55 protein-coding genes, 1 other RNA gene and 1 pseudogene (2 of these 57 cut by a window edge) are annotated in these 57,671 nt (G+C 49.2%); 46 read left to right on the top strand and 11 right to left on the bottom strand.

What is annotated here, in order from left to right:
• Nucleotides 1-746, top strand: partial view of a 2-oxo-tetronate isomerase gene (otnI, locus tag XMD579_RS09905; protein ID WP_173481326.1) — the 3' portion only. Its footprint begins 40 nt before the window's first position; only the last 746 of its 786 coding nucleotides appear in the window; the start codon falls outside the window, past its left edge; it ends in the stop codon at nucleotides 744-746.
• Nucleotides 739-1,683, top strand: a complete 945-nt coding sequence (locus XMD579_RS09900; protein ID WP_173483085.1) for a 2-hydroxyacid dehydrogenase — start codon at nucleotides 739-741, stop codon at nucleotides 1,681-1,683. Before otnI ends, XMD579_RS09900 begins: the two co-directional genes overlap by 8 nt.
• On the opposite strand, the gene XMD579_RS09895 is transcribed toward XMD579_RS09900, so the two are convergent.
• Nucleotides 1,680-2,453, bottom strand: coding sequence for a sulfite exporter TauE/SafE family protein (locus XMD579_RS09895; protein WP_217362073.1), 774 nt, complete (start codon nucleotides 2,451-2,453; stop codon nucleotides 1,680-1,682). The two genes, XMD579_RS09900 and XMD579_RS09895, sit on opposite strands and share 4 nt — an antisense overlap.
• Nucleotides 2,454-2,455: 2 nt before the next feature.
• Nucleotides 2,456-2,953, bottom strand: a complete 498-nt coding sequence (locus tag XMD579_RS09890; protein ID WP_173481324.1) for a disulfide bond formation protein B — start codon at nucleotides 2,951-2,953, stop codon at nucleotides 2,456-2,458.
• A gap of 259 nt (nucleotides 2,954-3,212) precedes the next feature.
• On the opposite strand from XMD579_RS09890, the gene XMD579_RS09885 reads away from it, so the two are divergent.
• Both XMD579_RS09885 and rluB read left to right on the top strand, forming a co-directional pair.
• A complete protein-coding gene (locus tag XMD579_RS09885) occupies nucleotides 3,213-3,614 on the top strand; it encodes an H-NS family nucleoid-associated regulatory protein (RefSeq protein WP_173483084.1) in 402 nt (133 codons plus the stop codon).
• Between the two features lie 75 nt (nucleotides 3,615-3,689).
• Complete coding sequence (rluB, locus tag XMD579_RS09880; RefSeq protein ID WP_173481322.1) at nucleotides 3,690-4,583, top strand: 23S rRNA pseudouridine(2605) synthase RluB; 894 nt, start codon at nucleotides 3,690-3,692, stop codon at nucleotides 4,581-4,583.
• A gap of 215 nt (nucleotides 4,584-4,798) precedes the next feature.
• On the opposite strand, the gene XMD579_RS09875 is transcribed toward rluB, so the two are convergent.
• From XMD579_RS09875 to ubiG, 3 genes are read right to left on the bottom strand one after another with little or no spacing between them, the layout of a single operon-like run.
• Nucleotides 4,799-5,566, bottom strand: a complete 768-nt coding sequence (locus tag XMD579_RS09875) for a YciK family oxidoreductase (protein ID WP_173481321.1) — start codon at nucleotides 5,564-5,566, stop codon at nucleotides 4,799-4,801.
• 11 nt (nucleotides 5,567-5,577) lie between these two features.
• Entirely contained in the window at nucleotides 5,578-6,234 is a 657-nt protein-coding gene (locus tag XMD579_RS09870; protein ID WP_173506314.1) for an HAD family hydrolase, read from the bottom strand.
• Entirely contained in the window at nucleotides 6,231-6,947 is a 717-nt protein-coding gene (gene ubiG / locus XMD579_RS09865; protein WP_173499147.1) for a bifunctional 2-polyprenyl-6-hydroxyphenol methylase/3-demethylubiquinol 3-O-methyltransferase UbiG, read from the bottom strand. Before ubiG ends, XMD579_RS09870 begins: the two co-directional genes overlap by 4 nt.
• Before the next feature lie 165 nt (nucleotides 6,948-7,112).
• Here ubiG and gyrA point away from each other — a divergent pair, with 165 nt between their 5' ends.
• The 12 genes from gyrA to XMD579_RS09805 all read left to right on the top strand — a co-directional run bounded on the left by gyrA (nucleotide 7,113) and on the right by XMD579_RS09805 (nucleotide 20,446).
• Complete coding sequence (gyrA, locus tag XMD579_RS09860; protein ID WP_173481318.1) at nucleotides 7,113-9,761, top strand: DNA gyrase subunit A; 2,649 nt, start codon at nucleotides 7,113-7,115, stop codon at nucleotides 9,759-9,761.
• 23 nt (nucleotides 9,762-9,784) lie between these two features.
• Nucleotides 9,785-10,864, top strand: coding sequence for a 3-phosphoserine/phosphohydroxythreonine transaminase (gene serC, locus XMD579_RS09855; protein WP_173481317.1), 1,080 nt, complete (start codon nucleotides 9,785-9,787; stop codon nucleotides 10,862-10,864).
• A gap of 2 nt (nucleotides 10,865-10,866) precedes the next feature.
• Entirely contained in the window at nucleotides 10,867-11,637 is a 771-nt protein-coding gene (gene pheA / locus XMD579_RS09850) for a chorismate mutase (protein ID WP_173506313.1), read from the top strand.
• Between the two features lie 11 nt (nucleotides 11,638-11,648).
• On the top strand, nucleotides 11,649-12,749 hold the full coding sequence (gene hisC / locus XMD579_RS09845) for a histidinol-phosphate transaminase (RefSeq protein WP_173506312.1): 1,101 nt from the start codon (nucleotides 11,649-11,651) through the stop codon (nucleotides 12,747-12,749).
• Nucleotides 12,749-14,959: a prephenate dehydrogenase/arogenate dehydrogenase family protein gene (locus XMD579_RS09840; protein ID WP_173481314.1), complete on the top strand. Its 2,211-nt coding sequence runs from the start codon at nucleotides 12,749-12,751 to the stop codon at nucleotides 14,957-14,959. The genes hisC and XMD579_RS09840 overlap by 1 nt, the downstream gene beginning before the upstream one ends.
• Before the next feature lie 3 nt (nucleotides 14,960-14,962).
• Nucleotides 14,963-15,664, top strand: a complete 702-nt coding sequence (cmk, locus tag XMD579_RS09835) for a (d)CMP kinase (RefSeq protein ID WP_173481313.1) — start codon at nucleotides 14,963-14,965, stop codon at nucleotides 15,662-15,664.
• Nucleotides 15,665-15,689: 25 nt separating this feature from the next.
• Nucleotides 15,690-17,372 (top strand): 30S ribosomal protein S1, encoded by a 1,683-nt coding sequence (rpsA, locus tag XMD579_RS09830; protein ID WP_173481312.1) that lies wholly within the window; start codon nucleotides 15,690-15,692, stop codon nucleotides 17,370-17,372.
• 53 nt (nucleotides 17,373-17,425) lie between these two features.
• On the top strand, nucleotides 17,426-17,722 hold the full coding sequence (locus XMD579_RS09825; protein WP_173481311.1) for an integration host factor subunit beta: 297 nt from the start codon (nucleotides 17,426-17,428) through the stop codon (nucleotides 17,720-17,722).
• A 2-nt stretch (nucleotides 17,723-17,724) separates the two neighbouring features.
• Nucleotides 17,725-18,030: a LapA family protein gene (locus XMD579_RS09820; RefSeq protein ID WP_173488704.1), complete on the top strand. Its 306-nt coding sequence runs from the start codon at nucleotides 17,725-17,727 to the stop codon at nucleotides 18,028-18,030.
• A complete protein-coding gene (lapB, locus tag XMD579_RS09815) occupies nucleotides 18,027-19,211 on the top strand; it encodes a lipopolysaccharide assembly protein LapB (protein WP_173481309.1) in 1,185 nt (394 codons plus the stop codon). The genes XMD579_RS09820 and lapB overlap by 4 nt, the downstream gene beginning before the upstream one ends.
• 1 nt (nucleotide 19,212) lies before the next feature.
• Nucleotides 19,213-19,941, top strand: coding sequence for an orotidine-5'-phosphate decarboxylase (pyrF, locus tag XMD579_RS09810; RefSeq protein ID WP_173481308.1), 729 nt, complete (start codon nucleotides 19,213-19,215; stop codon nucleotides 19,939-19,941).
• A gap of 208 nt (nucleotides 19,942-20,149) precedes the next feature.
• The gene (locus tag XMD579_RS09805) at nucleotides 20,150-20,446 is read left to right on the top strand and encodes a ComEA family DNA-binding protein (RefSeq protein ID WP_173481307.1); all 297 of its coding nucleotides are present in this window, start codon (nucleotides 20,150-20,152) and stop codon (nucleotides 20,444-20,446) included.
• A 43-nt stretch (nucleotides 20,447-20,489) separates the two neighbouring features.
• On the opposite strand, the gene XMD579_RS09800 is transcribed toward XMD579_RS09805, so the two are convergent.
• The gene (locus tag XMD579_RS09800; RefSeq protein ID WP_173483077.1) at nucleotides 20,490-21,389 is read right to left on the bottom strand and encodes an AEC family transporter; all 900 of its coding nucleotides are present in this window, start codon (nucleotides 21,387-21,389) and stop codon (nucleotides 20,490-20,492) included.
• 337 nt (nucleotides 21,390-21,726) lie between these two features.
• Here XMD579_RS09800 and aceE point away from each other — a divergent pair, with 337 nt between their 5' ends.
• The 12 genes from aceE (at nucleotide 21,727) to XMD579_RS09740 (ending at nucleotide 33,979) form a co-directional block, all read left to right on the top strand.
• Nucleotides 21,727-24,384, top strand: coding sequence for a pyruvate dehydrogenase (acetyl-transferring), homodimeric type (aceE, locus tag XMD579_RS09795; RefSeq protein WP_371731528.1), 2,658 nt, complete (start codon nucleotides 21,727-21,729; stop codon nucleotides 24,382-24,384).
• A gap of 39 nt (nucleotides 24,385-24,423) precedes the next feature.
• Complete coding sequence (gene aceF / locus XMD579_RS09790; protein WP_173506311.1) at nucleotides 24,424-26,382, top strand: dihydrolipoyllysine-residue acetyltransferase; 1,959 nt, start codon at nucleotides 24,424-24,426, stop codon at nucleotides 26,380-26,382.
• Between the two features lie 135 nt (nucleotides 26,383-26,517).
• Nucleotides 26,518-26,868, top strand: coding sequence for a CidA/LrgA family protein (locus XMD579_RS09785; RefSeq protein ID WP_173484330.1), 351 nt, complete (start codon nucleotides 26,518-26,520; stop codon nucleotides 26,866-26,868).
• A complete protein-coding gene (locus tag XMD579_RS09780) occupies nucleotides 26,865-27,572 on the top strand; it encodes an LrgB family protein (RefSeq protein ID WP_173495299.1) in 708 nt (235 codons plus the stop codon). Before XMD579_RS09785 ends, XMD579_RS09780 begins: the two co-directional genes overlap by 4 nt.
• A gap of 70 nt (nucleotides 27,573-27,642) precedes the next feature.
• Nucleotides 27,643-28,752, top strand: a complete 1,110-nt coding sequence (zapE, locus tag XMD579_RS09775; RefSeq protein ID WP_173495300.1) for a cell division protein ZapE — start codon at nucleotides 27,643-27,645, stop codon at nucleotides 28,750-28,752.
• 295 nt (nucleotides 28,753-29,047) lie between these two features.
• Nucleotides 29,048-29,479, top strand: coding sequence for a 50S ribosomal protein L13 (rplM, locus tag XMD579_RS09770; protein ID WP_173481301.1), 432 nt, complete (start codon nucleotides 29,048-29,050; stop codon nucleotides 29,477-29,479).
• A gap of 13 nt (nucleotides 29,480-29,492) precedes the next feature.
• Nucleotides 29,493-29,885 carry a 30S ribosomal protein S9 gene (rpsI, locus tag XMD579_RS09765; protein ID WP_173481300.1) on the top strand — a complete coding sequence of 131 codons (393 nt, stop codon included), beginning with the start codon at nucleotides 29,493-29,495 and terminating at the stop codon, nucleotides 29,883-29,885.
• Nucleotides 29,886-30,174: 289 nt separating this feature from the next.
• Nucleotides 30,175-30,771 (top strand): ubiquinol-cytochrome c reductase iron-sulfur subunit, encoded by a 597-nt coding sequence (petA, locus tag XMD579_RS09760; protein ID WP_173481299.1) that lies wholly within the window; start codon nucleotides 30,175-30,177, stop codon nucleotides 30,769-30,771.
• The gene (locus tag XMD579_RS09755) at nucleotides 30,771-32,027 is read left to right on the top strand and encodes a cytochrome bc complex cytochrome b subunit (RefSeq protein ID WP_173481298.1); all 1,257 of its coding nucleotides are present in this window, start codon (nucleotides 30,771-30,773) and stop codon (nucleotides 32,025-32,027) included. The genes petA and XMD579_RS09755 overlap by 1 nt, the downstream gene beginning before the upstream one ends.
• On the top strand, nucleotides 32,027-32,800 hold the full coding sequence (locus XMD579_RS09750; protein WP_173481297.1) for a cytochrome c1: 774 nt from the start codon (nucleotides 32,027-32,029) through the stop codon (nucleotides 32,798-32,800). The genes XMD579_RS09755 and XMD579_RS09750 overlap by 1 nt, the downstream gene beginning before the upstream one ends.
• Nucleotides 32,801-32,893: 93 nt before the next feature.
• A complete protein-coding gene (gene sspA / locus XMD579_RS09745) occupies nucleotides 32,894-33,526 on the top strand; it encodes a stringent starvation protein SspA (protein ID WP_173506310.1) in 633 nt (210 codons plus the stop codon).
• A gap of 3 nt (nucleotides 33,527-33,529) precedes the next feature.
• Nucleotides 33,530-33,979, top strand: a complete 450-nt coding sequence (locus XMD579_RS09740; RefSeq protein ID WP_173483074.1) for a ClpXP protease specificity-enhancing factor — start codon at nucleotides 33,530-33,532, stop codon at nucleotides 33,977-33,979.
• 56 nt (nucleotides 33,980-34,035) lie between these two features.
• Here the strand turns inward: XMD579_RS09740 and XMD579_RS09735 are convergent, their stop codons facing one another.
• From XMD579_RS09735 to XMD579_RS09720, 4 genes are read right to left on the bottom strand one after another with little or no spacing between them, the layout of a single operon-like run.
• Entirely contained in the window at nucleotides 34,036-34,611 is a 576-nt protein-coding gene (locus XMD579_RS09735) for a BON domain-containing protein (RefSeq protein ID WP_173506309.1), read from the bottom strand.
• Nucleotides 34,612-34,617: 6 nt separating this feature from the next.
• Nucleotides 34,618-35,235: an SIS domain-containing protein gene (locus XMD579_RS09730; protein ID WP_254442828.1), complete on the bottom strand. Its 618-nt coding sequence runs from the start codon at nucleotides 35,233-35,235 to the stop codon at nucleotides 34,618-34,620.
• Entirely contained in the window at nucleotides 35,213-35,578 is a 366-nt protein-coding gene (locus XMD579_RS09725; protein ID WP_173484333.1) for a YraN family protein, read from the bottom strand. The genes XMD579_RS09730 and XMD579_RS09725 overlap by 23 nt, the downstream gene beginning before the upstream one ends.
• Nucleotides 35,579-35,604: 26 nt before the next feature.
• Complete coding sequence (locus tag XMD579_RS09720) at nucleotides 35,605-37,506, bottom strand: penicillin-binding protein activator (RefSeq protein ID WP_173506308.1); 1,902 nt, start codon at nucleotides 37,504-37,506, stop codon at nucleotides 35,605-35,607.
• Between the two features lie 42 nt (nucleotides 37,507-37,548).
• Between XMD579_RS09720 and rsmI the strand changes: the two genes are divergently transcribed.
• Nucleotides 37,549-38,376, top strand: coding sequence for a 16S rRNA (cytidine(1402)-2'-O)-methyltransferase (gene rsmI / locus XMD579_RS09715; RefSeq protein WP_173483070.1), 828 nt, complete (start codon nucleotides 37,549-37,551; stop codon nucleotides 38,374-38,376).
• A gap of 32 nt (nucleotides 38,377-38,408) precedes the next feature.
• An RNA gene (gene rnpB, locus XMD579_RS09710) (RNase P RNA component class A) lies at nucleotides 38,409-38,759 on the top strand.
• A 53-nt stretch (nucleotides 38,760-38,812) separates the two neighbouring features.
• Here rnpB and XMD579_RS09705 read toward each other — a convergent pair.
• On the bottom strand, nucleotides 38,813-39,277 hold the full coding sequence (locus tag XMD579_RS09705) for a cytochrome c (RefSeq protein ID WP_173506307.1): 465 nt from the start codon (nucleotides 39,275-39,277) through the stop codon (nucleotides 38,813-38,815).
• Between the two features lie 135 nt (nucleotides 39,278-39,412).
• Between XMD579_RS09705 and XMD579_RS09700 the strand changes: the two genes are divergently transcribed.
• From XMD579_RS09700 to murG, 16 genes and pseudogenes are all read left to right on the top strand, one after another.
• A complete protein-coding gene (locus XMD579_RS09700; RefSeq protein WP_173483069.1) occupies nucleotides 39,413-40,321 on the top strand; it encodes a homocysteine S-methyltransferase family protein in 909 nt (302 codons plus the stop codon).
• 184 nt (nucleotides 40,322-40,505) lie between these two features.
• Entirely contained in the window at nucleotides 40,506-41,330 is an 825-nt protein-coding gene (locus XMD579_RS09695) for a mannosyl-3-phosphoglycerate phosphatase (protein ID WP_173506306.1), read from the top strand.
• A 14-nt stretch (nucleotides 41,331-41,344) separates the two neighbouring features.
• Nucleotides 41,345-42,572, top strand: a pseudogene (locus tag XMD579_RS09690) (glycosyl transferase).
• A 2-nt stretch (nucleotides 42,573-42,574) separates the two neighbouring features.
• Nucleotides 42,575-44,317, top strand: coding sequence for an alpha-amylase family glycosyl hydrolase (locus tag XMD579_RS09685; RefSeq protein WP_173483067.1), 1,743 nt, complete (start codon nucleotides 42,575-42,577; stop codon nucleotides 44,315-44,317).
• A 79-nt stretch (nucleotides 44,318-44,396) separates the two neighbouring features.
• Nucleotides 44,397-45,374: a 2-hydroxyacid dehydrogenase gene (locus XMD579_RS09680; protein ID WP_371815202.1), complete on the top strand. Its 978-nt coding sequence runs from the start codon at nucleotides 44,397-44,399 to the stop codon at nucleotides 45,372-45,374.
• 9 nt (nucleotides 45,375-45,383) lie between these two features.
• On the top strand, nucleotides 45,384-46,340 hold the full coding sequence (locus tag XMD579_RS09675) for a D-2-hydroxyacid dehydrogenase (protein ID WP_173481284.1): 957 nt from the start codon (nucleotides 45,384-45,386) through the stop codon (nucleotides 46,338-46,340).
• Nucleotides 46,341-46,683: 343 nt separating this feature from the next.
• The gene (gene mraZ / locus XMD579_RS09670; protein WP_173481283.1) at nucleotides 46,684-47,139 is read left to right on the top strand and encodes a division/cell wall cluster transcriptional repressor MraZ; all 456 of its coding nucleotides are present in this window, start codon (nucleotides 46,684-46,686) and stop codon (nucleotides 47,137-47,139) included.
• Between the two features lie 11 nt (nucleotides 47,140-47,150).
• On the top strand, nucleotides 47,151-48,089 hold the full coding sequence (gene rsmH, locus XMD579_RS09665) for a 16S rRNA (cytosine(1402)-N(4))-methyltransferase RsmH (protein WP_173481282.1): 939 nt from the start codon (nucleotides 47,151-47,153) through the stop codon (nucleotides 48,087-48,089).
• Between the two features lie 74 nt (nucleotides 48,090-48,163).
• Nucleotides 48,164-48,454 carry a cell division protein FtsL gene (gene ftsL / locus XMD579_RS09660; protein WP_173506304.1) on the top strand — a complete coding sequence of 97 codons (291 nt, stop codon included), beginning with the start codon at nucleotides 48,164-48,166 and terminating at the stop codon, nucleotides 48,452-48,454.
• Nucleotides 48,447-50,156 (top strand): penicillin-binding protein 2, encoded by a 1,710-nt coding sequence (locus tag XMD579_RS09655; protein WP_173506303.1) that lies wholly within the window; start codon nucleotides 48,447-48,449, stop codon nucleotides 50,154-50,156. Before ftsL ends, XMD579_RS09655 begins: the two co-directional genes overlap by 8 nt.
• Nucleotides 50,153-51,646, top strand: a complete 1,494-nt coding sequence (locus XMD579_RS09650) for a UDP-N-acetylmuramoyl-L-alanyl-D-glutamate--2,6-diaminopimelate ligase (protein ID WP_254443123.1) — start codon at nucleotides 50,153-50,155, stop codon at nucleotides 51,644-51,646. The genes XMD579_RS09655 and XMD579_RS09650 overlap by 4 nt, the downstream gene beginning before the upstream one ends.
• Nucleotides 51,643-53,004 (top strand): UDP-N-acetylmuramoyl-tripeptide--D-alanyl-D-alanine ligase, encoded by a 1,362-nt coding sequence (gene murF, locus XMD579_RS09645; RefSeq protein ID WP_173506302.1) that lies wholly within the window; start codon nucleotides 51,643-51,645, stop codon nucleotides 53,002-53,004. The genes XMD579_RS09650 and murF overlap by 4 nt, the downstream gene beginning before the upstream one ends.
• A gap of 1 nt (nucleotide 53,005) precedes the next feature.
• The gene (mraY, locus tag XMD579_RS09640; protein WP_173481278.1) at nucleotides 53,006-54,088 is read left to right on the top strand and encodes a phospho-N-acetylmuramoyl-pentapeptide-transferase; all 1,083 of its coding nucleotides are present in this window, start codon (nucleotides 53,006-53,008) and stop codon (nucleotides 54,086-54,088) included.
• Between the two features lie 8 nt (nucleotides 54,089-54,096).
• Entirely contained in the window at nucleotides 54,097-55,458 is a 1,362-nt protein-coding gene (gene murD / locus XMD579_RS09635; protein WP_173481277.1) for a UDP-N-acetylmuramoyl-L-alanine--D-glutamate ligase, read from the top strand.
• On the top strand, nucleotides 55,449-56,705 hold the full coding sequence (ftsW, locus tag XMD579_RS09630; protein WP_173483063.1) for a putative lipid II flippase FtsW: 1,257 nt from the start codon (nucleotides 55,449-55,451) through the stop codon (nucleotides 56,703-56,705). The genes murD and ftsW overlap by 10 nt, the downstream gene beginning before the upstream one ends.
• Nucleotides 56,692-57,671, top strand: partial view of an undecaprenyldiphospho-muramoylpentapeptide beta-N-acetylglucosaminyltransferase gene (gene murG / locus XMD579_RS09625; RefSeq protein ID WP_173506301.1) — the 5' portion only. Its footprint extends 100 nt past the window's final position; the window shows 980 of its 1,080 coding nt (coding positions 1-980); its start codon is at nucleotides 56,692-56,694; the stop codon falls past the right edge of the window. The genes ftsW and murG overlap by 14 nt, the downstream gene beginning before the upstream one ends.

Here is a 57,671-nt window from a genome sequence, read left to right as displayed (position 1 = left end):
ACCTTCCCTTTTTAGAGCGTTTCGTTGCGGCAAAAAAAGCCGGTTTTGATTCGGTCGAGTATCTTTTCCCGTACGACTATCCTGCGGAACAGATTAAAGACCTTTTAAATGAGTCTGGTTTGGAGCAAGCGCTGTTCAATGCCTCTGCCGGTGATTGGGGTGCGGGTGAACGTGGGCTAGCGGCGCTGGTCGGTCGCGAATCTGAGTTTAAAGCCTCGATTGAACAGGCGGCCTCTTATGCCGAGGTGTTGGGCAATCGACGTCTGCACATCATGTCCGGGCTAGCCGATTTTTCCGATCCAAAGGCATTTGAAACCTATCTGAATAATTTAACCTGGGCGGCCGATCAACTGAACTTATCAGGTATCAATGTGTTAATTGAGCCGATTAACAGTCGTGATATGCCAGGCTACTTTTTAACGACACCTGAGCAAGCTGCAGAGGTGATTGAGTTGGCCAATCGCACAAATTTAAAAATGCAGTTTGACCTCTACCATGCTCAGATTATGTGCGGGGATCTTATTACCCGTTTAGAGCGATACTGGCCTCTGATTGATCATATGCAGATCGCATCCGTGCCCGATCGCAATGAACCATCCAGCGGCGAAATCAACTACTCCTACCTCTTTAACTGGCTCGATCAAAAAGGGTATCAAGGATTCATTGGTTGCGAATATCGACCTAAAACAACGACTTTAGAGGGTTTGGGTTGGTTGTCTGACTACAAAAGGTCATCTAATGGATAAACCCAAGGCGCTTCTTGTTGCCGGCATTAGTGCTGAGCTAAAAGGTATGTTGGCGGAGGTGGTTGAACTGGTTCCGCTAAATAAGCAGGGTGATGCGAATCAGTTTTTAGCGGATCAGGGTGCCGATTTTGAATTGGTGGTCACCAGTGCCGGCAAAGGCTGTGCAAACGCATTGATGGAGCAGCTGCCCAATCTTAAAGTGATCTTTAACTGGGGCGTTGGCTATGACAAAGTGGATGTCGAGTTTGCGACTTCGCGCAATGTGTATGTGACCAACACACCCGACGTGCTTAACGAGTGTGTGGCGGATATGGCGATTGGGATGCTGATCTCACAAGCGCGCTGTATGGGCGAGGCTGAACGCTTTGTTCGTCGCGGTGAATGGCTTAGCAACCCAACACCACCGATGGGGCAAAAAGTCAGCGGTAAGCGCCTGGGTATTGTCGGATTAGGACGCATTGGATTGGAGACTGCTAAGAGAGCCGAGGCGTTTTCAATGCAGATTCGCTATCACAATCGTCATCCACGGGAGGATGTCGACTACGCTTATGAAGCGTCGATTGTTGAGCTGGCAAAATGGTCCGACTACTTGCTTCTGCTCTGTCCAAGTACGCCAGAGACCTATCAGATGATCGATCGAGAGGTGTTACAGGCCTTGGGACCACAAAGTTCGCTGATCAATATCGCCCGCGGTGCGGTGGTGGATCAAAAGGCACTGGTTGATCTTCTGCTGTCCGGTGAGTTGGGTGGTGCGGCGTTGGATGTCTTTGAGAGAGAGCCAGAGGTGCCAGAGGCGCTAATGGATCTGCCTAATGTGTTGCTATTGCCACACGTTGGTAGTGCCACGTTTGAAACCCGAACGGCAATGGCCCAGTTGGTTGTCGATAATGTAAAAGCCTATATCGAATCAGGAAGCCTGGTTACTCCCGTCAATTAGTCCAGTAGGTAAATGCTGGTAAAGAACCAGAGGGTGATGGCTGTGCTGGCAAAAATGATGGCCAGTCTAACCCAGCTGTTTGGAATCCTCTTGGAGATGATGCCTGCTGCATAGCCCCCAATCAGTGTGCCAACCAGCAGTATCAATGTTTCGTTCCAGCTAATCAGATCATTGATTAGGAATAGCACAATGGCACAACCTGAAATGGTCGATGAGTAGAGCAGTTTAAGTGCATTCATCTCATTAACAGAGCGATAGCCTGCTAAGCTGCAGTAACTCAGCAGTAATATCCCCAGTCCTGCATTAAAGAATCCACCGTAGATTGATACGCCAATAAAAAGCAGGGTAAATAACCCGTTTTGTGCTTTATCGATATGGCGATGTTTTTGGCTCCACTTTTGTAATGTCTTATTAAACTGTCCGCCAAAAATAAACAGCAGAGTCGCGAAGAGTAGTAGCCAAGGCACGGCTTTTTCAAATTCGCTGTTAGAGGTTTGTGTTAACAGGTAGGCACCTATTATTCCGCCGATCGCAGAGATAAAAGAGAAGATCAGAAGTTTTTTAGGTGAATCTTTTATCTCTTGTCGAAGCGCATAGGTGCCCGAAAGATAGCCAGCTGTTGCAGCAAAGGTGTTGCTGGCATTGGCGATGACAGGGGGAACCCCAACAGCAATCAGAGCGGGGAATGTGATAAAACTTCCACCGCCAGCAAGAGAGTTTACGATGCCACCTAAAATACCTGCAGCGGCAAGAAATAGAATCTCTTCCAAACTTATTGACTCTTTAGCTGATTGATTAAATGCCAAATTGATAAGGCTAAAGAGACCGCTGCCGTGACAATAAGCACCTCTGCCATAGTGATCCCTTTAATGATCTCTGGCGTGTAGCCACATAGCTCCCAAGGTTCAAATATTGCCGGAAGCCAAAGGTGAAGGGGAAACCAGTTTGGGAAAGGGTCGCTCAATGTGCAGCTGCTCTCAAACCAGTAGCGCTCGATCCCTAAAACTTGGTAGCTCTGGTAAAGCAGAAAAGCCATCAGTGGAACAAGTAAAAAGGCGAGCAGCGTCTGTATAGAACGCGCTGAGAAGATCTTCCCGGATACTGCCAAGAGAAGGGCGCCAAAGAGTGTGGCACGAATCTGTACGCAGAGAGCACAGGGACCGTAGTCGAGTAGGTATTGAAAAACTAAAGCCCCAGCCTCGAGGCCTAACGCGAGTATAAGTGTGTAGCTCCAGATGAGCGGTTTTGGCGATTCTCTAAACTTAAACATGGCTTCTTTGAATGGTTATTTTCTAGGTGATTCTAATCATCTTTTTATTCGCTGTCGCTATTAAAAATTAGAACTTTGTAAATTTATTTAAATGGATTTATTCGTGGTTTAATTTAATTGTTTGGTTTAGGTTTTTTAAATATTTTTATTTATTTAAATTTTTATATTGAGAAAACTATTTATTTTTATATATTATGTTGGCGTTAAATTAAAACTGTGCATCCCCTTTGCCAACTATTAATAGTATTAGGAATTTTTGATGAGCGATTTTATTAAAACTCTTTTGCGCAAAAACTCTCTTCGTAAACAGTGCCAATCGGTTGGTGCAGATGAGATCGAAAAAGTGATTGCCGATCTAACGGATATTCTTGAAGAGCGTCGCGCTGAGGAAGCTGCTTTACTAGAGCAGAACCGTGCAAAGCTGGAGGCGATTGAAGCGATTCGCCAGAAGATGCGTGAAGCGGGTATTGCGCTCGATGAGCTAACTGGTATCACTGAATCGGCGCCTAAATCTCGTAAAGAGGTGAAAGCTAAGTACCAGATTACCGATGCAAGTGGTCAAACCCATGCCTGGACAGGTCGCGGTCGCACTCCAACTGTATTCGCAGAGTACATGGCTTCTCGTGGTATCACAAAAGATCAACTGCCAACCATAGATTGATATATAATCGCCCTATGAGTGAAGGCCCTTCCTCGGAAGGGTCTTTTTGTTTCTATGTTTTGAGGTTGCGTCCGCATGTCTGATGAAAAACTGCAAAAAGTGTTGGCGCGCTCCGGTGTAGGCTCACGTCGTGAGATGGAGCGTTGGATCGAAGAGGGTCGAGTCGAAGTAAACGGCAAATTGGCGACTCTTGGTGATCGTGTTTCTGCTGAAGACCAGATTAAGGTCGATGGCAAATCTATTGAACTGAACAGTGCGGGTAGCCAAACGGCTCGAGTTCTTATCTACAATAAACCCATTGGTGAAGTCTGCACTCGCCATGATCCTGAAGGCAGGCCAACTGTCTTTGATAATCTGCCGAAGCTTAAATCTGAGCGTTGGGTTGCGATCGGTCGTCTCGATATCAATACATCGGGTCTTTTGGTTTTTACTACCGATGGTGAAATTGCTAACAAGATGATGCACCCATCGAGCAACATTGACCGCGAATACGCGGTTCGAGTTCTAGGTGATGTCAGTGATGCTGTACTCAAGCGTTTAACCGACGGTGTTCTGCTTGAAGATGGCATGGCTAAGTTTACCGACGTTCGTTACTTCAACGGTGAAGGTGCCAATAAATGGTTCCACTGTTGTGTGATGGAGGGTCGTAACCGTGAAGTTCGTCGTCTTTGGGAGTCTCAAGAGCTGCAAGTTAACCGCCTAAAGCGTGTCCGTTTCGGGCCGGTATTCCTGCCCAGTGACGTTAAGGTAGGCACTTGGCGAGAGCTTGGTCAGAAAGAGGTCGACATTCTAACGGATGAGCTGCTGCTAGAGCGTCGCAAAGTGCCTTCGATCAATCCCGAAGATCTTGATCGTAAAGAGCGCGAATACAAACGCCAGAAAATACGTCAAACCACCGATCACAACCGTGATTCAGCCCGACAGGACCGCCGCAAGCGTAAGGTTCGTGTGGTGGGCAAGCGAGGGTGACAATTGAGGGGGCTGTCCTTCGGTCTGATCCCTCTCTCTAGCTGATAGTGACGGGCCTTCAGCCTGTCATCTGCTTTATCGGTGTTTTCCAGATAGGCATTAAATTCTAACTGCGGATGACAGGCTGAAGGCCAGTCATCTCTACTAAGATCGCGGCCTTTTTAAGACCGCTCCAACGTTGGTAATGGCCAGCCTTTAGGCTGGGTATTCGCTCTCTAGCTCAAATCCGCAGCGGTCATTGCACCTTGTGCATCTATATTCTGTCCGTTGACTCCTTTGCTATCAGGTCCCATTAGGAATAGATACGCAGGTTGGATATCGTCGGGTGTTGCAATGGTGCTTGGGTCCTCTGCAGGGTATGCGTAGGCACGCATTGCAGTGGCGGTACCGCCTGGATTGATGGCGTTGATGCGGATGCTTGGGTCATTCTCTAGCTCGTCAGCTAAGGTCTCCATCAGTCCCAGTGTGGCGAATTTAGAGACGCAGTAGGCACCCCAGTAGGCACGGCCCTTGGTCGCAACCCCCGAAGTGACAAAAATGACTGAGGCGTCTTCGGATTGTCTAAGCAGTGGCATTAGGGTCTGTGTCAGGATGAACGGTGCGTTGACGTTCACGCGCATTACCTGTTCCCAGATGATCGGGTCGTAGTTCTCAATCGAAGTTCTTAGACCAAGGATGCCTGCGTTGTGCAGGATGCCATCTAGCTTGCCAAAGGTCTCATCCAGCAAGTTAGCCAGCTCAATGTAGTCGGGTTCGCTTGCCTTGTCGAAGTCGATCGGCACGATGGCAGGCTGTTTGCAGCCTAGCGCTTCAATTTCATCGTAGACAGCTTCAAGCTTCTCTTCGGTGCGGCCCGCTAGTATGACAGTCGCGCCCGCTTTGGCGTAGGCGATAGCTGAAGCTTTACCTATTCCATCACCGGCACCAGTGACCAGAATAGTGCGTCCTTCAAGAAGTTGCTCGGGAGCGTCGTAGGTAAACATGCTTAGACCTTTTAAATAAATTGTTCACTAAGAAATGAGAGAAGGTTCTCGGACTGATGAAGTGCATGAGTTGCTTGCCACTCCCTATAATCCTCGCTTTGCGCTAAGTAACCGAAGGTGCAGGCTACCGTTGGTGTGCCTGCCGCTTTTCCAGCGACAATGTCGCGAATATGGTCGCCAAAGTAGAGTGAGTGCTCTGCTGTTGCATCAACCGTTTTAAGCGCTTTGATAATCCCTTCTGGATCGGGTTTTGATTGACTAACGTCCTCTGGGCAGATGCAGACACTGCAGCGATCAGTGAGTTGCAGCTGTTCAAGCACGATATCCGTCAATTCGCGAGGTTTGTTCGTCACAATGCCCCAGGGAATCTGCTGCTCTTCAAGCCAGCTCAACGCTTCGTTAAAGCCGGGAAACAGACCGCCACTCTCGACGGGGTTACTTCTATACAGAGAGAGAAACTCATTGTGAAGTGCTGTCTCATTGGCAATGAGCTGCTCTGGGAAAGCGGCCTTAAGCATTGGCTTTCCGCCGTTCGATGCATTATCCCTAATTAGCTGAAAATCGGGCTCCGCGTAGCCGTGGTTCTGTGCCTGCTGGCAAATGACGCGATAAAAGTCCGGGGCTGTATCCAGCATTGTGCCGTCTAGATCAAAGAGTGCGGATCTCATAGTGGTTTGGTCGCGGCAACCAGATAGTTCACGCTGACATCATTAGCATCCAGTGCATAGACTTTGGTCAGTGGGTTGTAGGTCATACCGCATAGGTCATCCACCTCCAGTCCAGCAGCACGCATGTGGTTGGCCAGTTCAGCCGGGCGGATGAACTTGTTGAAGTCGTGTGTGCCGTTGGGAACCAGTTTAAGCAGACGCTCTGCACCCAAAATGGCAAACAGGTAGGCTTTCGGGTTGCGATTTAAAGTCGAGAAAAAAACGCGTCCACCTGGTTTGGTTAGGGCTGCACAGGCTTTTACGACCGAAGCTGGGTCTGGAACGTGTTCTAGCATCTCCATGCAGGTGACGACATCAAAGCGCTCTGGGTTCTGTTCAGCGAACTCTTCCGCTGTTGTGCGGGTGTAATCGACTTTAACGCCAGACTCTAGGCCGTGCAGTTTGGCGATTTTTAGTGGCGCTTCACCCATATCAATGCCGCTAACTGAGGCGCCGCGGTGCGCCATCGCTTCCGATAAAATGCCACCGCCACAGCCGACATCTAATACCTCTTTGCCGGCCAGATCAGCATGACGATCAATGAAGCCAACTCGCAGTGGGTTGATATCGTGAAGGGGTTTGAATTCACTCTCTTTATCCCACCAGCGTGATGCAAGCTCTTCGAATTTAGAGATCTCTTGTGGGTCGATATTCAGGTTTGTTTGATCGGTCATTTAGGCTACCAAAGTGGCAATTCATTAACGGTTAATGGCGCTAGTTTATCACCCCTTTGAATAAGGCCCAAAAGCTGATTTGATTCAATTGTTTGTGTTATGATGTGGACTTTATTTTTGCACCGGGTGGCGGTGCGAACAGAAGACTAAAAGGAACGCCAGATAATGGGTGACCTAACCAAAGAAGTTCTTCCGGTAAATATCGAAGACGAACTGAAGCAGTCCTACCTAGATTACGCAATGAGCGTGATCGTCGGCCGTGCACTACCTGATGCGCGTGACGGCCTAAAACCGGTTCACCGTCGTGTGCTGTTTGCGATGAATGAGCTGGGTAATGATTGGAATAAACCCTACAAAAAATCCGCTCGTGTGGTTGGTGATGTAATCGGTAAATACCACCCTCACGGCGACAGTGCGGTTTACGATACGATCGTTCGTATGGCGCAAGACTTCTCTATGCGCTACATGCTGGTAGACGGTCAGGGTAACTTTGGTTCGGTGGACGGTGACTCTGCTGCGGCAATGCGTTACACCGAAATTCGAATGAAGAAGATCTCTCACGAGCTTCTTTCGGATCTGGATAAAGAGACGGTCGATTACGTCGATAACTACGACGGTACCGAAAAGATTCCAGCGGTCCTTCCGACTCGTGTGCCTAACCTGTTGGTCAATGGTTCAGCGGGTATTGCGGTAGGTATGGCGACGAACATTCCGCCCCACAACTTAGGTGAGGTGGTTCGAGGCTGTTTGGCACTGATCGAGAACCCGGATATTACTATCGATGAACTGCTTGAGTTTATCCCAGGTCCAGACTTCCCGACGGGCGGTATTATCAATGGCCGTGCAGGTATTTTGCAGGCCTACCGAACAGGTCGTGGCCGTATCTATGTTCGTGCAAAACACCACGTTGAGGAGCACCCGAAAAACGGTCGTCCTATGCTGGTTATCACCGAGATTCCTTACCAGCTCAACAAAGCGCGCTTGATCGAAAAGATCGCTGAGCTGGTCAAAGAGAAAAAGATCGAAGGTATCAGCGAACTTCGCGATGAGTCAGACAAAGATGGTATGCGTATCGTTATTGAGTTGCGTCGTGGTGAAGTGCCTGATGTCATCATCAATAACCTATTTGCGCAGACACAGCTGCAGAGCGTGTTTGGTATTAACATGGTGGCGTTGGTTGATGGTCAACCGCGTCTATTGGATCTGAAAACGGCGCTTGAGTGTTTCGTTCGTCACCGTCGCGAAGTTGTCACACGTCGTACGGTTTACCTACTGCGTAAAGCGCGAGAGCGTGGCCACATCTTGGAAGGTTTGGCGATCGCACTGGCAAACATTGATCCTGTCATTGAACTGATTAAGAAATCCCCAACCCCTGCGGAGGCAAAAGAGGCGCTGATTGCGACCGCTTGGGCGCCTGGTCAGGTGTTGGATATGCTAGAGCGTGCAGGTGAAGATGCCTGTCGTCCAGAAGGTTTGGAAGCTCAGTTCGGCCTGCGTGACAACAGCTACTACCTATCGCCAGCTCAAGCGCAAGCGATTCTCGAATTGCGACTACACCGTCTAACCGGTCTAGAGCACGAAAAGCTGATTGAAGAGTACCGCGATCTTATCGAGCGTATTGCAGAGCTTTTAGAGATTCTTGGCTCACACGTTCGTTTGATGGAAGTGATTACTGAAGAGTTGAACGAGCTGGTTGCAGAGTACGCAGATGAGCGTCGCACTGAGATCACTGCGTCTATGCAGGATCTAACCATTGCTGATCTGATCACCGAAGAGGAGATGGTTGTGACTATCTCGCACGGTGGTTATGCGAAGACACAGCCGCTTGAGGCCTACCAAGCACAACGTCGCGGCGGTAAAGGTAAGTCTGCGACAGCAATGAAAGATGAAGATTTTGTCGAGCATCTGCTGGTGACTAACAGTCACGATACGATCCTGTGTTTCACCAACTTCGGTAAGGTCTACTGGCTGCGCGTGTTTGAGATCCCTCAGGCAAGCCGTACCGCTCGTGGTCGACCTATGGTCAATATTCTGCCGTTGGCAGAGGGTGAGCGCATCAGCACGATTCTTCCTGTTAAAGAGTTTGATGATGAGCGTTGCGTATTCATGGCGACAGCCAATGGTACCGTGAAGAAGACCCGTCTATCGGCCTTCTCTCGCCCACGCAGTACAGGTCTGATTGCATTGGATATCGTTGAAGGTGACCGCCTAATCGGTGCATCACTGACAAACGGTAGCGACGATGTGATGCTGGTGACCTCTGCGGGTAAAGCGATTCGCTTCAATGAAACAGATGTTCGTGAGATGGGTCGTACCGCTCGCGGTGTGCGTGGCGTTAAGTTGGATGATGTCGCTAAAGTGATCTCATTGATGGTGCCTAAGGAGGGTGGTCAGGTGCTGACTGCTTCTGAGAAAGGCTATGGTAAGAAGACAGCGATCACAGAGTTCCCAATTCGTGGTCGTGGCGGTATGGGTGTCATTGCTATGCAGTGCACCGATCGTAACGGTGCGTTGGCCGGTGCTGTCCAGGTATTTGATGGCGATGACATCATGCTGATCAGTGATCTTGGCACCATGGTTCGTACCCGTACTTCTGAGATCTCCTCACTCGGTCGAAATACCCAGGGTGTCCGACTCATTCGCGTAGCGGATGATGAGACTCTGATCGGTATCGCTCGAATCGAAGAGCCGGAAGAGGATGAAGATGCGACTGATGCAGCTGGAGAGGGTAACTCAACAGAAACTAATGCATCAGAAGAGAGTCAAGTTGCACAAGAGGAGTCTGATGATTCCGACGGCAGCGAAGAAGAGTAATTGAGGCTCGGAACCCCTATTAAATGAATCGTCTATTTAATTTCAGCGCTGGCCCTGCAGCGCTGCCAACGGAAGTACTAGAAATCGCCCAATCTGAAATGTTGGATTGGCATGGCAAAGGCCTCTCTATTATGGAGATGAGCCACCGTAGCGCTGAGTTTGTTAGCGTTGCTGAAGGGGCTGAACAGGATTTGCGTGATCTGATGAACATCAGTGACGACTACGCTGTCATGTTCCTTCAAGGGGGCGCGACCAGTCAGTTTGGTATGGTGCCGATGAATCTGTCACAAGGTGGCAAGGTCTCGTACATCAACACGGGTGTTTGGTCGAAAAAAGCGATCAAAGAGGCAAAGCGTTTTGCAGATGTCTCTATCGCTGCCTCAACTGAGTCATCAAACTTTTGTGAAGCGCCGCTGCAGTCTGATCTCTCTATTGATTCGACGGCTAACTACCTTCACTACACCACCAATGAAACCATTGGCGGCGTTCAGTTTGATTACATTCCAGACGCGGGTGACGTGCCGCTTGTGGCTGATATGTCTTCGGACATACTCTCTGCGCCTGTTGATGTCTCACGCTTTGGTTTGATCTATGCGGGTGCTCAGAAGAATATCGGACCTGCCGGCTTAACGGTTGTGATCGCGCGTAAAGATCTATTAGGCAATCCCTTAAGTACAGCGCCGACTATGTACGACTATGCGGTTCACGCTGCTGAAGGGTCGATGCACAATACGCCGCCGACACTGGCCTGGTATCTGTCAGGTTTAGTATTTCAGTGGATTAAGCGCCAGGGTGGTTTGTCTGCAATGGCGGAATTGAATCATCGCAAAGCGTCTAAACTCTATGCTGCGATTGATGCAAGTGACTTTTTTGCCAACCCAGTTGCTGTGCGAAACCGTTCGATCATGAACGTTCCGTTCACACTGGCGGATTCTGCTCTGGATAAAGCCTTCCTGGCCGAATCTGAAGAGGCAGGGTTGTTGAATCTTAAGGGGCATCGTTCTGTCGGTGGTATGCGTGCAAGCATCTACAATGCTGTGCCCGAAGCAGCGGTTGATGCACTGATCGATTTTATGGCTGATTTCGAAAAGCGCCGAGGCTAACAATGGATCAGCAGAATCTCTACCAGGGGCTGACTCAAGATGAGGCGCTGACACAGGTGCGTGATGAGATCGATCAGATTGATCAAGAGATTCATGCTCTGTTGAACAAGCGTGCTGAGTGTGCCCAAAGAGTGGCTGATATTAAGCATAACTTTGGTGCGAATTCGCCGGTTTTTTATCGACCTGAGCGAGAAGCGCAGGTGCTTCGTAAAGCGATGCAGCGCAATCAGGGACCACTTCCTGATCAGGAGATTGCACGTCTGTTCAGGGAGGTGATGTCGGTCTGTCTGGCGCATGAGCACCGTATGAATGTTGGGTTTGTTTCAACCTCTGAATTAGATACTGAGCAAGCTGCTCTGAAACAATTTGGTCACTCGGTTGAGCCTATTGCATTCGCTAGTGCATCGGAAACCTTGCTGAGCTTAGCGCAGGGAGCGTTGCACTACGCGGTTCTTTCAGTAAATAGATTGCCTGAGGTCTTGTCGTTATTGGTGACTCATCAGTTAAACGTTGTTGGTGAAGTCACTCTTCATGGTGATGAGGCGTTTTTAGTGGTGGGGCATCAAGAGGTTTCGGCATCGGGCGATGATAAAACAGCATTGATTGTTGAGAGTGCCGAATCAGTGGTTACTGATTCGAAGCGAAATATCACCGATGGATCCCTAACCTACATGGAGCTTGATGGCGCTAGGTCGATTGAACAGCTTCAGTCTTTGTTGGGGCCAGAACTTAACTTTCACTACCTGGGTCTTTTTCCCAAAGCGGTTTTTTAGGAACTAAAATCGTGTCTGTAGATCAAAAAACTTTAGCAGTATCGGGTGTTCAACAGTTAACACCTTACCAACCTGGTAAGCCCATCGAAGAGCTTGAGCGTGAGCTGGGGATTACTGAGTCAATTAAACTGGCCAGTAATGAAAACCCGTTGGGCCCAAGCTCTATCGCACTTAAAGCAGCTATTGATAGTCTACAAGATGCAACGCTCTACCCTGATGCGTCGGGAACAGAGCTAAAACGCACCTTGAAGGCTCATTATGGGCTAGCAGAGGATCGTTTAACCCTGGGTAATGGATCTAATGATCTACTAGAGCTGATCGCAAGAGTATTTGTTCGCCCTGACGATGAAGTGATCTACTCGGAGTACGCTTTTATTGTCTATCCGCTGGTGACACAGGCCTGTTGTGCCGTGTCCGTAGTTACCCCAGCCAAAAAGTATGGTCACGATCTAGACGCTATGGCTAATGCCATTACTGACAAGACGCGTCTTATCTTCTTAGCCAATCCCAATAACCCAACCGGCACGGTCTTCTCTGAAGACCAGTTTCGCGCGTTCATGGCTCGTGTGCCTGAGCAGGTTATAGTGGTTTTGGATGAGGCTTACACCGAATATTTAACGGCCGAACGTATGCCGAACGGACTGTTGCTAGCTGATGAGTTCGATAATTTAATCGTAACTCGAACTTTTTCCAAAGCCTGGGGCTTAGCAGGGCTTCGTTGTGGTTTTGCTTATGCTTCAGTCGCCGTTACCGATCTGTTAAACCGTGTTCGTCAGCCATTTAATGTCAGTATTGCGGCATTGGCAGCAGCTCAAGCGGTTCTTTCGGATTCTGAATACCTGAAGAGAAGCCAAGAGGTAAATCAGCAGGGCCTTAAACAGATGTCCGAAGGGCTCGCTGAATTGGGTGTCAGCTATGTTCCTAGTCAGGGCAACTTTGTCTTGATCGATTTGCAGCAGCCTGCCATGCCGATCTACCAATCCATGTTATTGGAGGGTGTCATTACGCGCCCAGTTGGCAATTACGGACTCCCTAATCATCTTCGGGTCAGTATCGGTCTTGAGCACGAAAACGCTCGCTTCTTGAAAGCCCTAGCTGAGGCGCTTGCTTAATGTCGTTTAAAGCTGAGCGCCTATTAGTCATTGGACTGGGTCTGATCGGCGGCTCTTTTGCGCGTGCTGCAAAAGAGTTGGTTAGCGTTCAGCATGTGATCGGTTTCGATCTCAATCAAGAGGAGTGCGACCTAGCGTTGGCTCTCAATGTGGTTGATAGCATCGCAACGGATCTTGAATCAGCGGTAAAACAGTCTGATCTCATTCTATTGGCCGTTCCAGTCAAAGCGATAGAGAAGGTGATGCTGCAGATCGCTCCTTGGCTAAAGCCTGAGGCGATCTTAACCGACGTTGGCAGTACAAAGCTGAATATTCTTGAAGCGGCTAAAGCTATTTGGCCTGAGGGTCTGCCAACAGGATTTATACCTGGCCACCCGATAGCGGGCGCAGAGAAAAGTGGTGTATCGGCATCGCAAACGGATCTTTTCAATCATAAAAAAGTGATCTTAACGCCTCCTGAGGGAGCCTCTAGCGAAGCGACGCTAACTCTGGCCCGAGTCTGGCAGGCAATTGGTGCTGAAGTGGTTCAAATGGAGCCTAAGCGTCATGATCAGGTCTTAGCGGCGACCAGCCATTTACCTCATCTCTTAGCTTTTTCACTCGCAGATACCTTAGCAGCAGAAGCTGAGAGTACCGATATTTTTCGTTATGCGGCCGGTGGCTTTAGAGACTTTACCCGAATTGCAGCCAGTGATCCGACCATGTGGCATGACGTCTGTTTCGCCAACCGTGAGCAGTTGCTAGAGCAGATAGATCGCTTTATGACGGGTGTGCAAGATCTAAGAGCTGCTGTTGATCAGGGTGACAGTCTACGCTTATTGGGCATTTTTACCCGTGCTAAAGCCTCCCGTGAACATTTCTCTTTGGTATTAGAGCGTGCTGGCTATGCTGAGCTCAGAGGTGATGCCATTGATACGCTGGTCTCATCTCCCACGGCTAAGTTGAGCGGTGAGTTACGAGTGCCCGGCGATCGTTCAATCTCGCAACGCGCCATTATGTTGGCAGCGATTGCCGAGGGTGTCTCCGAGATCGAGGGGTTAATTGAGAGTGAAGATACTCTAGCAACGATTCAGATCTTCCGTGATTTGGGCGTGGTTATCGAAGGTCCACACCAAGGTAGAGTAAGAGTGTTTGGTGTGGGTCTAAATGGACTGCAAGCGCCGTCAGCGCCTCTCTATTTTGGTAGCTCAATGACCTCGTTAAGAATGTTGTTAGGTCTACTCTCTGCTCAAGACTTCGATGTGAGGTTAACGGGCAGTGAGCAGTTATCCAAGATCTCGCTGCAAGAGATTATCGATCCACTGACACAGATGGGTGCCTCCATCGACAGTAATACAGGCTCGCTGCCAATCACTATTAAGGGTGGTCAGCGCTTTAAATCGATTACTTATGCGCCAAGTCATGCCAGTGCTCAGATTAAAGGTGCATTATTGTTGGCGGCCATCAGTGCGGGTGTTGAATTAGAGGTTTATGAGCCGAATACGACGCGTGATCACACTGAACGTCTCCTAGATGCCTTTGGTGTTCAATTGGTGAGAGAGGGGCGTCGACTGTTTATCGAGTCGGGCGTTTCGCTAAAAGCCTGTTCGGTTCAGGTACCAGCGGATCTGAGTTTCGCCTTCGCCTTCGCGGTGGGTGCTCTTTTACAACAAGAGTCGAGTCTGGTTATTGAAAATGTCAGTGCGAATCCCACTCGACTTCACTCTTTGCGTCTACTTGAACGCATGGGTGCGCACATTGCGCTGAATAACAATCGTCATGCGGGCGGTGAGCCGGTCGCTGATTTAGAGGTAAAAGCCTCGTTGTTATCAGGTATCGAGTGCCTCTCATCTGAGTTGGCCTCGGTTGGGGATGATCTCCCTCTACTGCTGTTAGCGATGGCGTCTGCTCAGAGTGATTCGACTATATTAGGTATCGATCGAATTCCAGAACGACAGAGAGCCCTATTCAAGACGACAGTGGATGAGTTAAGTAAAGCGGGTGCCGACATCAGTATGTCACATACTGATGTCACTATTTCGCCGGTTTCAGATTGGCGTCCCTGTGAGTTGGAAGCTGCAGAGCACCCAGCACTTGCACTCGCTCTACTGATGTTAAGTTTACGTTTTGATCGTTCCATCCGAATTAACGGATGTCGAGCAATCAGTACCGCCTTTCCTGAACTGATTGATCAGGCGCGAAGGGTCGGTATTAAATTGATTGAGGAGTAGTGGATGGATCCACTCAATAATGAAAATTCATGCCCTATCATTACCGTTGATGGGCCAAGTGGTTCAGGTAAAGGTACGATCTGTCGATTGCTGTCGCAGGAGCTTGGTTGGAGCTTGTTGGATAGCGGGGCTTTGTATCGCCTGACGGCTTTGGCTGCGAACCATCATGGTGTTGATCTTAGTGATGTAGAGGCACTGCAGGTGTTGGCTGAGCATCTCGATGTGCGCTTTGTTGCCTCTGAACAGGGCGATGAGGTGACTATTTTACTTGAAGGTGAAGAGGTCACTCATGCTATTCGTGCGGAGCAGATAGGTAACGATGCCTCTAAAGTGGCCGCTATTACTGAAGTGCGCTCTGCACTGTTGAAACGTCAACGCGATTTTGCTCAATCCCCCGGCTTGGTGGCCGATGGACGTGATATGGGAACCGTTGTATTTCCTCAGGCACCGTTGAAGATCTACTTGGATGCCTCCGCAGAGGTTCGCGCGGATCGTCGTTATAAGCAGTTGATAGATAAGGGGCTGAGTGCTAGCCTTGAAACTATATTAGAAGATATTCGTGCGCGAGATGATCGTGACATGAACCGTTCGGTTGCGCCACTTCGCCCAGCCGATGATGCCGTGATTCTCGATAGTACATCTATGTCTATCGATGAAGTTATGAAAACTGTGCTAGAACAAGCACGCCACAAAGGGTTGCGTTAGCACTCCGTAAACTGAGGCTTAGACCATGAGCGAAAGCTTTGCAGATCTGTTTGAAGAGAGTCTTGAACAGGTCAATATGACACCAGGTTCCATCATTACTGGAACCGTAGTAGGTATTGAAAATGACTTTGTTGTTGTAACAGCGGGTCTTAAGTCAGATGGGGTTATTCCCATCGATCAGTTTAAAAACGGTGCAGGTGAGCTTGAAGTCGCTGTTGGTGATGAAGTGCAAGTGGCGCTTGAATCCCTAGAAGATGGCTTCGGTGAAACCAAACTTTCGCGTGAACGTGCCAAGCGTGCAGAAGCATGGGCTGTTCTTGCAAAAGCGTATGAAGCTGGCGAGACGGTTACTGGTCGCATCAGTGGTCGTGTCCGTGGCGGCCTAACGGTTATGGTTAACGGCATCAACGCCTTCCTACCGGGTTCTTTGGTAGATACTCGCCCACTGCGCGATACCAGCCATCTTGATGATCAAGATCTAGAGCTTAAAATTGTTAAACTCGATGAGAAGAGCAACAACATTGTTGTGTCACGCCGTGCGATTCTAGAAGAGGCCAACAGCGAAGAGCGCGAGAAGCTGCTTGAGCAGATGGAAGAGGGCGCAACGCTTAAAGGTATTGTTAAGAACCTTACTGATTACGGCGCGTTCATTGACCTTGGCGGTATCGATGGTCTTCTTCACATTACCGATATCTCTTGGAAACGTATCAAACACCCAAGTGAAATGCTTAATGTTGGTGATGAGATCGACGTTAAGGTTCTTCGCTACGATCAAGAGCGTAAGCGCGTATCCCTAGGTATGAAGCAGTTGGCTGCAGATCCTTGGACTACGGCTATCGAAAACTATGCTGTGGGTCAGCGCGTTACTGCTAAGGTGACTAAGCTTGCTGACTATGGCTGTTTTGCACAGATCGGTGAGGGCGTGGAGGGTCTAGTTCACGTCTCAGAGATGGATTGGACTAACCGCAATATCCACCCATCTAAAGTTGTTCAGGTTGGCGATGAGGTTGAAGTTCAGATTCTCGATATCGACCAACAGCGCCGCCGTATCTCTCTAGGTATTAAACAGTGCCGCGAAAATCCTTGGAATGCCTTTGCATCGTCAACGAACAAGGGTGACAAAGTTTCTGGTACTGTCCGCTCAATCACTGACTTCGGTATCTTCATCGGCTTAGATGGTGGTGTAGACGGTCTAGTTCACCTGTCTGACATCTCTTGGGATGAGTCTGGCGAAGAGGCCGTTAAACGTTTCAATAAAGGCGATACGGTTGAAGCGGTTATCCAGCAAGTGGATGCAGAGCGTGAACGTATCTCTCTGAGCATTAAAGCACTTGCCTCTGATCCATTTAGCAGCTTTGCTGAAGCGAACGGTAAGGGCTCTAAAGTTACCGGTACGGTTGTAGCAGTGGATGCTCGTCAAGCTGAAATTGAAGTGGCTGAAGGTCTAAACGCTATTTTGAAAGTGGCTGAGTTTGCCCGTGAACGAACTGAAGATCTATCTGCAGAGCTCTCTGTGGGTGATAGTGTTGAAGCGATTGTGATCAATGTTGATCGTCGTAATCGTTCTATCTTCTTGTCAGTTAAAGCGATTGAAGCCAAAGAGCAGCAAGAAGCACTTAAAGCGGTTCAGTCTGCTCCAAAAGATATGGATGTAGGCGCAACGACGATTGGTGATCTCATCAAAGAGCAGATGGGTAAGAAAGAGTGATAGAAAACAGGGTGAGCTTATTACCCTGTTTTCAGTATCGATAGGAAGTGGGTATGACTAAGTCTGAGCTGATCGAACGCCTAATAGACAAACATCCGGAACTCTCTGTGAAAGATGTCGAGTTGGCAGTGAAAATCATGTTAACTCAAATGGCTGATACCTTAGCCGATGGCGAGCGTATTGAGATTCGCGGATTCGGAAGCTTCTCACTTCACTATCGTGCCCCCCGCGTCGGTCGCAACCCAAAAACGGGTGAATCCGTTTCTCTGCCGGCCAAGCATGTACCACACTTTAAGCCTGGCAAAGAGCTGCGCGAGCAAGTGAATGCAAGCTTGAAAGATGAGTATTAAGTTTGAGAGCGATTAAACTTCTTATCACGTCAGCGATTGCTCTGTTGGTTCTTTTAACGGGCATTGTTCTCACCATTCATAATACAACACCGGTCATCATTGATTTGGTCTGGGTGAAGCTACCCGAAGCAAGCCTATCGATCTGGTTGATCATCTCAATGGTTGTCGGCCTGTTAGTCGGTATTCTATTGACCAGTGCACGAGTGCTGACACTGCGTGCTAAATTGCTCAATTCGGCTCGTAAGTTGCGTAATGCTGAGCAACAGATTGAGACGTTGAATCGTGAGGTTCAACGAGGCGCAGAATGAGTGCCAACTCCCCCTACCTAATTTTTCTCTTTCTACTGATTGCCGTTGCCATAGGTTGGTACCTGGGTAATCGACGCCTGAAAAGAAAAGATCGTCGCAATCAAGCACTACCACCAGCCTATCTGTCAGGTCTTGATCACCTCATTGATAACCGAACGGAAGAGGCGATCGAATCGTTCATTCATGCCCTTGAGGTTAACTCTGACAATTTGCCGGCACACATTGCGTTGGCCAAGCTGCTGAGGCGTAAAGGCGATATCGATCGTGCCGTTCAAATTCATGAGCGCATGTTAAAGCGTAAAGATCTCTCAGTTTATGATCGTCAGCGTGTGAAATTGGCCTTAGCACGAGACTTTTTTGCTCTAGGCTTGCTAGATCGTGCAGAAGACGCTGCTGCACCTCTAGCCAAACAGACCGACTATCCAGAATTAAGATATCGCGCCATCGTTCTGCTAATCCGTCTCTATGAGCAAGAGGGTGAGTGGCATCGGGCGCTGCAAAGTGCTGATATTTTGCCAAAGAAAAACCGTATAGAGCTTGTTAATGAGCTCTCACACTATCACTGTGAGCTTGCCCAAAATCACATCTCTAATGGTGAATTAGACCCTGCACTTAAAGAGTTAGAGTTTGCGTTGTCTACCGATGCAAAGTGTGTTCGAGCCAATCTCATCTCAGCTCGAGTATTCATGTTGAAGTCGCAATGGCGTTCGGCGATTAGAGCCTTGCAAAGCATTGCCGATCAAGACCCACTGTTTATACCAGAAACACTCAATCCACTCAGGCGATGTTTTGACGCTTTAGGTGATGAGCTTGGTTTGAGCCAGTATCTAAATGACTTAATGAAGCAGTACCCCTCAACCAGCGTGATGCTTGCCTTGGCTGAGTTGAAAAGAGATAGGGAAGGGGTTTTTGCTGCGGGCCTATTTATCACTGAGGCGTTGAAGAGTCGCCCATCAGTAAAAGGTTTTAACCGCCTAATTGATATGCATATTGAGCATGGCTCATCCAGTGCACGAGAGAGTCTGTTGAATTTGCGGTCGTTGACGCAGCAGCTCGAGATGTCAAAACCGGTCTACCGCTGTGGTCATTGTGGTTATGCAGCACGCAGTTTAGTTTGGCAGTGTCCAAGTTGTAAGCGATGGGGTAGTATCCGCCCAATCCAAGGTTTAGAAGGTGAATAGAGTGTCCATTGAAGATAACAAACGCGTTATTGTTGCCCTAGATTATCCAGAAGCTGATAGCGCCATTGCGATGGCTAAGCAGTTAGATCCTGAGGTCTCTCGTGTCAAAGTGGGTAAGGAGCTATTTACTCGTTGTGGGCCTGATGTGGTTGAACGTCTGCACGCTCTCGGTTTTGAAGTCTTCTTGGATCTTAAGTTTCATGACATCCCCAATACCGTTGCAAAAGCCTGTGGTGTTGCAGCCGAGCTGGGGGTCTGGATGGTTAATGTCCATGCCAGTGGCGGCCGTCGAATGATGGAAGCGGCTCGTGAAGAGGTTGAGAAGCGTAGCCAGGGGCCGCAACGTACCTCCTTGATTGCGGTGACCGTGCTAACGAGTATGGAGCGCAGCGATCTGGCCGAGATGGGTTTGGATATCGATCCCATTGATCAGGTTAAGCGCTTAGCCACATTGACAGAGAGTTCAGGACTTGATGGCGTGGTCTGTTCAGCACAAGAGGCGGCTGCAATCAGAGCTCAAGCCTCCGATCAGTTCCAGCTTGTGACTCCGGGTATTCGCCCAGCGGGTTCTGTAGTCGGTGATCAGCGTCGCATCATGACACCTGCTGAAGCAATCGCTGCAGGTAGCACCTATTTGGTGGTTGGGCGTCCAATAACCGGTGCAGAAGATCCTAAAGCCGCGGCCATTGCGGTGCAGTCAGAAGTAGATTTGGCTTTAGGTTCAAGGTAAACATTTTGAGGTGTCTGGCCTTTAGCCTGACACCACTTTCAAATGACACGCATTACTGGATAACCGCTGTTAAAGTGGTGTCAGGCTGAAGCCAGACACCTTACTGCGAAAAAATATAAATATTTTTTGGTGTTTTTTGATCCATGGTCTAGTGTGAATAGTGAGAGTAAGGATTGCTCTCATTTCAAATAAGACATGGAGGTTCACTATGAACATCAAATCTCTCTCTACACGAGTTCTAGCACCACTCTTCTTTACACTGTTTTCATCGACTGCGATGGCAGGTTATCCGGTTAACATTAATTCAGCAGATGCCGTTGAGCTGGCGGATGCTTTGGATGGGATTGGCCAATCTAAAGCTGAAGCGATTGTTGCTTACCGTGATGCGAATGGTCCGTTTAACTCTGTTGAAGCGCTCACAGCAGTTCGTGGAATAGGTGTCGCCACCGTTGAGAAAAATGTGGAATACATTCTTCTTGAACCGGCTAAACCTATGAGTGAATAACGAATAGTGCTTAGGAGGCTCCAGAGGGGCCTCCTAAACCTGATTAAAGTACGAAGAAGAGTGTGAGAGGAATGAATGCCAGGCTGGCTAAATTTCCGATCAGTACAATAGAAGCAACCGTCTCAGGTTGCTGATTGTAGCGCTCAGCAAACATATAGTTCAGAACCGCCGGTGGCAGTACGCTAAATAACACAATGTAGGCGGTGAACTCTTTAGAGAGACCCATAATCCAAGCAAAGGGTATCGCGAATACTAGGCTGCTTAATGGTGAAAAGATGGCTCCATAGACACCGATCTTCCACTGGCTTAGATCGACACTGATCATCCTTACCCCTAATGCAAACAGCATCAATGGAATCGATATCTGGCCCAACATATCGATGGGTGTAGCCAGCCATGTAGGCAATGGCAATTTGAATAGCGCCCAAGCTAATCCAGCAAAGGTTGATAAGATAATCGGATTCTTAAAAAGCCCTGTGAGTTTGGCGTTCTCATCAACAATATGAATGCCCAGACTGAAGTGCAACAGGTTGCTCACTAAGAACATCACCACAAAAGCGGCAAGGCCGGCATCCCCAAAAGCCAGAAGTGCTAGAGGCAGACCTAGGTTGCCACAGTTGTTGAACATCATTGGCGGAACAAAGGTTTTAGAAGAGATGCCCAGAAGCTTCGCAACCGGTTTCATCACTATTCCTGCACCTAGCACCATGACGATCGACCCTAACGCTAGATCTAAGTGTGCGTACAGATCAAAACTCTTTCCAGCCATAACACTGAATATAAGCGCCGGCAAAAAGATATCCATGTTGATGCGGTTTGCGACTTGTAAGTCGGGATTTGCCTTTCTTGCGTAAAGGTAGCCAGCAGTGACTATGGCTATGATTGGAAATACGGTTGAGAAGACCCGCTCAAGCAGTAATAAAAGATCGGCGCTGGTTGTCATTGAGAGTCCTGACATCAAAAAAATAAGTATGGCAAAGGATACTCCAAATAGACTCAATTTTTCATATAACAAAACGTTACTATTGAATTAAATTGGTTATTTATTTCGCATATGCGTAAAAACTTTCAATTATCCGTAGCAAAAAGAGGGTGTTGTCGTAATAGTGCTACACTTGTCGCTAAAATCTGAAATATCTCTGGACTAAAGTCGAGTGCCTGTGTAGTGTTTTTACATAAATCAAAGCTAGACGCAGATTGACTGCGCTTCAAACGATCAACCAGGTACCTTTTTTACAAGGTCCAAGCGTCAACGGAAATGGCGCAAAAGGGAGAGTACTGTGAACGAAATCATTGAAGATATCGACCCAATTGAAACGGATGAGTGGCTTCAGGCATTAGAGTCAGTTGCGCAACATGAAGGCAGCGATCGAGCGTCTTACCTTCTTAGAAAATTGGGTGCCAAAGCGGCTGAGTTAGGTGTTGAAAACTGTTCAGAGTTGAGCACACCCTATAAAAACACTATAGCGCCACAGAACGAAGCGCCTCTTCCTGGTGATCTATTTATGGAGCGCCGCATCCGTTCCTTCATCCGCTGGAACGCGATGGCGATGGTGATGCGAGCGAATGACAACGATGAGGGACTTGGCGGTCACATCTCTTCATTTTCATCTTCAGCAACACTTTATGATATCGGTTTTAACCACTTCTTCCGTGGTAACGAAGGCGAGCAAGATGCTGATATGGTCTTCTTCCAAGGCCACATCTCACCAGGCATCTATGCACGTGCTTACCTTGAAGGCCGTCTGACTGAAGAGCAGTTAGACAACTTCCGTCGTGAAGTTGATGGTAATGGTCTATCGTCTTACCCACACCCTTGGTTGATGCCTGATTTCTGGCAGTTCCCAACCGTCTCTATGGGTCTAGGTCCAATCCAAGCCATTTACCAGGCACACGTGATGCGTTACATGTCTGCACGTGATTTGGTTAAACGTGGTGATCGTAAAGTTTGGGCATTCCTAGGTGATGGTGAGTGTGATGAACCAGAATCCTTGGGTGCTATCTCACTGGCTGGTCGCGAGCAGTTAGAGAACCTTATCTTCGTTGTTAACTGTAACTTGCAGCGTTTGGATGGTCCGGTTCGTGGTAACGGTAAGATCGTTCAAGAGCTAGAGAGTGTCTTCCGCGGTGCGGGTTGGAACGTCATCAAGTGTCTATGGGGTCGTCACTGGGATCCGCTGTTTGAACGCGATAAGACGGGTCTACTGCAGAAGCGTATGGACGAAGTGGTCGACGGCGAACTTCAGAACATGAAGGCGAACGGCGGTGCTTACACACGCGAGCACTTCTTTGGTAAATACCCTGAGCTTCTTGAGCTGGTTAAGGATATGTCTGATGACGATATCATGAACCTTAACCGTGGCGGTCATGACCCATACAAAGTGTACGCTGCCTACAAGGCTGCGGTTGAGCACAAAGGTCAGCCAACGGTTATCTTGGCTCAAACTGTAAAAGGTTACGGTACTGGTAAATCGGGTGAAGCGAAAAACGATACTCACTCGATGAAGAAAGTGGCACTGGATGATCTTAAAGATTTCCGTGATCGCTTTAATATTCCAGTTGAAGATGATCAGCTAAAAGAGCTGCCATACTACCGCCCAAGTCCAGATTCACCTGAGATGAAGTACATGTTGGGTGCGCGTAAGAAACTTGGTGGTTTCTACCCAATTCGTCGTACTGAGTTTGAACAGCTTGAAGTGCCTGCTCTGGATACCTTCGCAGGTCAGCTTAAATCGAGTGGCGAACGTTCGCTATCAACACAGATGGCATTTAACCGTGTGCTAAGTTCTATCGTTAAAGATAAGAATCTTGGTGAGCGAGTCGTGCCGATCGTCCCTGATGAAGCACGTACCTTTGGTATGGAAGGTATGTTCCGTCAGTTGGGCATCTACACCTCTGAAGGTCAGAAGTACGTACCGCATGACCATGACCAGATCATGTTCTACAAAGAGAGCAAGTCAGGTCAGATCCTTGAAGAGGGTATCAACGAGTCGGGTGCATTCTCTGCATGGCTGGCTTGTGCAACAGCTTACTCGAATAGTAACTGTACGCTGATTCCGTTCTACATCTTCTACTCAATGTTCGGTTTCCAACGTGTTATGGATCTAACTTGGGCGGCGGGTGACTCACAAGCGCGCGGTTTCTTGATTGGTGCAACCTCAGGTCGTACGACGTTAAATGGTGAAGGTTTGCAACACCAGGACGGTCATTCACACCTGATGGCGCAGATGATTCCAAACTGTATCTCTTACGACCCAACTTACGGCTATGAAGTTGCGGTGATTGTGCAAGACGGCATGCGTCGTTTGTATCAAGAGCAAGAGAATAAGTTCTACTACATCACTACCCTTAATGAGAACTACCAGCATCCTGAGATGCCTGTCGGAGCTGAAGAGGGTATTGTTAAGGGTATCTACCTGCTTGAAGAGGGTAAGAAAGCTGATCTTCGTGTTCAGCTGTTCGGTTGTGGTTCAATCCTTCGTGAAGTGCGCGAAGGTGCCACCATCCTTCGTGAGGAGTTTGGTGTTGAGGCCGATGTCTGGAGCACAACATCGATCAACGAACTGACTCGCGATGCGATGGAAGTGAATCGCTGGAACATGCTTCACCCAGAAGAGCAACCACGTGAGTCCTTCCTAGAGCAATCTTTGAAAGGTCACGAGGGTCCTGTTATCGCTTCTACAGATTACATGCGTATGTATGCTGATCAGCTGCGTGAGTACATTCCACGTCGCTACAAAGTACTGGGTACTGATGGTTTCGGTCGTTCAGATACACGCAGCAAACTGCGTAGCTTCTTCGAAGTTAACCGTTACTACGTCGCTGTAGCAGCGCTTAAAGCACTTCAGGAAGAGGGCAAAATCGAAGCTTCAGTTGTCGCTAGCGCGATTCAGAAGTTCAACATCAACCCGGATAAACCAGCACCTTGGACGGTTTAAGTCGATTGAGAACTTTGAAGAATTCGTAAGGAGATAACTGTGAGTACTATTACTGTAAACATTCCAGATCTCAGCGGCGCAACTGACGTTGATGTGATTGAAGTACTTGTGGCTGCTGGGGATGTGGTCGCTGAGGGCGATAGCCTGATTACACTAGAGACCGATAAAGCCTCTATGGAAGTGCCTTCACCGCAAGCAGGTAAGATTGTGTCGATGGCAATTTCAGAAGGCGACACAGTCAATGAGGGCGATCTGTTAATGGAAATTGAGATTGCCTCTTCTGAGTCTGCACCGGCTGAAGCAGCCGTTGCTGAGCCAGAATCGATTGAGCCAGTCTCTGCGCCTGTAGAGTCGGCTGCTCCAGTGGCGGCTGCGTCGACTATCGAACAGGTTCTAATTCCAGACCTGAGCGGTGCATCTGATGTGGATGTAATCGAGGTGTTGGTCGCTGTCGGTGATGCGGTGTCTGAAGGTGATAGCCTAATCACTCTAGAGACAGACAAGGCTTCTATGGAAGTTCCCTCTCCAGCATCGGGTGTCGTTAAAGCGCTAACGATTGCCGAGGGTGACAAGGTCAATGAAGGCGATCTACTGATCGAGCTTGAAGTAGCCGGTGCAGCTGCGCCAGTATCAGCACCTGTTGAAGCTTCACCTGCTGCGGCACCTGCTGAAGTGTCAGCGCCTGTTGCAGCGGCACCGACAGGCGGCGTTGAGTCTGTATTAATCCCAGATCTAAGTGGTGCATCGGATGTCGATGTGATCGAGGTGTTGGTCAAAGAGGGTGATAGTGTCGCTGAAGGCGATAGCCTGATTACGCTTGAGACCGACAAAGCTTCAATGGAAGTTCCGTCACCAGCGGCTGGTGTCATTAAATCGATGAAGATCAGCGAAGGCGATAAAGTTAACGAAGGTGATCTTCTATTAGAGCTTGAGGTGGTAGGCACTGCTCCTGCAGCAGCTCCTGTTTCTGCACCTGCACCTGCACCAGCGGCTTCAGCGCCTGCTCCAGCGCAGTCAGCAGCACCTGAGAAACCAGCTCCAGTTGCATCAACAACGGATTTAGTGGATCTAGAGAAGCGTAATCGCTCAGTTCATGCTGGTCCTGCCGTTCGCGCCATTGCGCGTGAGTATGGTGTGGATCTCTCCAAAGTAACGGGTTCTGGCCGCAAGGGTCGTATTGTTAAGCAGGATGTTCAAGCCTACGTTAAAGGTGCGCTACAGAAGTTGGATTCAGCTCCTGCTACCGCGGTGACTGGTGGAAGTGGTATACCTGCAATTCCTGCGGTAGATCACAGTAAGTTTGGTGAGATCGAGAAAGTTAAGCTAAGCAAGATCGATAAGATCACCCGTGACAATATGTCTCGCTGCTGGTTGAACATCCCTCATGTGACTCAGTTTGATGATGCTGACATTACCGAACTTGAAGCCTTCCGTAAGGAGATGAAGGATGAAGCGGCTAAGCAGGGTGTGAAACTGACACCACTTCCTTTCTTGATCAAAGCGGCTGCGATTGCACTAACGCGTCATCAGAAGTTTAACGCTTCTCTGGATGCGGATGGTGAGCACATTGTCTACAAGAAGTTTGTAAACATTGGTATTGCGGTTGATACCCCTAACGGTCTGATGGTTCCTGTTATCAAGGATGCAGACAAGAAGAGTATCTACGAGCTCTCTAATGAAGCGATTGAGCTGGCGGGTAAAGCGAAGGAGCGTAAGCTCAAGCCAAATGAGATGCAGGGAGCGTGTTTCACAATCTCTAGTCTTGGTGGTATCGGCGGTACAGGTTTCACCCCTATCGTGAATGCGCCTGAAGTAGCTATCCTGGGTGTCTCTAAAGCGGATATCAAGCCGCGTTGGAATGGTAAGGAGTTTGAGCCTCGCTTGATGCTGCCACTCTGCCTGTCGTATGACCACCGTGCGATCAACGGCGGCGATGCGGGTCGATTCCTAACAGATCTTAACGGATTGCTAAGCGATATTCGTCGTTTGGTTTTGTAAGTTAAGAGAACTCACTTATAAAAGCCCTGCACTGCAGGGTTTTTTTGTTTCAAACTCTCTGTTTTTTACAAAGTAAAATGTATTTTGTTATTCGGAATTAGCGATCGTGATACGCTTTAAATTTGGAGGTGCATTATGATTCAAGGGTTTTTAATACTGCTGGCATTTCAGCTGTTGGGTGAGTCGCTGGTTGTTGTATTTGGGTTGCCGCTACCGGGTCCTGTCATCGGTTTGGTTCTGCTGTTGTTTGGTCTGTTAGGGCTCGGCCGTATTCCAGATTCACTTAAAATCACCAGCGATGGATTGCTATCGAATTTAGCGCTTCTGTTCATACCTGCAGGTGTGGGATTGGTGCTGCACTTTGATCTACTGGCCAGCGAGTGGTGGATCATTATATTGGCTCTATTGATATCGACCATTCTGGCGACAATTGTGACGGCGGCTCTGTTTCAGTGGTTAATGAAGCGGGTAGGGGGTGAGAAGTGATTATAGGAACCGACTTTTGGGTCTACTTTGCTGCCCGACCTCTGATATGGATTGTGTTGACCTTGGCTGTGTTTACCTTGGCGAATTTGCTCTATCAACGTGCAGATCGTTCGCCCATCTTACATCCTGTCTTGATCAGCATGGTTGTCCTGATTCTTATGTTGTTGGTGACCGGAACACCTTATGAGACCTATTTCTCTGGGGCTCAGTTTATTCACTTCCTACTCGGGCCTGCGACGGTGGCGCTGGCAGTACCGATGTTCCAATATTTTGATGAGATTCGTAGGCTCTGGTTGCCGATATTAGTCTCCAGTGCCGTGGGTGCACTGGTGGCATCACTCTCTGCAGTTGGTGTGACTTGGCTATTTGATGCTCGATTTGAAACCATGATGTCAGTAGCACCGAAGTCAGTTACCTCGCCTATCGCTTTGGGTATTGCGGAGAAGATTGGAGGGTTACCCTCCTTGGCCGCTGCTTTGGTATTAGTGACCGGGGTGATGGGTAGTATTTTGGTGCCGATCATTCTTAAACGTATGCGTGTTGAGGATCAGTCTGTTCGAGGCTTCGTATTGGGTTTGACCTCCCATGGGTTTGGAACGGCCGTAGCGTTGGAGGTGGGTGCGGTAGCCGGTGCTTTTGCTGGCTTGGCGATGGGGTTGACCGGTCTCTTAACGGCCTTCCTACTACCAATTGTTATCGGCTGAATTTGAAATAGAGAGGCAACAGCAGTAAAGTTCGCGCCGAGATTGAAGGATTAATAGGTCATTATTGCCAATGAGTACTCCACTAGAGCGCTACAAAAAGGATTTGCAGCGCGACGACTTTTCATACGACGCCACTCAAGAGATGGCCGTTGAACACTTGCAGCGACTTCATGATCAGCTAATTGAAGCTGAGAATGCGCCGGCTCCAGGACTTCTGGGTCGTCTTAAGCAAAAAGTGGTGAAAGAGAAGGTGGAGCCGATTAAAGGTCTCTATTTCTGGGGTGGTGTGGGTCGTGGTAAGACCTACTTGATGGACACCTTCTATGACACGCTGCCCTTCGAGAGAAAGATGCGCACGCACTTTCACCGTTTCATGCAGCGAGTCCATGCTGAGCTGAAAGCTTTAGATGGCACTAAAAACCCTTTGGTTACCATCGCTGAGAAGTACTCGAGAGAGACGCGGATTATCTGTTTTGATGAGTTTTTCGTCTCTGATATCACCGACGCGATGATCCTGGGTAGCTTGCTTGAAGAGCTTTTTGCCCGTGGTGTCTCTCTTGTTGCGACCTCCAATATCGTGCCTGATGGTCTCTATGAGAATGGTCTACAACGTGCGCGCTTTATGCCAGCCATTGCGCTGCTCAATCAGTACACCGAGGTCGTGAATGTCGACAGTGGTATCGATTACCGTTTAAGAACACTTGAGCAAGCTGAACTCTACCACTGGCCGCTGGATGCCGGTGCTGATGAGTCGCTTGAGAGGAGCTTTAATGGTTTGGCACCGGATCTTGAAGAGTTAGAAGAGAACCTGTCGATTGAGATCAACAACCGCATGTTAACGGCTCGTAAAGCTTGTGAGGATGTGATCTGGTTTGACTTCAGTGCGCTGTGTGAAGGGGCGCGCTCACAAAACGACTACATTGAGTTGGCGAAACTCTACCATGCTGTACTGCTAAGTAATGTTCCACAGCTTGGGCGTACCAATGATGATGCAGCGCGTCGCTTTATCAACCTAGTCGATGAGTTTTATGACAGCGGTGTGAAGTTGATTATCTCAGCCGAAAAGCCCATTCATGAGATCTACACAGAGGGTCGATTGGAGTTTGAGATCGAACGAACCAAATCTCGACTGCTTGAGATGCAGTCGCATGAGTACCTGGCGAGAGAGCATAGAGCGTAAGTTGAAAGCGGGTGACAGGCTGAAGCCAGTCACCGAATGTGCTATCTACAACCTGTCCGTGTCTGGCTTCAGCCTGACACGACTCTATCGGCGGTTTTCCAGAGCGTAAAGTAACGCTTCCAACCACCTAAAAATAATTTCAATTTGCACTGGTTTTATATACGGAAATTCCTGTATAATCCGCGCTCCGCGTAATTGCGGAATGGAAGGTTGTGATTACCACACAACGAATAATTATAAGGTAAGTCGGGATCTATCCTCGATTTTGATTCGAGACTTATAGTAGGAAAATACAATGTCATACACTGTTAGCGCTAAGCCAGCCGAAGTAAAACGCGACTGGTACGTTGTTGACGCAGAAGGTAAAACCCTTGGTCGTCTAGCAACTGAAATCGCTCGCCGCCTACGCGGTAAGCATAAAGCGGAATACACTCCGCACGTTGATACTGGCGATTACATCGTCGTTGTTAACGCTGAAAAAGTACACGTTACTGGTAACAAACGTAACGACAAAATGTACTACCGTCACTCTGGTTTCCCGGGTGGTCTTAAAGAAGCAAACTTCAATAAGATGATCCAGACTTTCCCTGAGCGTACGATTGAACTTGCTGTTAAAGGCATGCTGCCAAAAGGCCCTCTAGGTCGTGCGATGTACAGCAAGCTGAAAGTATATGCAGGTACGGAACATCCGCACACTGCTCAGCAGCCTAAAGAATTGAACATCTAAGGGAAAACGAACAATGGCAACTACTCAGTACTACGGCACTGGCCGTCGCAAAACTTCCACTGCCCGCGTTTTCCTACGTCCAGGCACTGGTTCTGTTTCTATCAACAACCGTACTCTTGAGCAGTACTTCGGTCGTGAAACTGCACGTATGATCGTGATGCAGCCACTTCAACTGACTGAAACTGCTGAGAAATTCGACGTATACGTAACGGTTACTGGCGGTGGCGGTTTCGGCCAAGCTGGTGCTATCCGTCACGGTATCACTCGCGCTCTTATGGAGTACGATGAGACTCTACGTCCTACACTTCGTCAAGCTGGTTTCGTTACTCGTGACGCTCGTGAAGTTGAACGTAAGAAAGTGGGTCTACGTAAAGCACGTAAGAAACCACAGTTCTCAAAACGTTAATTCGTTTTCGGCTCTACAGCCACAAAAAAACCCAAGCAATCGCTTGGGTTTTTTTTCGTTATAACCTTATGATTATTTAGTCTCTCTAAACACCCCTGAATACGACTATTGGCGGGCCTTTCCTTGACCTGTCACCTTGAAAAAATAGGGTCTTTTCTTTACCATTTCGCGCCAGATAGAGGTCTCAATCCGATAGTTCGAGATCTCATGTTAAACGGATTTTATCTTTCGTTTCGCTCCGTCTATTTGAGGTGATCCCTCGATTAGACCAATTAAGGGAGAGTAGTTGATGAGCAATGACGGCGTAAATAAAGGCCGGCGTCGACTTCTAATTGGTGCTACATCTGCAGCGGGTGCAGTGGGCGCAATTGGAGTAGCCGTACCTTTCGTCGCTTCCTGGAATCCTAGTGCCAAGGCGAAAGCCGCTGGTGCACCTGTTAAGGCGGATATCAGCAAGCTAGAGCCAGGTCAGCAGATGATTGTTGAGTGGCGTGGTAAGCCTGTATGGGTTGTACGACGCACTGAAGAAGCATTGGCGAACCTAGAAAAACTGAACGGCCAGTTGGCTGATCCAAGTTCAGAGAAACCTCAGCAGCCAGAATACATTCCAGGAACATCTGCTCGCTCTTTGCGCCCAGAGATCATGGTAATGGTTGGTATCTGTACACACTTGGGCTGTTCACCAACTTACCGCCCTGAAGTGGCTCCAGATGATATGGGTCCTGAGTGGTTGGGCGGTTTCTTCTGTCCATGTCACGGTTCTCGTTTTGACCTGTCTGGTCGTGTTTATGCGGGTGTTCCTGCACCGACTAACCTGGTCATTCCTCCTCACTCTTACCTTGATGACAATACGCTTGTTATCGGTGTCGATACGGAGACTGCATAATGGCTGGTTCACGCAATAAGGGTAATCCAGGCTTCATGGGCTGGATCGATGATCGTTTCCCAGCGACAGCACTTTGGGATGATCACCTAGCAAAATACTACGCACCAAAAAACTTTAACTTTTGGTACTTCTTTGGCTCTCTTGCTCTATTGGTTCTAGTTAACCAGATCCTAACGGGTATCTGGCTAACAATGAGCTACAACCCAAGTGCTGAAGGTGCCTTTGCCTCTGTTGAATACATCATGCGTGATGTTGAATACGGTTGGTTGCTGCGCTACTTGCACTCTACCGGTGCATCGGCCTTCTTCGTAGTTGTCTATCTACATATGTTCCGTGGCATGATGTACGGCTCTTACCGTAAGCCTCGTGAGCTTGTGTGGCTGTTTGGTATGACCATCTACCTAGCGCTGATGGCTGAAGCGTTCATGGGTTACCTACTTCCTTGGGGACAGATGTCTTACTGGGGTGCACAGGTAATTGTATCGCTATTCGGTGCTATTCCTGTCGTAGGTGCTGATCTGCAGCAGTGGATTCGTGGTGACTTCTTGATCTCAGGCATCACTCTGAACCGCTTCTTCGCGCTTCACGTTATTGCGCTGCCAATCGTCATTCTAGCGCTTGTAGTACTTCACATCATCGCACTACACGAAGTGGGCTCTAACAACCCAGACGGTGTAGAGATCAAAGAGAAGAAAGATGAGAATGGTGTACCTTTAGACGGTATCCCTTTCCACCCTTACTACACAGTTAAAGACATTGTCGGCGTTGTCGTCTTCCTGTTTGTTTTCTGTACGGTTGTATTCTTCTTCCCTGAGGGTGGCGGTTACTTCCTAGAGAAGCCAAACTTTGAGCCTGCGAATCCGCTGAAAACGCCTGAGCATATTGCACCGGTTTGGTACTTCACACCTTTCTATGCAATCCTGCGTGCGATTACTTTCCCACTGTTTGGCTTGGATGCTAAGTTCTGGGGTGTCGTTGCAATGGGTGCTGCAATTGCGATCCTGTTCGTACTGCCTTGGCTAGATCGCAGCCCAGTTAAGTCGATCCGCTACAAAGGCTGGTTGTCTAAAATCTGGTTGCTCGTATTTGCGATCTGTTTTGTCATTCTGGGTGTTTTAGGTGCGATTCCAGCAACGCCAGAGCGTACTCTGCTTGCTCAGATCTGTACTGCTTTGTACTTTGCATTCTTTATCCTAATGCCATGGTACACACGCATGGAAAGCACTAAACCAGTACCAGAGAGGGTGACAGGCTAATGAAAAAGTTTCTACTTACTCTAGTAGTGGCCCTTATTCCATCAGTAGCTTTGGCTGCTGGTGGTGCAAAAATGCCACTGGAACATATTGAACTGGATCGTACCAACGAAGCCTCTTTGCAGCGTGGTATGGCGACGTTTGTTAACCGTTGTCTTGGCTGTCACTCAGCTCAGTACCAGCGTTACGAGCGTTCAGCGACGGATCTAAACATCCCTGCGAATCTGGTTGAGGAGCACCTCATCTTCGGTGACAAGAAGATCGGTGAGCAGATGACGATCGCTATGAAGTCTTCTGATTCGGCGACATTCTTCGGTAATCCTCCACCAGATCTAACGCTAGAGACACGTCTACGTGGTCCAGATTGGGTATACACTTACCTTAAGAGCTTCTACAAAGATGAGTCGCGCCCATGGGGTGTTAACAACGCCGTCTTTAAAGATGTGGGTATGCCTAATGTGTTGGAAGATCTTCAAGGTACAGTGACACTTCGTTGTTCACAGGAAGAGCTGCTGCACCGTGGTTTAGAGTCTGAAATCGATCCACTAACAGGTGTCGCTAAACCAGGCTGTCTAACGGTCGATAATGGCACTGGTTCACTTGAGCCTGCTGAGTTCGATAAGGTGATCTACGACCTTGTTAACTACATGGCTTACATGGCGGAACCGTCTAAAGCAGATTCGCACCGTATCGGTACGAACGTATTGATCTTCTTGTTCTTCTTCTTCTTTATCGCGTTTGCATTGAAGAAAGAGTACTGGAAAGACATACACTAAACGTTCGATTTCTGTTAAATTATAAAATCTACGTATTCCATCGGGGTGCGTAGATTTTTTGTTTCTAATATCTGTTAATTTTTGGAGTAGTAGATGGGCGTGGTAGCTAAACGTTCTTCAATGACCTTTTTCTCTGATGGAGCTGATCATTACAGCCATCGAGTTCGCATTGTTCTGGCGGAAAAAGGTGTAGCGGTTGATATTGTCGACTGCCAAGATGATGAGTTGCCAGAAGATGTTGCTGCTCTTAACCCATACAACAGCCTACCAACACTGCTTGATCGCGAACTGGTTCTGTTTGAATCGAATGTGATGATGGAGTATTTGGATGAGCGTTTTCCACACCCTCCATTGTTGCCGGTATACCCTGTAGCTCGTGCAGAGAGCCGTCTCTACATCTACCGTATTCAACGCGACTGGTGTCGCTACGCTGATACCATTTTTAACAAGAAGGGTAGCGAAGAAGAGATCGATGCTGCACGCAAAGAGCTGCGTGACAGCCTAGTGGCAATCTCACCGATCTTCCAAGAGAAGCCGTACTTCATGAGTGAAGAGTTTAGCTTGGTCGATTGTGTTATTGCTCCCATTCTATGGCGTCTGCCTGCGATGGGTATTGAGCTTCCAGAAGCTCAGTGTAAGCCGCTGATCGCTTACATGGATCGCCTATTTGATCGTGAATCTTTCCAAGAGTCACTATCAGAAGCAGAGCGCGAGATTCGCGAGTAATCTGTGTCTGAACTAACCCCCTCGCGTGGTTACCTGCTAAGAGCCCTCAATGAGTGGCTCTTAGATATGGATCTAACGCCCCATATTGCTGTTGATGCTCTGGTACCAGGCACCGATGTTCCTCAAGAATTTGTCAAAGATGGGCAGATCACACTCAATATAGCGCCCGGCGCTGTACGTGATCTCTACATGGACAATGAGGCGCTCAGCTTCAACGCTCGCTTTTCAGGAACGCCTCGACAAGTCTATGTACCGATGGCGGCGCTGATCGCTATTTTTGCCCGCGAGAACGGTGTCGGTATGGGGTTTGGTATGGAGCCGGGTGCCGAAGCACTTAATCTTGTGCTAGAAAAGGCGCATGCAGAGCCAGGGAGTACTGAAGCAGTGACGGCAGAAGCCTCAGCTGCTAAACCTGATGCTGCCAAAAGGCCTGGCTTGCGTGTCGTTAAATAGGCGATGAGATAATAAAAAGGGAGCAATTAGCTCCCTTTTTTGTGCCTGTTAGCTGCTTATGGCAGTGGTACGTACTCAAATACTTTAACAATGCGCTGCACACCGGGTACTTCACGCACAATCGCTACGGCTTGATCGGCTTCGCGCTGGCTAACCAAGCCCATCAAGTAGACAATGCCATTTTCGGTGACAACCTTAACGCGTAACCCCTCAATTGACTTGTCACTTAAGAGTTTCAGTTTAACGCGGCTGGTTAGGTAGATGTCGTTACTGCGTACAATCGTCGAGCTTGGTCCTGCAATTTCAAGTTCGTTATGGATGCGTTTGACTTCACGTGTCTGCCCAACGATCTGCTCAGCCTCTTGGCGAACATTCTCATTAGGTACCTGACCCGTTAATAGCACTTGGCCGTTAAAGCTTTTCACATTGATGTGAGATTGAGCCAGTGGTGCCGATCCTTTACTTAGGTTGACCCTGACCTTTAGCTCAATGGCTTCATCTTCGATGATGTTACCCAGTGTGCGATTTCCAATGTCTTCGCGAATTGGCTCCTCACGTGATGAGCTTACGATGGTAGAACAACCCGTTACTAGAGTCGTTGTCATCACAAGAGTGGCTAGGACTTTTTTCATGGCAAGTTAAGCTCCAAAAAGTTGATATTCAATAAGATCGAGAAGGCATTGAAGGGTCAGCATCTGTGCCAGGTGGATCGCTGGATCATCCTCTGCTGCTACGCAGATCTCAATCTCTGTTGGCTCCATTAGTGCGGTAATATTTCCGCCGTCACGACCCGTGATCGCGATCACCTGCATTTCACGGTCGTGTGCCGCTTGAATTGCTTGAATGAGGTTACGATCATTACCTGAAGATGAGATTAATACTAAAACATCTCCGGGTTGACCCAATGCCTGGATTTGGCGCGCATAGGTCTGAACATAGCCAGACTCTTCTGCGGTACCGGTAGTGACACCGGAGTCAGCCCCAAGAGCGATAGCAGGCAGGCCCGGGCGCTCTTCACGAAATCGCTGCATAAGCGTCGTTGTGAAGTAGTTAGCGATCGATTGACTCGCGCCATTACCGGCGCAGATGATTTTGTGCTCTGACATTAAACAGGCTAGCAGCTGTTCAGAGGCGTCAGCGATCACCGGCGAGTAGTGCTCAATGGTTTGAGCGCTAATGCCTAAGGCGGTGTGTAACTGATTGACGATTCTCTCTTCGAGTTCCATATGACTACTAGCTATCGGGTCTAAAGGCATCTTTATACCATAGACAGTTGCTTATCTCGCCCCCTGTAGTGAGAGAAATGACATCAAATCTAAAGTTGTGGTTTGCATAACGTCTATTTTGGCCGATCCAGAGATGTGCGGCTTTAATCAGTTTGCGCTGTTTGCTGGCCGTGACGCTCTCGGCGCCCGACCCATAATGGGGATTGGATCGGACTCTTACTTCAACAAAAACGATGGTATCGGAGTCCAGCATCACTAGATCAATCTCCCCAAAACGGTAATTCACGTTTCGGTTTAGATATTTTAGACCCTGTTTACGAAGATACTGCTCAGCGATCTGTTCGCCCTGGTTGCCGATGGTTTTGCGGTTCATAGTCTCATCCTTGAGTGGTTATGAACTTAGTTTAGCTGAACCTCTTGAGTCTGCATGTTGATAGTCTCTGGCTGAGGCTCCTCCAAAGGGTCACTCTTTAAGGGCTTGGTTTCAGGTATCTGTGGTTCGCCCAATAAAACAGGTATACCTTGATCAAATTGTGCCCAGAGTAGCTGACGATTAAATCGTCCTGATGGGTCTAAGCTTAATCGGCCTGTCTCCCCTTGCACCGTTAGCTCTGGTGAACTCTTTAGCTGACTTAGGAAGGGGTAGACTTTGACCGCGTCTGAACCCAGTGCGTAGAGGCGTCCAAGTCGACTCGCGCTGTCGGGTCTCTCGAGTGCTAATGAGAGGTTCAAAGCTGTCGTTGGCTGAAGTAACCAGGGTTGGTCTGGGAATTGGATGCGATTAAGGTCGACGTCCCTTGTCTCATTGAAGTTGCCTTCAAAGTGGTGGGAAGTCGCATAAATGGGGTAATCACCAGCAAAATGGAATGCGAGCATGGGAGTCAGTTGACGTGCATCCTGTGGTTGAGCGGCCAGCAGAATGGCATCAATATCGCGTCTTGGACGCTCATCAAACTCCAGCGACTCGCCTAATAGTTTTTTAATCGCGTTGTATCGCTCAGTACTTTGATCCGTATTGAGCAGTTGGCTGACCTGACTGGATAGATCGCCATTCAGCTCATAACTCAATTCGGCAACGGCTTCTGCGCCTCTAGATTCTAGGTTCTGTCTGAAATCATCCGCTAAACGAGCGCCCCATGCCGCGGCTGGGGTGATCAGTGCAAAGCGTTTGTGTCCTTCTAGAGTGGCTCTGGTGACAACCTGTTTGATCTCTTGGTCCGAACCTAAATCGAGTTGAAATAGGTTCTCAGTCAAACGGTCAGTTCGGTTAAAGGTGATAAAAGGGACTGGAAGCTTGCCGTTGTTTCCCAGTTCATCAATCAATTTACCGCGCAATGGCCCAATCACTAGGTCGGCTTGCTGCTCAACTGCATAGGCGACGATGCTCTCAGCACTGGCACCCTCTGTATCAAGGCTCACTAACTCAGGCGCCTCAAACCCACGTTGCGCACGTGATTTAAGCGCAGCAATAACGCCCTCTGAAATGATTCGAGCCGGCTCAGCCAAGGGGCCGCTGAAGGGGAGGGCAACGAGGATTCGTTTGGCAGAGATGACATCACCATCGAGAAGAGACGCGAGAGCTGCGGGTGGCGTATTACTTGCTGGGTGCTTGTCCCAGAGTGTTCGCCATTGTGAGGCGACTTCACGTTGGGCTGTTAAATCGTTTATTGGAGCAAGCTGCAGTGCGAGTTCAATCCACCCTTGGGTAACAAATCCATAGTTTGAGAAGTTGGCCGCAACCAAGGTTTCATTATCGACTTGGTTAATCAGTGCCCAGATTTGGTCGTTGATACTCTGCTTTTGATCGAGCGAGAGCTCGCTAAGTTCACTGAGAGATAAAACGGCACTGAGCGGGTTGTTTTGCTGTTCGAAAATGTCTGCTTTGAGCAGTGCGATCTCAACACGCTGTTCGCTGTTAAGTGTAGGAAGGTTTTGATCCGTTAAGCGGTTCAGCGCTGACCCACTATCACCCAGCTTAAGGTAGGCTTTTGCCTCTAATTGAACGACGTTGAAGGCGTTATTACTGTTGATGCCTGCTAGGTTGATGACTGACAGACTGTTCGCCGCCTCTTTGTAACGTTGCTGATCAAATAGCAGGTTAGCGGCTTTGAGGCGAAGTACCGCTGCTTGATCACCACGAGCATTGATCGCTTGTAGCAAAATGTCTGCGGCCGTGCTTGCCTGCTTTGGCGAATCCGGTGTTTTATCGACGACGGTTGGTTTTTCTAGTTGCGGAGTACAGCCTGCCACTAGTAAAGCTAATATTGCGCTTCTTCCTAACAACTTCAATGCGTTGCTCATGTTATAGTCCACACCCTGTAACTCAAATCGGATGGATATCATATGTCTTTGCCTACCCTGTATGTTGTGGCAACGCCCATTGGAAATCTTGCGGACTTTACGCCTCGTGCGCAGCAAGTGTTAACCGATGTCGACCTTGTTGCGGCTGAGGATACTCGCCATACAGGAAAGCTTCTGCAGCACTTTAACATTAAAGCGAACTTGATATCAGTACATGATCACAATGAGCGCCAACGCGCGGGATTGATTATTGATCAGTTGGCGGCTGGAAAGAGTGTTGCTCTAGTGTCTGATGCGGGAACTCCGCTCATTTCGGATCCCGGCTTTGTTCTGGTGCGGGCCGTTAAGGAGGCTGGTTATGCCGTCTCACCGATTCCTGGGTGTTGTGCCTTTGTTGCCGCTTTAAGTGCCTCTGGCATGCCTTCTGATCGCTTCTCATTTATCGGCTTTCTACCAGCTAAAACGGGTGCTCGAGTCAAAGCGTTAGAGCAGTTGTCTGATCGTGAAGAGACGCTGATTTTTTATGAATCGACCCACCGCATCGTCGACTCCCTAAAAGATATGCAGAGCGTCTTTGGTGATCAGCGAATGGTGGGCGTGGCTCGAGAGATCACAAAGACGTTTGAGACTATCCACTCAGCACCCATTGCAGAGCTGATTGAGTGGATGTTGGCTGACGCTAACCAGCAACGTGGTGAGTTCGTTGTGATGGTTGAAGGGGCTGTCAAAGAGGAGGGCTCTTTGAATGAAGAGACTCTTCGCGTACTCAATTTATTGGCTGCTGAACTGCCTCCCAAAAAGGCCGCTGCCATCACTTCTGAGATCACGGGTGTTGGAAAAAAAGAGCTCTATCAGCAGCTAATTTCCTAGGGGGCCGTTTCGAAGCGTGCTATGCTTCACTCTGAGTCTTTTAGACAGTCGCCGCTCTGCTTGCAGAGGGGAGGAAAGTCCGGGCTCCATAGGGCAAAGTGCCAGATAACGTCTGGGCGGCGTGAGCCGACGGAAAGTGCAGCAGAAAGTATACCGCCTAAGCGCTTCGGCGCCGGTAAGGTTGAAAAGGTGCGGTAAGAGCGCACCGCGTGGGTGGCAACACTCCACGGCGATGGTAAACCCCACTCGGAGCAAGACCAAATAGGGACCTGTTAGGCGTGGCCCACGCTAGGTCCGGGTAGGTCGCTGGAGGTTAGGAGTGATCCTAATCCTAGATGAATGACTGTCCACGACAGAACCCGGCTTATCGAAAGACTCACCCAATACCAAAAAGGCCGCTCTCAAATAGAGCGGCCTTTTTATTGGTCACTACCGCCTAATCTTTATATTTTTTATGGCACTCTATGCACTGGTTTCTGAGGGTGTGCAGTGTGTCTTGAAAACGCTCCAGATCTTCTGGAGTCTCTTCTGATAGTTGCTCGGTGGTTGCAACAAATTCGGCCATCATCGATTGAAATTCAGAACCCTCGCTCCAGATTGATGCATTAGCATCACCCCAAGGGGCTTTTGGTTCAAACTGGGAAGCTAAGGGCTGTGTCGCTTTGACTAGATTGGCCGAATACTTCTTGATCAGCTCTGGTTGAAAAGAGATTCGCTCTTTGGCCATATCGTCCAGTGGTGAGAAGTTACGCCGTACCTCCTTAAAGCTGTCAGTACGAAGCGAATGCCACTCTCTAAAATACTTCCCATCGGTCTCTTGGGTGTAGTGTTGGTAACCCAAAACGGATAAACCGATCATTGCCAGTAAACCGATCGTGATGATGGATATTTTTCTGTTCATGTCATTTGCCTGAATTGAGCTCTATTCATAGATTACAAATTTCGCTAGGGTAGCAACCCGTTTAGCTTTTGTGCCGTATACGATACCTCATGCGTAGCCGTTCAGGCAGATAATTTAACAATAGGTGTTAGGGTTTTGGTTAACGTTGGTTTTTTGGATGGTGGTGTAGGTCAGGAGATCTTTCAGCGTGCGGGCAAGCCACGTCACGCTCTCTGGTCTGTCGAAGTTATGATGAACCAGCCTGATATTGTTCGTCAGGTGCACTCGGATTATCTTAATGCTGGTGCGAGAACACTCTGTCTAAATACCTACACCGCGACCCCAACTCGTCTCAAGCGAGCGGGTGTCACTCATCCTATTGAGTCCATCTACAGCTTGGCCAGCAAAACGCTAGAATCCATTCGTGAATCCTCTGACACTCATTTTGATATTGCAGGTGTGTTGGCTCCGATTGAGGGGAGCTATTTACCCAATCCGCCACGCAGCTACCAAAGCCTGTTAGATGAGTTTCGATTGATCTGTGCGCTGCAGCCAGAGGTTGATCTGTTAATGATCGAAACGATGAGCAACTCCACTGAAGCGCGTGCTGCATGCCGGGCTGCACAAGAGACCGGTAAGCCTTTTACTCTTGGTATCCGTGTTGAACCCAATGGTCTGTTGAGATCAGGGGAGTCGATAGAAGATCTCTTAACCGCTGTGAAAGAGTTTGATCCCAATGGGTACTGGATCAACTGCTCTGCACCCGAGGAGGTGCCTGCAGCATTGAAACAGATCGCTGACCATCACAAACCCTTTGGTGCCTACGCTAATGGCTTCTCATCTGTTGAGCCCCTGGCTGCTGGTAACTCGGTCGCCGAGTTGATGGAGCGTAAAGATCTTACCCCGCATCAGTATGCCGAACTGGCGCTGGATTGGTTTGAAACGGGTGCTCGGTTAATCGGTGGTTGTTGCGCGATCTCTCCCAAGCACATGCAGCAGACGGCCGAGTTGCTCTCTCTTCAGGGTGCGCAGTTGGTGCCGGTCTCACAGATCCTGAAACCCTAATCGCTACTAAGCCACTAGGCGGTCGTTAGGTGCGCACCATCATGGTGCATAACTCTGCCCATTGACTGTGCATTTTTGGTGCGTACTCTCAATCTGTTTATATTTTATCCTATAAAAACAAAGGTTTATAATTTCTGGTACCCTGTTTGCAGTAGCTTCATAACGAATACTTAGATGAACTGTTATGAGTCGACTACTGCTCTCTACCGATCTGGATGGAACCCTTCTAGATCACTACACCTATAGTGCCGCGCCCGCGGACACACTCTTTCCGCTATTAAATCGGCTGAATATCCCTTGGATTTTCAATACCAGTAAAACAGCACCTGAGTTGATTGCGCTGCGAAGCCAGTTGGCCAACTCACACCCCTTCAGTGTCGAGAACGGTGGAGCTATTTATCTGCCCAAGGGGAGTCATTTAGCAGCTGATTGGGAGATGCAAGAGCACCTCGGGTTTAACGTCATCAATCTTGGCCTGACACGCTCTGAAATTTTGTCACGAGTTGAGCCTTTCAGATCGCAGTTCAACTTCTATGGTCTGTCGGAGATCTCTGCTGATGAGATGGCTGCTTTGACCGGGCTCTCGCTTGAACGGGCTCAGTTAGCTCTGGATAGGAACTTCAGCGAACCCCTGGTCTGGAGAGACTCTGAAGAGCAGCTTCAACGTTTTGCGCTATCTCTAGCGAAGGTGGGTATCCAAGTCGTTAAAGGGGGGCGTTTTGTCCACCTGCAAGGTGAAGTATCAAAAGCGCTCTCTCTTGCGTGGTTGATCGATCAGTATAAAACGCTTTGGAACAGTAGTGTCGAGAGTGTTGCGCTGGGTGATGGTGAGAACGATCGCGCGATGCTTGAGATGGCGGATATTGCCATACAGGTTCGATCTCCCGTTCATAGCTTTCCAGTTATTAATGCCTCAGGTGAGGTGATTCAAACAGATCTTTGCGGGCCAGAGGGTTGGTATCAAGCGGTTAAGGCCTTGATCACTGATCGATTCCCCGATGCATTTTAATTTAGGAGTATTTCATGGGCGATTTTTATCAAAACGGTATCATTACAACGCTGCATAATTTGTCAGATAGACCGGTTGAAGCGCTTGAATCAGAGTTGATGGAGTTCTCTAAGCAGCGGCCAATGGGGTTGATCCTACCCTGTCTCTACTCGGAGTTGGAGACCGAAGCGATGCCCAATATTCTTGAGCATCTAAAGCAGGTCCCCTACCTGTCACAGATCGTGATCGGTCTAGATAGGGCCGATGAACAGCAGTACCGTGATGCCTTAAAATTTTTCTCCGATCTTCCACAAAATACCAAAGTGCTCTGGAATGATGGCCCACGTCTGCGTGCCGTTGATGAGATTTTGCAAAGTCATCAGCTATCCCCCGATCAACCCGGTAAGGGGCGGAATGTTTGGTTCTGCATGGGTTATGTATTGGCATCGGGTGTTGCCGAGTCTGTGGCAATGCACGACTGTGATATTTTGACCTACGATCGTTCTCTGCTGGCGCGACTTATCTACCCGGTTGCCAACCCCAACTTCAACTACGAGTTCTGTAAGGGGTTCTATGCGCGGGTGGCTGACGGCAAGATTAATGGTCGTGTCAGTCGATTGTTGGTTACCCCGCTGTTAAGAGCACTGAAGAAAGTGTGTGGGCCTCTCGATTATCTGGAGTATCTAGACAGTTATCGCTACCCCTTGGCGGGCGAGTTTTCGTTCAGACGCGATGTGATGAATGATATTCGTATCCCATCCGATTGGGGGTCTGGAGATTGGCGTATTAAGTGAGATGACTCGCAACTACTCCAACAACCGCCTCTGTCAGGTTGATATTGCCGACATCTACGATCACAAACATCAGGATATCTCGCTCGATAATGAGAATGCCGGACTCTCTAAGATGTCGATCGACATTACCAAAGCGGTGTTCAGAAAGTTGGCGACCAATGGCATTGTCTTTAATCAAGAGACCTTCCGAACCATTAAAGCGACCTACTTCCGGATTGCTCTCGATTTTGTAGAGACCTATCGAAACGATGCTTTGATCAACGGTTTGAAGTTAGACGTTCATCACGAGGAGCAGGCTGTTGAGCTGTTCGCTCAGAACATTATGAAGGCGGGAACTCACTTCTTGGATCATCCAATGGAGACCCCCTTTGTACCAAGCTGGAACCGCGTGATCAGTGCCTGCCCAGATGTGCAGCAGATGATTTTAGATGCGGTCGAAGCGGATATGAGCGAATTTGGGGAGGGTTGATCATGGTGATACTAAACCACACTCCGCTTGAGCAACGCGTAGCCGCACATCTAACGGCACTCTTCCCTGATAAGGATGTTCATGAGCTGACCCGGCAGTGTCTAAAGGTTATGAAGATCTCGGTGGATACCCCCTCTCCTGAACCACATCGAAATATATGGGATCAGTCTGATGTCATGCTGATCACTTATGCTGACTCGCTTAGGAAAGAGGCTGAAGTGCCCCTTAAGACATTGAATGACTTTGTAAAGAGTCGTCTTTCAGAGAGCATCTCGGTGGTTCATCTGCTGCCATTCTTTCCATTCAGTTCCGATGATGGCTTCAGTGTTATGGACTACACCACGGTCAATCCCAGCTGTGGAGATTGGTCTGATATCCGTTCCATGACCCAATCTTTTAAGGTTATGGGTGACCTGGTCATCAATCACTGCTCAAGTCGCAGCCTCTGGTTTGAGAACTACAAAAAAGGGATCGATCCAGGGGCGGGTTACTTTTTTGAAGCCGAGCCTGAATGGGATCTGTCGCAGGTGGTTCGCCCCAGAACTTCGCCTCTTCTTAAAGAGGTACGTACTGTGAATGGCGAGAAGCACGTTTGGTGCACATTCAGTCATGATCAGGTCGATCTAGATTTTACTAATCCAGATCTGCTGCTAGAGATTCTCTCGATCATACATCTCTATCTGGAGCAGGGGATACGTTGGTTCCGCCTCGATGCGGTGGCTTTTTTGTGGAAGGTGCCTGGCACCAGCAGTATCAACTTGCCAGAGACTCATGAGGTGATACGGCTGCTACGACTGCTCATAGAGCACCACTCACCGGACGCCGTCATCATTACCGAGACCAATATTCCCAACTCGGAAAACCTCACCTACTTTGGTAACGCTAATGAAGCGCATCTGATTTATAACTTTTCCCTCCCTCCGTTACTGATTAATACCCTGGTGACAGGTGATTGCACTCATTTGAAGCAGTGGTTGATGACTATGCCTCCTGCCCAATATGGCACAACCTATCTCAACTTTATCGCGTCACATGATGGTGTTGGCTTGCGACCGACTGAAGGGCTGCTGAGCGAATGGGAGATCGACAACCTAATTGGCACCATGCAGAGGTTTGGTGGTCGAGTCAGTTGTCGAACGGACGCCGAAGGAAACTCCAAGCCTTATGAGATCAATATTAGCCTTTGGAATGCTATGGCTGGCACGCATCAGTCGGGTCCTGATGGGCTTCAGTTTGCACGCTTTATCTGTGCAGCAGCAGTAATGATGGCGCTCGAGGGTGTTCCGGCTTTCTACATTCATTCATTGTTAGCGACAGAAAATGATGTCGAACGCATCGAGCACACGGGTAGCTTTAGGTCGATCAATCGTCATGTGTGGGATGCTGATCGATTGGAACAACAGCTCTCTGCAGAGACCCATCACAAAAAGGTGTTCGAAGCGATGCAGGCTCTGCTGAAGGTTCGTCGCAAGCAGCCGGCCTTTCACCCCAACGCGACCATGTACACCTTGCACACAGGGGAATCGCTGTTTGCATTCTGGCGTCAAAGTATCAATCGCTCCCAGAGTATTTTTGCCGTCTATAACATCACCAATGAGCCGCAGACCTTTAATTTGTCGCAGTTGAACCTGGTGATCACCGATGAGTGGACAGATCTCGTTAGTGGAGAGGTGTTTGATGACCGGCTGGCACAAGTGACACTGCGCCCCTATCAATATCTTTGGTTGACCAATAAACCAGCCTAATTCTTTCAGTTATTTGGCACATCGCATAAGCTTGACCTATTAGGGGTTGAGTAGAGCGATGGTGCCAATGAAAGCCATAGTGTTTAGTGCTAGAAAAGATGAGAAGAGTTACCTGATCGACGCCTTTGAGGCTTCAGGTCATGAGGTGATGTTTGAAGAGGTACACCTTAATCGAAAAACTGCCGAGTTGGCGGCCGGTTTCGATGCTGTTGTCGTGTTCGTCAATGATCAGTTGGATGAGTCTTGTCTTGAGAGGCTGGCAGAGCTCAGCGTTAAAACAGTGGCGCTTCGTTGCGCGGGTTATAACAACGTCAATTTAGATGCTGCTAAACGGCTTGGTTTATCGGTTGTACGAGTGCCGGCCTATTCGCCATATGCGGTAGCCGAGCATGCTTTAACGCTTCTGATGACACTCAATCGACACGTTCACAAAGCCTACAATAGAGTGCGAGAGGGTAACTTTTTGCTGGATGGCTTGGTGGGGCGTGATATTCATCGCAAGACGGTTGGGGTAGTCGGCACCGGTAATATTGGTTCAGTCTTCTGCCAAATTATGAGGGGCTTTGACTGTCGTCTGTTAGCCTATGATCCTAATCCCTCTCAAGATCTAATCGAGCAGGGCGTTGAGTACGTAGAGCTTGATAGCTTGCTGGAACAATCAGATTTTATATCCTTGCACTGTCCGCTCACGGCTCAGACGCATCATCTGATTAGTGAGCGTGCATTGGCACTGATGAAACCTAAGGCTATGTTGATCAATACCTCTCGTGGAGGTCTGGTCGATACCAAGGCGGTTATCAATGCACTTAAACAGGGTGGGTTGTCGGGTCTAGCTATCGATGTTTATGAAGAGGAGGCGGATCTCTTCTTTGAAGATCAGTCTAATCGGGTCATTGCGGATGACGATCTGATGCGCTTGATGACCTTTCCCAATGTGATAGTGACCGGGCATCAGGCCTTTTTGACCGAAGAGGCATTAACTAACATTGCTCAGACAATGGCGAACAATCTAACCTGTCTGGAGCAAAACGCCTCTTGTGAGAACCAGCTTGTTTGAAGGTAACCCATGATAAAAACCGTTTTTCTTGATCGATCAACGCTTGGTCCGACGGTCTCAATAACCAAGCCAAGTTTTGAACATGATTGGATTGAGTACGATCGCACCGCTCAGTCTGAAGTGGTCGAACGTCTGCGAGGCGCCCAGATTGCGATCTCTAATAAGGTGCCTATTCGTGCCGAGGCTTTTGAGCAACTGCCTGACTTAAAGTTGATTGCCGTTGCTGCGACAGGTTATGACGTGATTGATGTGGAAGCTGCTCGTGCCCATGGGGTTAGTGTGGTGAATGTTCGTGGCTATGCGACTAATACCGTCCCTGAGCATGTGTTAGCCCTTATGTTTGCACTGCGTCGTTCCATTGTTGGTTATCGCCAAGATGTTATTGATGGTGAGTGGCAGAGAGCTCAGCAGTTCTGCTTTTTTAACCACCCGATCAAAGACCTTGCTGGTACAACCATGGGAATCGTCGGTCGGGGTGCATTGGGTAGCGCTCTGGGGCGTCTCTGCTCGGCACTTGGCATGAAGGTTCTCTATTCTGGACGTAAAGGTGAACAGAACCCGCCTGAGGGTTATACCCCCTTCGATCAATTTCTAGCTCAAAGTGATGTGATCTCACTTCACTGCCCGCTGACCCCGGAAACGCGCGGATTGATTGGTGCAGATGAGTTTGCGCAGATGTCTCGACAACCTATTCTGATCAATGCTGGTCGGGGTGGTTTGGTGGATGAACAGGCGTTAGTTGAAGCGATAAACAGTCAGCAGATTGCAGCAGCGGGCTTCGACTGCTTAACCTCTGAGCCAATCAACGACGACCACCCGTTTCACGCTATCCTCACCAGGCCAAATGTCATAGTGACACCTCATGTTGCCTGGGCAAGTGAAGAGGCGATGCAGACTTTATGGGATCAGTTGATCGGTCATATCGATAATTTTCACAAAGGTGAGCCAAGCAATTTGGTGAACTGATTCTCCTCTCTGGAAGATGTTCTCATGGCGGATGTCAGGCTGAAGGCCTGACACCGTCACTCCGTAGTTATTTTCTTGCACCGGCGACTGGCTTTAGCCTGTCACCCGCTCTCTTATTACGCGCGATATTTCTACTACCGCCCCGCTTTTACACCCCTAATAGATGAATTTATATCCACTTTTTTGAAGTTGCATTGCAGCTTGTGTGGGTCTATAGTGGCGTGGAGTGGTAAAAAGTGGGTTAAAGTGGGTCATAGTGGAGAAATGGTGGGGGAGCCGGCTCTTCGCGTGAGTGGCGATTTAAGTCGCAACTCAAGAGATTCACAGATAGGAGTGGTAACGAATGTTCCGTGGGGTCAACAAAATCAATTTGGATGCGAAGGGGCGCATGGCATTGCCTGCGCGCTATCGCGACCAAATTGCAGACTGCTGCGAGAACCAGTTAGTAGTTACCATCGATACAGAAACTCGCTGTCTACTTCTCTATCCGTTACCGGAGTGGGAAACCATTGAGAAGAAGATTGAGTCTCTACCAAGCTTTAACCCCGCGGCCCGCCGCATCCAGCGTCTGTTGATAGGTCATGCTACTGATCTTGAGCTGGATGCGAACGGCCGTTTTCTATTACCACAACCCCTTCGTGAATATGCGCAGATGGACAAGAAGTTGGTGCTTCTTGGTCAGGGCCGCAAATTTGAGATCTGGAGCGAAGACCAGTGGTTAGCCGCTCGAGATCAATACCTGGCTGAGACCGATGAGTCGAGCGCTCTGCCAGATGATCTTCAAACGCTTTCGCTTTAGGGGGTGACTCAATGAGTGACTCTTTCAAGCACATCACAGTCCTTCTGAACGAAGCGGTCGACGCGCTGGTGCAAGATCCAGCTGGAATTTATGTCGATTGCACCTTTGGTCGTGGCGGCCACAGTGCGTTGGTGTTAGAGAGATTGAATGAAGAGGGTCGTTTAATTGCTATCGATAAAGACCCTGAGGCGATCGCTTTTGCTCATCAACGTTTTGCGGATGAGCCGCGTTTCTCAATTGAGCATGGCTCCTTCTCACGACTTCAATCCTTTATCGAAGCGCGTGGTTTAACGGGCAAGATTTCTGGCGTTTTGATGGATCTGGGTGTTAGCTCACCGCAGCTGGACGATCCCAAGCGTGGCTTCAGCTTCCAGAATGATGGTCCATTAGATATGCGGATGGATACAACGTCTGGCGAGAGTGCCGCGGACTGGATCAATCGTGCCTCTGAAAAAGAGATCGCCGATGTTCTATTTACCTATGGCGAAGAGAAGTTTGGTCGTCGCATGGCGGCGGCGGTTGTTCGTGAGCGAGAGATAGAGCCTATAACCACAACGGCTCGTTTGTCCTCGATCATTGCAGAAGCTAACCCTAAATGGGAGAAAGGCAAGAACCCAGCGACTCGTGCCTTTCAGGGGATTCGAATTCATATCAATAAAGAGCTTGAAGATGTTGAGCAGGTTCTTGATCAATCCCTAGAGGTGCTTGCTGTTGGTGGGCGTCTTGCAGTCATCAGTTTCCACTCGTTAGAAGATCGAATTGTTAAGCGCTTTATTCGTACTTATGTGAAAGGGGATGAGCATCTTCCTGCAGGTATACCGGTTACGCAGGATATGTTGAATCAACGGCTGAAGGCGATTGGTAAGGCGGTCAAAGCGGGCAAGGATGAGGTGTCTGATAACCCACGCTCCCGAAGTGCGGTGATGAGAATAGCGGAGAAACTCAAATGATCCCATTCTCTATACCCTTCAAGGATAGGCTGGCCATAAAGCAGAAGCCAAAGCAACAAACTAAAGAGCTGCCCATGTTAGAACTTGGTCAGCTTTTTGCACCTCTGGTCTCTGGCTTTTTATTGATTGCTTTCATCTTTATCTCAGCCTTGGCGGTGATCTACACCGCTTACGACTACCGTCGTCTGTTCAATCAGCATCAGGCCCTGGTGCGTCAAAGTGACGAGCTACGCATTGAGTGGGGGCAGCTGTTGCTAGAGCAGTCGGCTTGGGGTGCAAACAACCGAGTTGAAGTGTTGGCAGAGCAGCGCTTAGGCATGAAGATGCCTAAAGCTAATGAGATTAGGCTGGCGATCGATGAGTAACGAAGAGGTGGTACAGACTCAAGCGGCAAAAGGCTGGCGGCTGTGGTTGGTCTTCATTGCGCTCGTGCTAATCTCTGGTGTGATTGTCGCTAAGATGGTGTCGCTCTATACAGCGGAGCAGGCGTTTCTGCAGAAGCAGGGTGATGCTCGATCGCTTCGCACTCGCTTAACGCCTGCGCATCGCGGCTTGATTACCGATCGCCATGGTGACCCCTTGGCGGTCAGTGCACCGGTGGCGACCATTTGGGCTGACCCTAAAGAGACTGATCTACAAAATTCAAACTTGCCTCAGTTGGCTCGTCTGTTGAGTCTTAACCCGCAATCACTACTCAACTCTCTAAAAGAGAATCCATCACGCCGCTTCATGTACCTTAAACGACAGGTGACGCCTGAATTGGCAGAGCATGTGAATGATCTCAATATTCGTGGTATCCATGTCGATCAAACCTTCCGTCGCTTCTACCCGACCGGCGAAGTGTCAACTCACTTAGTTGGGTTCACAAATGTGGACGGAAAAGGGCAAGAGGGCTTTGAGTTGGCCTTTGATGAGATGCTGCATGGCGAACCTGGTCGAGCGCTGGTTCTTCAGGATCGCAAGGGACGCACCATCAAACACCTAAAATCTCTGCAGGAGGCAGATCCAGGTGAAGATTTAGCGCTCAGTATCGATCTGCGTTTACAGTATTTAGCCTACCGTGAGCTCAAAGACGCGGTTCAGACGCATAAGGCCGATTCGGCATCGGCAGTTATTCTCGATGCTCGTACTGGTGAGGTATTGGCCCTAGTTAATCAGCCCTCTTACAACCCGAACGATCGCCGAAATTTAAACCCTAACGGGCTGCGTAATCGTGCAGTTACCGATATTTTTGAACCGGGCTCAACGATGAAGCCGATCACAGTTGCCGCCGCCTTAATGAGTGGCGATTACCAGTTTGAAGATGTGATCGATACCTCCCCAGGTTATATCCGAGTTCGAGGTTCATCCATTCGTGACCACCGTAATTACGGTGAATTGGATATGACAGGCATCATCACCAAATCGAGTAACGTCGGTGTCGTTAAGCTGGCGCTATCGATGGAGAGTGACGCGGTTCGTAACCTGATGTTTAACATGGGACTGGGTCAGCCCACCAATACCGGTTTTCCAGGCGAGCGCTCAGGTGTGCTGCCTTTCCTAAGTGAACGTCAAGAGGTAGAACGTGCGACCTTGTCCTACGGATATGGTCTATCGGTGACGCCGCTGCAGTTAGCTCAATCGTACATTCCCTTCGCGAATCGGGGCGTCAAACTGCCTATATCACTTTACAAGTTGGACGAAAAGCCCAAGGGTGAGCGCGTGATGCCAGCCGAGGTGGCTACCCAGGTGCTTGGCATGATGGAAACGGTTGTTACGCCAATTGGTACGGCTAAACAGGCCGCAGTGACCGGCTACCGTGTTGGGGGTAAGACGGGTACAGCTCACAAAGCCGTTGCTGGCGGTTACGCAGAAGATGCCTATGCCTCAGTATTTGCCGGCATCGCACCGATCAGTGATCCTCGAATTGTCATGGTGGTGATGGTCGATAATCCTAAAGGCCAAGAGTATTACGGCGGTGCGGTTGCTGCGCCCGTCTTTTCACGAGTGATGGGCGGTGTGCTGCGCTTAATGAATATCCCACCCGATAACTGGGAAGAGGCAAGTATGCAGGTGGCCTCAAAATGACCCAGTTATCAATGCAGTGGAATCTTAATGAACTCCTAATGCCATTTGGCCTAAGGAGCTCTGAGGTTTCTGTTACGCGACTATCGCAAGACAGTCGTGAAGATCAGACCGGCTCTCTGTTTGTGGCGCGTTCGGGTGCCAACTACAGTGCATGCGATTTCGCTGAGCAGGCCGTTAACAAGGGCGCTAAAGCGGTTATATTGCAGGGTACGGCAGCTGAGGCATCTGAGTTAGCTGAAAAACTGAATGTCGAGGTGATCGCTTGGCAGCCTGAGATCTGCTCTTTGGCTCAGTTGGCTGATCGCTTTTACCGATCACCCTCTCGTTCGATGACGCTGGTCGGTATTACCGGTACCAACGGTAAAACTTCCTGTGCTCACTTCCTCGTTCAACTGCTCTCACAATTGGGCCGTCGAGCCGCTATGTTGGGCACAATTGGTATTGGCTTTTTAGACGATCTTAAGGTCTCTAGTCATACCACGCTGGATCCGATTGCCTTGCAAAGAACTCTGGCTGAGTTGCTTGAAGCGGGCGCTGACAGCGTAGTGATGGAGGTGTCGAGCCACGCCATTGATCAGGGGCGAATCGATCAGCTAGCCTTTGATTTAGTGGCCTACACCAACCTGTCACGTGACCACCTGGACTACCACGGTTCGATGGAAGCTTATGCCGCCGCCAAAGCGAAGTTGTTTGACGCCTATGGGGCACCGCTGCAATTGATTAATGCCGATGATGAGTACGCGGTAACTTTGTTAAATAGGCCAACCGACGCAAGGCGCTTAAGCTTCTCTACGACATCGAAATCAGCGGATGTCGCTTCGTACGACCCTAAGTTTAGTGCCAAAGGACTCTCATTTACGCTAGAGATGATGGATCAAACCATCAGGGTAGACGCACCACTGATGGGTAGCTTTAACCTCTCCAATCTGACTCTGGTGATCGGTGCAGCGGCGATGCTGGGTTATGACCTAAGTGATGTAGAGCGATCTGTCTCTAAAGTTCAGCCGGTGCCGGGTCGTATGGAAGTAGTCTCTAACGCAACCGAGCCTTGTGTCATCGTTGATTATGCCCACACGCCGGATGCGTTAGAGAAAGCGCTAACCGCCTGTCGAGAGCATTTGGCCGGTGGCGAATTGCTGACTCTGTTTGGCTGCGGCGGTGACCGTGATCGTGGAAAACGCCCAATGATGGCAGCCATTGCCGAGCAGTTGGCGGATCGGATTTGGGTGACCAGTGACAACCCTCGCACCGAAAACCCTCAAGCGATTATTGATGAAGTGATGCAAGGTTTTGCTGGCGTTAAGCCTGTCTTTGAAGTGATCGGTCGTGCCGATGCGATTGATCAGATTATTGCTCAGGCATCGGTTAACGACATCGTTTTGATCGCCGGTAAAGGTCACGAAGATTATCAAGAGATCAATGGCGAACGCCTGCCCTTCTCAGATCAAAAACAGGCTCTGTCAGCATTGAGAGGAGGTGTCACACTATGATGCGCGATTACTCTCTGATAGAGCTTGCGGCCGTATTAAACGCTGAACTTAAAGGTTCAGATACAAAGATTGAACGTGTGATTACTGACAGTCGCAAAGCCTGTTCGGGTGATCTCTTCGTCGCTCTAAAAGGAGAGCGATTTGATGCTCATGCGTTCGTTGAACAGGTTAGTCAGCAAGGTGCATCGGCCGCTGTTGTCGATCATCCACTCGAGCTGCCTATTGCTCAGCTAGTCGTAGCCGATCCCCGAATAGCATTGGGACAACTGGGTGCACTGAATCGTCAGCAATTTTCTGGTCAGTTGGTTGCTGTGACAGGAAGTGCCGGTAAAACCAGTGTTAAAGAGATGCTCGCATTGATGTTCTCCTCGCTGGCGCCCACTTTGGCTACTCAGGGCAATTTGAATAATGACATTGGTGCACCACTGACCCTGCTTGAGCTCTCACCCGAGCATCAGTTTGCAGTGATTGAATTGGGTGCTAGCGCAGTCGGTGAGATCGATTACACCGCTGCACTGACTCAGCCAAATATCGCCATTCTTAACAATGCAATGGAAGCCCATGTAGAGGGGTTCGGTAGCCTTGAGAATATCGTGCAGGCTAAGTCAGAGATCTATAACGGCCTCGTTGAGAGCGGAGTCGGAATCGTTAATTTAGATGATCCGCATGGCCAGGTTTGGACAGATAAGCTGGATCGTTTGAATAAGCGCTGGATCGGTTTTGGTTTGAATGAATCGGCAGAGTTATCCGCAACGAATCTGAGAGTGAATGACCAGGGTTGCTTTGGATTTACTCTGACATATCAAGGCAATCAATACGCTGTTCAGCTCTCTGTTATGGGGCGTCACATGGTCTTCAATGCGCTTGCAGCCCTTGCTGCTTGGGTCGCTTCGGGTCAGCCCATTGCCAGCGCAATCAAACCGCTGCAAAACTACACAGGGTTCAAGGGGCGCCTGCAGGTTCATTCACTCAAGCCCTCTCTTGCATTGATTGATGACTCCTACAACGCTAGCCCTTCCGCCGTTAAAGCCGCCATCGATACTCTGATGACTCTGGATGGCGAGCACCTGCTTGTCCTCGGAGATATGGCCGAGTTGGGTGCTGACGCGGAGGCGCTTCATTCAGAGATCGGTCGTTATGCCAAGCAGCAGGGGGTTGATCGTCTGATGGCAACGGGTCCTCTGATGGCCAATGCGGTGTCAGCTTTCGGCGAAGGGGCGAGTCATTTCGCTTCGCGTGATGAATTGATTACTGAGTTAACACATAACCTGCCTAAAGAGGGTGCTCTGCTGGTTAAAGGTTCACGAAGTGCAGCGATGGATCGTGTCGTCGATGCACTAATAGAGATGGAAAAATAGTATGTTGGTCTACTTAGCAGATTACCTTTCTCAGTTTTATAGCGGCTTCAATGTCTTCAAGTACATTACGCTGCGCGGCATTATGGGTGTGTTAACGGCCCTCGCCATGGCGCTTTGGATGGGACCTCACCTGATTAGAAAGCTTCAGATAAAACAGATAGGACAGGCTGTTCGCAACGATGGGCCAGAGTCACACCTAAGCAAAGCTGGCACACCGACTATGGGCGGTGCGCTGATTATTCTAGCGATTATCACCAGTACCTTACTCTGGTCAGACTTAACGAACCCCTATGTTTGGGTGACGCTGTTTGTACTGGTGGTGTTTGGTGCTGTTGGCTGGGTGGATGACTGGCGCAAAGTCATTGAAAAAGACTCACGAGGTCTGCCTGCAAAGTGGAAATACCTGTGGCAATCTGTGGGCGGTGCCGCGGCCGCTGTGGCGCTCTTTTGGTTGGCCGAAACACCCGCTGAAACCGATCTCTTGATTCCGTTCTTCAAAGATACCGCGCTGTCACTGGGTCTGCTTTTTATACCCTTCGCCTATTTTGTCATTGTCGGAAGTTCCAACGCAGTCAACCTAACCGATGGTTTGGACGGCTTAGCCATTCTTCCGACGGTTATGGTGGCCGGTGCACTGGCGGTTTTTGCCTACCTGACGGGTCACGTTAAGTTTGCAGAGTACCTCAATATCCCTTACATCCCTGGCGCCGGTGAGTTGATCATTCTGCTCGGCGCCATTATTGGTGCCGGTTTAGGATTCCTCTGGTTTAACACCTACCCAGCGATGGTCTTTATGGGCGATGTAGGTGCACTCGCGCTAGGCGCTGTATTGGGTGTGGTCGCGGTTATTGTTCGCCAAGAGCTGGTACTTCTCATTATGGGCGGAATTTTTGTGCTGGAAACGGTCTCAGTCATTCTGCAAGTGGCGTCGTTCAAATTGACGGGGCGTCGCATCTTTAGAATGGCTCCAATCCATCACCACTTTGAGTTGAAGGGTTGGCCTGAGCCACGAGTCATCGTCCGTTTCTGGATCATCAGTTTTGTACTGGTGTTGATCGGCTTAGCCTCATTAAAAATACGATAGGAAATAACGTGTCACTGATTACCAGCGATAAGCGCAGAATCATTATTGGCCTAGGTCAAACTGGCCAGAGCATCGCACGCTTCTTTGCAAGTCGTGGTCTGCCGTTTGCCGCTTGTGATACACGTGAGACAGCTGCTGCAATTGATGCATTCCGTCATCAGTACCCTGAAGTTGAGCTACAAACCGGTCCGCTCAATGGTGAATGGCTGAGTCAGGCAGATGAGCTAGTGATCAGTCCAGGTGTCGCTAAAGATCAGCCTGCGATTCAGGCAGCCATAGCATCGGGTGCTAAATTGATCGGTGATATTGATCTGTTTGCTCGCGAGGTAACGGCTCCGATCATTGCGATTACCGGTTCCAATGGTAAAAGTACCGTTACGACGCTAGTTTGGCAGATGGCCGTCGATGCTGGATGCCGTGCAGAGATTGGCGGTAACATTGGTATTCCGGTTCTGGATCTATTAGCCAAGCCGGCTGCCGATCTCTATGTTTTAGAGCTCTCCAGTTTTCAACTTGAAACCACACATGATCTCAAAGCATCAGCAGCGACCGTATTGAACATGTCGGCAGATCATATGGATCGTTATGACGGTATGCAGGGGTATCATGCAGCGAAACACCGCATCTATCGCCACTGTCAGCAGGCGATTTTTAATCGTGAAGATGCTCTTTCAAGACCTCTAGTACCGAACAGCACTAAACAGACCTCCTTTGGTTTGGGAGCGCCCGACCTTAATCAGTACGGCCGATTGATGGTTGAGGGTAAGCCTTGGTTAGCAAAAGGTGCTGAGGCCCTTATGCCAGTTGCCGATATGAAGATGCGTGGCGAACACAATGAGTTGAACGCATTGGCGGCTCTGGCTCTGTGCGAATCTCAGGGACTGAAACTATCGTCCCTTTTAAAGACCCTGTCTCAATTCCCGGGACTCGAACACCGCTGTCAGTGGATTGCAGAGCGAGAGGGTGTCAGCTGGTTCAACGACTCTAAAGGGACTAATCTTGGCGCTACACTGGCTGCCGTTGTGGGTCTTGGAGAGACGCAAGAACGCACACACTCATTAATCTTGATCGCGGGTGGACAAGCTAAAGGTCAGGATTTTTCGGGCCTAAAACTACCTAGCCAACGCTACTTAAAATCACTCATTCTGATCGGGGAAGATCGCCAACAGATGGCCGATGAGATCGGTTTTGAAGCAACCTGTTTTGCCGATTCATTGATGGACGCAGTGCGTTTGGCTGAGTCTCAAGCAGAGTCGGGTGATGCGGTTCTGTTATCCCCAGCTTGTGCAAGTTTCGATATGTTCACAGGGTTTGAAGATCGTGGTCATCAGTTTGTGGCGGCCGTGAGAGAGGTGTTGTCATGCGATTAACACTTCCCCATTTTAGTAAGCTTTGGAATTTTAAATTGCCTGCGGAGCTGCGTGTTCCTCAGGGCACTTTACCTTTCGATCCACTGTTGATGATGAGTATGCTAGCACTGATGCTGACAGGCCTTGTCATGATCTCTTCAGCCTCTATGGATGTTGCAGCGGCTAAATTTGGTGGGCCATTCTTCTTCATTTTTAGGCACGGCCTATTTGTTGTGGCAGCGCTGTTAGTGGTTGCACTGCTGGTGAGAATTCCCATTACTGTTTGGGAGCGTTTCTCAGTCTGGCTGCTCTTCTTGGGACTGTTGTTGCTGTTGATTGTTTTAGTGCCTGGCATCGGCCGCGAGGTCAATGGTAGTCAGCGTTGGATAGGACTGGGTAGCTTCAATCTACAGGCCTCAGAGGTCGCTAAGGTCTGTATGGTGATGTTTATTGCGGGCTATCTGGTGCGCCGTCTACACGAGGTTAGATCGACTTGGAAGGGGGTTGTGAAACCTGCTATTCCACTGGCGTTCTATGTTTTTGCACTCTACCTAGAGCCGGATTACGGTGCCATCGTTGTTACAACTGCAACGGTTATGGGCATGATCTTCCTGGGTGGAATGCGACTGTTACAGTTAGTTACTGTTGTTGGCGTTGTCGGAGTGTTGGTCGGTGCGATGGCGTTGACTCAAACTTACCGTTTGAAACGTCTGCAGTCTTTCTCGGATCCTTGGGCGGATCCATACGGTGCTGGCTATCAGCTCTCTCAAGCGCAGATCGCTTTTGGTCGCGGAGAGTGGTTTGGAACCGGTCTTGGTAACAGCGTACAAAAACTCTTCTACCTACCCGAAGCCCATACAGACTTTGTCTACTCAGTTCTCGCGGAAGAGCTCGGTCTGATCGGTGCCATGGCGGTTGTTGTTTTGTATGTGGTTTTAATCGCTCGAATCTTCTTGATCGGTCGCCAGGCTGAGAAGCAGCAACGCTTTTTTATGAGCTACATCTCCTACGGTTTCGGGTTCATTCTTGCGGGTCAGGCGATGATCAATATCGGTGTGAACGTGGGCGCATTGCCAACCAAAGGTCTGACGTTGCCGCTGATGAGTTACGGTGGTTCATCGCTGATTATCTGTGCGGCGATGATCGCCATCGTGCAGCGCGTGGATTATGAGCTGAAACGTGAGCGTCTGGGGATGAAGCCCGTCGAGAGCCGTTGGAGTCGATTCTGGTCACGCTGGACACAGGAGGCCTCTCATGAGTCAGTCTAAACGCCTACTCATTATGGCCGGCGGTACCGGCGGGCATGTCTACCCAGCACTTGCCGTGGCTGATCTGTTGCGTGCTGAGGGTCACCAGGTGGAGTGGTTAGGTTCTGTTCGTGGCATTGAAAATCGAGTGGTCCCTGAAGCGGGCATTAGGTTGCATGCCATTAATGTCTCAGGCCTAAGAGGGAAAGGCAAACTGAGCCTTATTGCTGCGCCTTTCAAATTAATTAAGGCGCTATGGCAAGCCTATAAGGTAGTAAAACAGGTTCAGCCAGATACCGTTCTGGGTATGGGTGGTTTTGCGTCGGGGCCTGGAGCCCTGGCCGCTTGGCTACTCAATAAGCCTCTAGTGATTCATGAGCAAAATGCGGTCGCTGGATTGACGAATACACAGTCTCGTCGATTTGCTAAACGTGTACTCCAAGCCTTTCCCAACGCCTTTAAATCGGGCGCACAAGGTGAAGTGGTTGGCAATCCTATTCGTGGCCCTATCTTGGATGTTGCAGCTCCTTCTGAACGGTTTGCAGGGCGAAGCGGGGCTATCAATTGCCTAGTAGTGGGGGGCAGTCTGGGTGCATTAGCGATCAACGACTTGGTACCTCAAGCTGTGGCTAGATTGTCATCTGAAGAGCGCCCCAATCTGTGGCATCAATCAGGACCAACGCACATTGAGCGTTGCCAACAGGCTTATGCTGATGCAGGTGTTGATGCCGAGGTCGTGCCCTACATTGAATCCATGGATGAGGCTTATGCCTGGGCCGATCTGGTGATCTGCCGAGCGGGGGCATTAACCGTCTCTGAAATTGCGATAGCCGGTGTGCCTGCTCTGTTTATTCCCTTCCCTCATGCGGTTGATGACCATCAAACAGCAAACGCTCAGTATTTGGTTGACGCAAAGGGTGCAGACCTAATTGCACAAAAGAATTTAACAGCCGAGGGACTCTCTCTATGGCTGAAACAACATCAATC

This window comes from Marinobacterium sp. xm-d-579, assembly GCF_013282935.1.
GTDB lineage: Bacteria > Pseudomonadota > Gammaproteobacteria > Pseudomonadales > Balneatricaceae > Marinobacterium_E.
The sequence above is the reverse complement of the archived record's forward strand: the minus strand, read 5'-3'. Positions and strand labels throughout refer to the sequence as shown.

Coding starts and splice junctions, on each gene's coding strand:
- XMD579_RS09900 (WP_173483085.1), top strand. CDS start 739: ATGGATAAACCCAAGGCGCTTCTTGTTGCCGGCATTAGTGCTGAGCTA.
- XMD579_RS09890 (WP_173481324.1), bottom strand. CDS start 2,953: ATGTTTAAGTTTAGAGAATCGCCAAAACCGCTCATCTGGAGCTACACA.
- XMD579_RS09885 (WP_173483084.1), top strand. CDS start 3,213: ATGAGCGATTTTATTAAAACTCTTTTGCGCAAAAACTCTCTTCGTAAA.
- rluB (WP_173481322.1), top strand. CDS start 3,690: ATGTCTGATGAAAAACTGCAAAAAGTGTTGGCGCGCTCCGGTGTAGGC.
- XMD579_RS09875 (WP_173481321.1), bottom strand. CDS start 5,566: ATGTTTACCTACGACGCTCCCGAGCAACTTCTTGAAGGACGCACTATT.
- XMD579_RS09870 (WP_173506314.1), bottom strand. CDS start 6,234: ATGAGATCCGCACTCTTTGATCTAGACGGCACAATGCTGGATACAGCC.
- ubiG (WP_173499147.1), bottom strand. CDS start 6,947: ATGACCGATCAAACAAACCTGAATATCGACCCACAAGAGATCTCTAAA.
- gyrA (WP_173481318.1), top strand. CDS start 7,113: ATGGGTGACCTAACCAAAGAAGTTCTTCCGGTAAATATCGAAGACGAA.
- serC (WP_173481317.1), top strand. CDS start 9,785: ATGAATCGTCTATTTAATTTCAGCGCTGGCCCTGCAGCGCTGCCAACG.
- pheA (WP_173506313.1), top strand. CDS start 10,867: ATGGATCAGCAGAATCTCTACCAGGGGCTGACTCAAGATGAGGCGCTG.
- XMD579_RS09840 (WP_173481314.1), top strand. CDS start 12,749: ATGTCGTTTAAAGCTGAGCGCCTATTAGTCATTGGACTGGGTCTGATC.
- cmk (WP_173481313.1), top strand. CDS start 14,963: ATGGATCCACTCAATAATGAAAATTCATGCCCTATCATTACCGTTGAT.
- rpsA (WP_173481312.1), top strand. CDS start 15,690: ATGAGCGAAAGCTTTGCAGATCTGTTTGAAGAGAGTCTTGAACAGGTC.
- XMD579_RS09825 (WP_173481311.1), top strand. CDS start 17,426: ATGACTAAGTCTGAGCTGATCGAACGCCTAATAGACAAACATCCGGAA.
- lapB (WP_173481309.1), top strand. CDS start 18,027: ATGAGTGCCAACTCCCCCTACCTAATTTTTCTCTTTCTACTGATTGCC.
- XMD579_RS09805 (WP_173481307.1), top strand. CDS start 20,150: ATGAACATCAAATCTCTCTCTACACGAGTTCTAGCACCACTCTTCTTT.
- XMD579_RS09800 (WP_173483077.1), bottom strand. CDS start 21,389: ATGACAACCAGCGCCGATCTTTTATTACTGCTTGAGCGGGTCTTCTCA.
- XMD579_RS09785 (WP_173484330.1), top strand. CDS start 26,518: ATGATTCAAGGGTTTTTAATACTGCTGGCATTTCAGCTGTTGGGTGAG.
- zapE (WP_173495300.1), top strand. CDS start 27,643: ATGAGTACTCCACTAGAGCGCTACAAAAAGGATTTGCAGCGCGACGAC.
- rplM (WP_173481301.1), top strand. CDS start 29,048: ATGTCATACACTGTTAGCGCTAAGCCAGCCGAAGTAAAACGCGACTGG.
- rpsI (WP_173481300.1), top strand. CDS start 29,493: ATGGCAACTACTCAGTACTACGGCACTGGCCGTCGCAAAACTTCCACT.
- petA (WP_173481299.1), top strand. CDS start 30,175: ATGAGCAATGACGGCGTAAATAAAGGCCGGCGTCGACTTCTAATTGGT.
- XMD579_RS09755 (WP_173481298.1), top strand. CDS start 30,771: ATGGCTGGTTCACGCAATAAGGGTAATCCAGGCTTCATGGGCTGGATC.
- XMD579_RS09750 (WP_173481297.1), top strand. CDS start 32,027: ATGAAAAAGTTTCTACTTACTCTAGTAGTGGCCCTTATTCCATCAGTA.
- sspA (WP_173506310.1), top strand. CDS start 32,894: ATGGGCGTGGTAGCTAAACGTTCTTCAATGACCTTTTTCTCTGATGGA.
- XMD579_RS09735 (WP_173506309.1), bottom strand. CDS start 34,611: ATGAAAAAAGTCCTAGCCACTCTTGTGATGACAACGACTCTAGTAACG.
- XMD579_RS09730 (WP_254442828.1), bottom strand. CDS start 35,235: ATGCCTTTAGACCCGATAGCTAGTAGTCATATGGAACTCGAAGAGAGA.
- XMD579_RS09725 (WP_173484333.1), bottom strand. CDS start 35,578: ATGAACCGCAAAACCATCGGCAACCAGGGCGAACAGATCGCTGAGCAG.
- XMD579_RS09720 (WP_173506308.1), bottom strand. CDS start 37,506: ATGAGCAACGCATTGAAGTTGTTAGGAAGAAGCGCAATATTAGCTTTA.
- rsmI (WP_173483070.1), top strand. CDS start 37,549: ATGTCTTTGCCTACCCTGTATGTTGTGGCAACGCCCATTGGAAATCTT.
- XMD579_RS09705 (WP_173506307.1), bottom strand. CDS start 39,277: ATGAACAGAAAAATATCCATCATCACGATCGGTTTACTGGCAATGATC.
- XMD579_RS09695 (WP_173506306.1), top strand. CDS start 40,506: ATGAGTCGACTACTGCTCTCTACCGATCTGGATGGAACCCTTCTAGAT.
- XMD579_RS09685 (WP_173483067.1), top strand. CDS start 42,575: ATGGTGATACTAAACCACACTCCGCTTGAGCAACGCGTAGCCGCACAT.
- XMD579_RS09675 (WP_173481284.1), top strand. CDS start 45,384: ATGATAAAAACCGTTTTTCTTGATCGATCAACGCTTGGTCCGACGGTC.
- mraZ (WP_173481283.1), top strand. CDS start 46,684: ATGTTCCGTGGGGTCAACAAAATCAATTTGGATGCGAAGGGGCGCATG.
- rsmH (WP_173481282.1), top strand. CDS start 47,151: ATGAGTGACTCTTTCAAGCACATCACAGTCCTTCTGAACGAAGCGGTC.
- ftsL (WP_173506304.1), top strand. CDS start 48,164: ATGTTAGAACTTGGTCAGCTTTTTGCACCTCTGGTCTCTGGCTTTTTA.
- XMD579_RS09655 (WP_173506303.1), top strand. CDS start 48,447: ATGAGTAACGAAGAGGTGGTACAGACTCAAGCGGCAAAAGGCTGGCGG.
- XMD579_RS09650 (WP_254443123.1), top strand. CDS start 50,153: ATGACCCAGTTATCAATGCAGTGGAATCTTAATGAACTCCTAATGCCA.
- murF (WP_173506302.1), top strand. CDS start 51,643: ATGATGCGCGATTACTCTCTGATAGAGCTTGCGGCCGTATTAAACGCT.
- mraY (WP_173481278.1), top strand. CDS start 53,006: ATGTTGGTCTACTTAGCAGATTACCTTTCTCAGTTTTATAGCGGCTTC.
- ftsW (WP_173483063.1), top strand. CDS start 55,449: ATGCGATTAACACTTCCCCATTTTAGTAAGCTTTGGAATTTTAAATTG.